This is a genomic window from Streptomyces sp. TSRI0281, assembly GCF_001905125.1.
Lineage (GTDB): Bacteria > Actinomycetota > Actinomycetes > Streptomycetales > Streptomycetaceae > Streptomyces.
Map to the genome: position 1 here is coordinate 226,026 of NZ_LWLE01000001.1, position 54,756 is coordinate 280,781.

Consider the following 54,756-nt stretch of genomic DNA (forward strand, 5'->3'; position numbering starts at 1 on the left):
CGCGGGGCGTACGACACGTACGACCGCAGATGAGGGGCCCCCTCAGCGGCACGAGCGCTCGAGCGACGGCAGTGGTCCCGCGCCACCCGGCCCATCCACGGCCGGATGACCAACCCCGGCACGGTACGACCCCCAGCGTTCGCCTCGGTCCGCGTTTCACAGAAGAGGCAGCACCCTGACTACGTTCCGCGACCTCGGGATCCTTTCCGAGACGGCCGAAGCCCTTGAGGCAGTCGGCATCATGTCCCCGTTCCCCATCCAGGAGATGACGCTCCCCGTAGCGCTCTCCGGCAGTGACGTCATCGGCCAGGCCAAGACCGGCACCGGCAAGACGCTCGGCTTCGGACTGCCGCTCCTGGAGCGTGTCACCGTCCCCGCCGATGTCGAGGCCGGGCGCGCCGCGCCCGAGAAGCTGACCGACGCCCCGCAGGCCCTGGTCGTCGTCCCGACCCGCGAGCTGTGCCAGCAGGTCACCAACGACCTGCTGACCGCCGGCAAGGTCCGTAACGTCCGCGTTCTCGCGATCTACGGCGGCCGTGCGTACGAGCCCCAGGTCGAGGCCCTCAAGAAGGGCGTCGACGTGATCGTCGGCACCCCGGGCCGACTGCTCGACCTGGCGGGCCAGCGCAAGCTCGACCTGTCCCACATCCGCGCGCTCGTCCTCGACGAGGCCGACGAGATGCTGGACCTGGGCTTCCTGCCCGACGTCGAGCGCATCATCACGATGCTGCCGCCGAAGCGCCAGACCATGCTGTTCTCGGCGACGATGCCCGGCGCCGTCATCAGCCTGGCGCGTCGCTACATGTCGCAGCCCACCCACATCAACGCCACGTCGCCCGACGACGAGGGCTCGACCGTCAAGAACACGGCGCAGTTCGTCTACCGCGCCCACTCGATGGACAAGCCCGAGATGGTCTCGCGCATCCTCCAGGCCGACGGCCGCGGGCTCGCGATGATCTTCTGCCGCACGAAGCGGACGGCCGCCGACATCGCCGAGCAGCTGGAGAAGCGCGGTTTCGCCTCCGGCGCGGTCCACGGCGACCTCGGCCAGGGCGCCCGTGAGCAGGCGCTGCGCGCGTTCCGCAACGGCAAGGTGGACGTCCTCGTCTGCACCGACGTCGCCGCGCGCGGTATCGATGTCGAGGGTGTGACCCACGTCATCAACTACCAGTCCCCCGAGGACGAGAAGACCTACCTCCACCGCATCGGCCGCACCGGCCGCGCGGGCGCCAAGGGCATCGCGGTCACGCTGGTCGACTGGGACGACATCCCGCGCTGGCAGCTGATCAACAAGGCGCTGGACCTGAAGTTCCCCGACCCGCCCGAGACGTACTCCACGTCCCCGCACCTCTTCGAGGAGCTCAGCATCCCCGCGGGCACCAAGGGCGTACTGCCCCGTGCCGACCGGACCCGTGCGGGTCTGCGCGCGGAAGAGGTCGAGGACCTCGGCGAGACGGGCGGCCGCGGCCGCAAGTCCGCGGCGAGCGCACCGGCCCCCGCCCGCGAGGAGCGCGAGCCGCGTACGCCGCGTCAGCGTCGTCGCACCAGGAACGGAGCCGCGCTGGAGGAGGGCGTCGCCACGGTGCCCGCACCGGCCGGCGAGATCACCCCGGCGGCGCCCGACGCCGCTGACGCCCCGGCCGAGCCGCGCACCCCGCGCCGCCGTCGCCGTACCCGCGTAGGCGCCCCGGAGGCCGCTGCCGAGGCAGCGGTGGCCGTGGCGGAGGCCCCGGCGGCCCCGGTCGTCGAAGCCGTGACCGAGGCGGAGCCCGCGGCGGAGACCAAGCCGCGCCGCCGCCGCGCCCGGAGCGCCGCCGTGAAGCCGGTGACCGAGACCGTGACGCAGGCTCCGGCCGTCAAGGCCGAGGCCGAGTTCCAGACGGTGGCCGTCGCGGTCGGCTTCGCCGAGCCGGTGGCGGAGACCAAGCCGCGCCGCCGCACCCGGGTCGTGAAGCCGGCCGTCGACGAGGTCGACTTCCAGATCGCCCCGGTGTCCGAGCCCGAGCCGGAGACCAAGCCGCGCCGCAGCAGGCCCCGCGCCGCCACGAAGCCGAAGACGGAGTCGAAGCCGAAGGCGGACGCCAAGGCGAAGACCACGACGAAGACCACGACGAAGGCCGCGACGGAGACGGTGACGCAGGCTCCGGCCGACGAGGCCGAGGCCAAGCCGCGCCGCCGCCGTGCGACCCGCGCCGCCACCGCCGGTACGGAGGCCGCCGTGGTCTCCGAGGCCGAGGCCGTGGTGAGCCAGGCCGCGTCCGACGCGGAGGCCCCGGCCAAGCCGCGCCGCCGCCGGGCCACCCGCGCGACGGCCAAGGCCGAGTCGGCCACGACCGAGGGCTGACCGCCGCACCCGCACCACACGGCCCCTACGGCCCCGGTCCCGCAACTGCGGGACCGGGGCCGTAGGGCTGCACGGCGCGAGGTGGGCGGCCGGGGATAGCCTCGGTGGTATGAGTCGGCCGCCCACCTTCACCCCGCCCCCCTGTGCCCGTGCCCGTGTGCTGCGTACCGCGCGCGGGGACTTCGCCGTACTGGACGCCGCACCGCGTACCGAGGCGCACTCCACCGCCCTGCTGCTGCCCGGATACACCGGCAGCAAGGAGGACTTCATCGCGCTGCTCGAACCGCTCACCGACGCCGGGTACCGAGTCGTCTCCGTCGACGGCCGGGGACAGTACGAGACCGAGGGAACGGACCGTCAGGAGGCTTACTCCCAGGAGGAGTTGGCCCGTGACGTGCTGGCCCAGGCGGCGGCGCTCGGTGCCCCCGCAGGGCCGGACGACGCCCTGGGCCGCGTACATCTGCTCGGTCATTCGCTCGGCGGTCAGATCGCCCGCGCCGCCATCCTGCTCGACGTCGCACCGTTCCGCTCGCTGACCCTCATGTCCTCGGGTCCCGCCGAGGTCGTCGCCGCCCAGCGGGACAAGGTGAAGATGCTCAGCGACGCGTTGTCGGTGCTGAGCATGACCGAGGTGTGGGACGCGATGCAGGCCCTCGACCCGCCGCAGGACGCGGACACCGGTGGCGGCGAGGAGCTGCGCCGCCGCTGGCTGCTCCACCACCCGGCACAGCTGATCGCCACCGGCGCGCAACTGGCCGCCGAACCGGACCGGGTGGACGAACTGGCCGCCCTCGCGCTGCCCGTCCATGTGATCTCCGGCGAGCGCGACGACGTCTGGCCGGTCGAGCGGTTCGATGCGATGGCGCGGCGGCTGGGGGCCCGCCGCACCTCGGTCGGGGGTGCCGAGCACTCCCCCAACACAGCCCGCCCCGAGGAGACGGCCGCGGCCCTGATCTCGTTCTGGGACAGCCTCTGACGGCTGGATCAGCGGCTCGGCGGATCCGGTCGATCAGGGCCTCAACGGCTCCGGTGCATCAGTACTGCGCCTGGAGGTGCTGCCAGAATCCGTCCCGCAGCGCCCGCCGCAGATGCGCGTGGCCGCGCAACGAGTGCTGGAGCAGCCGTTCCGCCTCGACGAGCAGGTCCTGGTCGACGGAGCCCGGAAGGTAGGGATGTCCGGGCAGCAGGTCGGCGAGGGATTCGCGGCCACGGGCGGAGAGCCAGGTGGCGGCGATCTGCGCACCGACGAAGCGGACGTCCTCGCGCGAGGGGGCCGGGGTGTCGTCCTCGTACGTGGTGACGGGGCGCCGGGTGACGTAGGGGCGGCAGAAGTCGAGGTCGAAGGTGCGCTGGCTGTCGACCTCCCAGAGCAGCGGCTCGGCCTGGTTGCGCCCTTCGCCGGCCTCGATCCCCCAGAGGTGGACCCGGGCGCCGTAGCCCTGGGCCGCCTCGACCGCCGACACCAGGTCCTCGTCGCCGCCGACGAGGGCCGCGTCGCTGATGGCGCGGTGCCTGGCGAGTGATTCGAGGTCGGTACGGATGAGGGAGTCGACGCCCTTCTGCTGGTTGTTGGCGTTGAGGTTGCCGAGCCGCACCTTGACGTCGGGGAGTTCGGCGATGGACTGCTGCTCGACGGTGTGGATGCGGCGCCTGGCCCCGTCGTACCAGTAGACGCGCAGCAGTCTGCTGTCCGCGAAGATCGTGCGGGCCTTGTCGATGAAGGCCTCGATCAGCCCCTCCGCGTCGAGGTCGAAGGAGCGGCGGTCCTCCGTGCCGGTGACGAGCAGTCCCGCCGCCGCGTACACATATCCCGCGTCCACGAAGATCGCGTGGGTCGACGGGGTCTTCGACACCTCGGCGAGCACGCGCTGGAGCAGCTCGTTGGTGCGGTCCAGGCGCTCATCGATGTCGGTCTCGCCGAATGGCTGTGCGTCCGCTTCGTTCATGCGGACCTCGTCGTCTGCGCACACGCAGCTACTGGAGGGTACTTAGACATCCAAAAAATTTCCTTAGCGTAGGGAATGTTTGCAGAGGGCAAGCCGTTGTACCCCCTGTGGAGCGCGAGACGTAGCCGCCTTGCGCTCTTCATCCTTGCGGACGGGGTCGCCCCGTCCTCCCAGTAGTTCTCCAGCAGGAGGATCAGACGAAGGGAAGCCATATGCGCTTCGAGATCATGCGACTCGACGATGTCGACGGTACCGCCGTGGACAGCACTGTCGTGGACGCCGCCTCCGTCAACCGGATCGTGCAGCAGGCCGCGGCAATAGGCCAGCGCATCTACATCCGGCCGGCCGAAAGCTCGGCTTCGTAACGCCTTGGACCGTCCGGCACACGCCGTTCGGCCTTGATGACGCATTGCGCCGCTAAAGACGAAGCGCCCCCGCACGGAAGATCCGTGCGGGGGCGCTGTGGTGTCCGGTGCCGCCGGCGGGCGGTCAGGCGTTCTGGATGACCTGGGTGACACCGTTGATGATCTGCTGCACGGCGATGGCCGAGAGCATCATTCCGGCGAGCCTGGTCACCAGCACCACACCGCCGTCCTTGATCACCCGGATGATCAGCAGCGAGTAGCGCATGGTCAGCCAGAGCACCACATGCATGGCGACGATCGCCGACCAGACCGAGATCTGGCCGCCCACCCCGTCGGCGTGCTGCACCGCCAGGATGACCGACACGATCGCTCCGGGCCCCGCCAGCAGCGGCATGCCCAGCGGCACGAGCGCCACATTGACGTCCTTGGTCTGGGTCGGCTCATCGGTCTTGCCGGTCAGCAGGTCCAGCGCGATCAGCAGCAGGAGCAGACCTCCCGCGATCATCAGCGCGGGCACGGAGACATGCAGATAGTCCAGGATCTGCTGGCCGAGCAGACCGAAGACGGCGATCACCCCGAAGGCGACCGCGACCGCCTGCAGCGCCATCTTGCGCTGCACCTTGGCGGGGCGGCCCGCGGTGAGGGCCAGGAAGATCGGGGTGATCCCGGGCGGGTCCATAATCACAAAAAGCGTGAGAAACAGGGATCCGAAAACAGCGACGTCGAACACAGTGAGCCTTGCGAGGAGAGAACGGGCGGTACGGGGAGGTGCGCGCGGATCGGCCCGGGGCAGCGTCAGCGGCAGGCCGGGGGCGGTCGCACGGAGGCCGTATGACAGCGTCCGGACGCGCGGGGAGTGGTGCGTGAGGTGGTTGCGTGGTGCGGTGAGGGGCTCGCGCGGGTGCGCGCGGTGTCCTACGGGCGGGCGTTTCCGCCGGCGCCCGGCACCGGGAAGGCTCCCGTGGCGCGCCGGGTGATCTCGCCGTAGATCTCGGGGTCGGTCGTGTACTCGCCGAGCCCCACCGTCTTGCGGGTGCCGTGGTAGTCGCTGGATCCGGTCGTCAGCAGTCCCAGCTCACGGGCGAGCCCGCGCAGCCGGGCCCTGGTGGGCTCGTCGTGGTCCGTGTGGTCGACCTCGATGCCGTCGAGCCCCGCGGCGGCGAGCCGGGCGATCGCGGACTCGGGCACCACGGCACCGCGCTTCACGGCTGCCGGGTGGGCGAACACCGTGACGCCGCCCGCCGCCCGGACCAGCCGGATCGCCTCGAACGGGTCGAGTTCGTGCTTCTCCGCGAACGCGCGTCCGCCGTCCGCCAGCCACTCGGGGGTGAAGGCGTCGGACACCGTCTCGACGACGCCGAGTTCGACGAGCGCGGTGGCCACGTGCGGCCGGCCGACCGAACCGTCCCCGGCGATGCGCGCGACCTGCTCCCAGGTGACCGGGACGCCCAGCGCCTGGAGTTTGCGGACCATCTCCTGGGCGCGCGGCACCCGGTCGTCCCGTACCAGCTCGCGCTCGCGGGCCAGCTCGGGCTCCTCGGGGTCGAAGAGGTACGCCAGCATGTGCAGGCCCACGCCGTCGAGCTTGCAGGAGAGTTCGGCGCCGGTGACGAGGGTGAGGCCCTCGGGCAGGGCGTCGATGGCCTGCCGGTATCCGCCGACGGTGTCGTGGTCGGTGAGTGCGACGACATCGAGTCCCGCGGCCGCGGCGCCCGCCACCAGTTCGGCGGGGGTGTCCGTACCGTCCGACGCGGCGGAGTGGGTGTGCAGATCGATGCGCACGACGCGTACTCCAGGGCTCGCGGGGGATGGGCGGAGGAAAGTGACAGACGGGGCAGGACGGCGGTCGCTCAAGGATAACCGCCGCGAACCCCCCTATATCCCGGCGGACCCCTGCCGGGGCGGGTCGTCCGGAGTACTGAGCAGCCGCGGGGTGAGCGCGCCGCAGGGGACGAGGTCCGACTCTCCCCCGGCGTCGCGCAGATCGGTCAGCACCAGTTCGTCATACATCAGCAGCCCCGACTGCTCGGGCCAGACGATCGCCCAGAGCCACAGGCCGCGCGCCTCTCCCGCGAAGACCGCCCGGTCCTCCGGGGCGCCCTTGACGTGCCAGAGGGGGGTGGGGCGTCCGGCGGCGAGGACCTTGGCGTCGGGCACCCCGTCGACCTGGAAGTAGGGGCCGGGGTCGGGCCCCTCGATGCCCGCGTACCGGGCGCCGAGTCCGACCCCCAGCTCCTCGGCGACGAGCAGCAGCTCACCCATGCCGCCGAGCGGTCCCGGGCCGGAGCAGGCGACGACGGTGGCACGGCCGCCGCTGCGGTCGTCGCCCGCGGAAGCCACTCCGGTGAACAGCCAGCCCACCGGGAGCGGCCAGGGCATCCACACCGGTACCCGGGCGCGGTGCACGACCACGCCGAGCGCCTCGACGCTGGGCGGGATCACGGGCTGCAACGGATGGACCTGGCCGTGCGCGGAGCACTGCCAGGCGTCGGCAAAGAGACCGGGCGCCCTGACCCGGCCACCGCACTTCGGGCAACTGGGTTCGCCCCTCATAACCGCCAACGGTCCTCCGCGGCGGTCGCCGCGTCAAGGACGATCACCCGTCCGCAGCGTGGCTCGCACCGGGGGGAAATAGATGTAGCTTGCATTTATTAGAGTGCCTAACTTATTCTGTGCATAACGCAACGATCTAGTGGAGAGCGAGAGAACCCATGCCGGGAGAGGATCCGTTCGACGAAGGGGCGTCAAGCATCCTGCGTCAGCCGAAGGCCGTCTGGGCCACGGCGGGCGCGTCTGTCGTCGCCTTCATGGGAATCGGCCTGGTGGACCCGATTCTGCCGTCCATCGCCAAGGGGCTTCAGGCGACACCCAGCCAGGTGTCCCTGCTCTTCACCTCGTACTTCCTGATCACCGCCGTCGCGATGCTCGTCACCGGCTTCGTCTCCAGCCGCATCGGCGGCCGCAAGACGCTCCTGGCCGGTCTCGCGCTCGTCATCGTCTTCGCCGCCCTGTCCGGCACCTCCTCGTCCGTCGGAGAACTGGTCGGCTTCCGGGCCGGCTGGGGTCTGGGCAACGCGCTCTTCGTCTCCACCGCACTCGCCGTGATCGTCGGCGCGGCGGCCGGCGGCAGCGCCGCGGCGATCCTGCTGTACGAATCGGCGCTCGGCCTCGGCATGGCGTGCGGGCCGCTGCTCGGCGCGCTGCTGGGGGACGCCAGCTGGCGCTACCCCTTCTTCGGTACCGCCGTACTGATGGCGATCGGCTTCCTGTGCATCACCGCGTTCCTCAAGGAACAGCCCAGGCCCGCGCGGAAGACCTCACTGCTCGACCCGCTCAAGGCGCTCGGCCACGGCGGTCTCGCCTCGGTCGCGACCTCGGCGTTCTTCTACAACTACGCGTTCTTCACGATCCTGGCCTTCACCCCGTTCGTGCTGAACATGACCCCGTACAAGTCGGGCGCGGTGTTCTTCGCCTGGGGTCTGCTGCTCGCGGTCTTCTCGGTGCTCGTCGCCCCGCGGCTGCAAAAGCGCTTCGGCTCGCTGAAGGTGGTCGGTGCCTCGCTGGTGCTGCTCGCCGTCGACCTGCTGATCCTCGGCTACGGCAACCACACGACGGCCATCGTCTGCACGATCGTCTCCGGCGCCTTCATCGGCATGAACAACACCGTGTACACGGAGCTGGCGCTCGGTGTGTCGGACGCGCCGCGACCGGTGGCGAGCGCCGGATACAACTTCGTCCGCTGGTTCGCCGCGGCGGCCGCCCCCTTCCTCGCCCCGAAGATCGAGGAGTGGAGCAGCATCCACATCCCGTTCGTCGTCGCCGCGATCGCCGCGCTGGCGGGCGCCGTCGTCATCCGGGTCCGGCGTACGGCCCTGACCCACGAGGCCGAGGAACTGGAGCCGAAGCACGCCACCGAGGACGGCGTCACGGTCTTCGCCGACTGACCCCGCCCACACCCGTCCGGCCCGGCGGGGGGCTTCAGTCCAGCGTGACGGAGGCGCGCAGCGGATCACGCAGGTCCGTCCCGTGCGACAGCCACCGCTCCTGGAGCTCCTGCGCCCCCCGGACCCGCTTCCAGGCGGCCTCGTTGTGCGTCATCGGCAGCAGCGGCAGGAAACGCACCGGCTCACGCGGCTCGTCCAGCTCCAGATCCTCGACCAGCCCGCCCGGCTCGGCCACCAGCACCGAGCTGAACGGCGCCCCCGTCCAGAGCGGCTGCCCGAGGTCCAGCGAGGCGCCCGGGGCCACGATCAGCCCCTCGACCTGCGGAGAGGCGGCCAGCACGGCGAGCGGGCGCAGCACCTGGTCGGTGTCGGCGAGCCCGGCCCGTACCGACAGGACCAGTTCGGCGCGGGGCCCCTTCACCGGATCGGCGAGCGGCGAGGTGGGGTCGGCCATCGGCTGCGCGGACATGCCCAGCGTCGCGTAGCGCACCACGTCCCCGTCGATGAAGCGGAGCACCTCGATGCGGTCCGTGCCGAGGAACGTCACATCGGCGCGGGCGTCCGGTTCCCCCAGGGCCGTCCGCAGCCGTGCCTCGACCAGAGCAAGAATTTCTCCCATGTCGCGAGCATAGAACGCGTATCGAAGGGGCAAAGTAAGGGATTGGGCCCTAGGTGGCTGATAGCCTGGCCGCCGGTCGGGACAGCGCGCAGAAGCGTCGCTCTCTCAGTCCCGACGACACGTCGTCCCTCACGGGGGACCGACCGGAGGAGGTGGGGACTGCCATGGATCCAAGTCGACCGTGCAGTACCAGCCGCTCTTCCGCACGACGCCTTCCTTCGGTGATCTGACCCTTTCCCGGTCCAGGCCCACGGCAGTTCGCACCACGGAAGAGCCTTTCGTTTTTGCCTGTCTGTAGCGAACGCCGTCATCGCGCCTGCGCGGTGCCGCCCGCTTTGCGGACGTGAGCACACGTCCCCATTCCGGGCTGTTCCACGCCCCGCCGACGGCCCTCCGTGAAGGAGTCAGCCCATGTCGATGATCCGCGACCTGCGCGCCGCCGTGCGCCCGTCCCTGCGTCCTTCCCTCCGTAAGAACAGCGCCCCGTTCAGCGGTGGCTACGACGCCACCCGCGACCCGTCCGCCTCCAGCGCCGTCGTCGACTGCGCGGTCTACCGCGACGGGCGGCGTCTCGAAGCCTCGGCCTGTCCGACCCCGCACGAGGCGATGCTCCGGGTACGGGAGGACGGCGGCTTCGCCTGGATCGGCCTGCACGAGCCGACGGAGGAGGAATTCGCCGGTATCGCCCGGGAGTTCGGCCTCCACCCGCTCGCCGTGGAGGACGCCGTCCACGCGCATCAGCGGCCGAAGCTGGAGCGTTACGACGACACGCTGTTCACCGTCTTCAAGACCATCCACTACGTCGAGCACGCCGAGCTGACCGCGACCAGTGAGGTCGTCGAGACCGGTGAGGTGATGTGCTTCACCGGCCGGGACTTCGTCATCACCGTCCGGCACGGCGGTCACGGCTCGCTGCGCGCCCTGCGTCACCGGCTCCAGGACGACCCGGAGCTGCTCGCCAAGGGCCCCTCGGCCGTACTGCACTCGATCGCCGACCATGTCGTGGACGGCTACATCGCGGTGGCCGAAGCGGTGCAGGACGACATCGACGAGGTGGAGATCGATGTCTTCTCCACCCCGGCGAAGGGCACCCCGCGCGGCTCGGACGCGGGCCGGATCTACCAGCTCAAGCGCGAGGTGCTGGAGTTCAAGCGGGCCGTCTCCCCACTGCTGCGGCCGATGCAGTTGCTGAGCGAGCGCCCGATGCGGCTGATCGACCCCGACATCCAGAAGTACTTCCGGGACGTCGCCGACCACCTCTCCCGGGTGCACGAGGAGGTCATCGGCTTCGACGAGCTGCTGAACTCCATCCTCCAGGCCAACCTGGCGCAGGCCACCGTCACCCAGAACGAGGACATGCGCAAGATCACGTCCTGGGCGGCCATCATCGCCGTACCGACGATGATCTGCGGCGTCTACGGCATGAACTTCGACCACATGCCGGAACTGAAATGGACGTACGGCTATCCGATGGTGCTGGGCTTCATCGGCGCGGTCTGCTTCTCCATCCACCGCATGCTCAAGCGCAACGGCTGGCTCTGAGCGGGGCGGCCCGGTCCCATAGAGTGCGGCCATGACTGCTGCCGCTGACGCGCTGATGGACCGGGCCCTCGTCGAGGAAGCCACCAAGAAGTCCGGTCTGATCTGGGTGCGGGGCACGGGGCCCGCCCGCGCGCTGTGGCACGTCTGGCACGAGGACGCGGCCCATCTCGTCGGCGACGGCCCCGGCGAACAGCCGTTCCCGGCCGGAATCACCGACGGGGCCGGTGCCGAGGTGACCGTCCGCAGCAAGGACAAGGGTGGCCGCCTCGTCGTCTGGAGCGCCGCGGTCTCCGTACTGGCACCGCGCTCCGAGGAGTGGGAGGCCGCGGTCGCCGAACTCAAGGGCAAGCGGCTGAACGCACCGGACGCCGAACAGATGGCCGAGCGCTGGGCGCGGGAGTGCGTGGTCGTCCGGCTGACGCCCGGCGGGACCCGCACCGGACTGCCGGACACCTCACTGGCGGCCCCGCCGCTGCCGACCCCGGCGACCACGCGCCGGCCGGTGCCCGCCGCGCTCCCCCGGCTGCTGCTGAAGCGCCGTCGCCGCACGGGCTGACCCGGCGCCTCGGCTCCGTGGCACCGGCGCGGGCCCCGGGCCGCCCGCCCCGGCCCGAGGACGCCGATCCGCGGGCCGAGGGCACGAAGGCCCTCCAGGACGCGAGGGCCTCAGCCCGAGGACTTCGGGAGCTGGCCCCCGTAGTCGACGGTGTCGGCCTCGTCCGGCGCCTCCAGTGCGAAGGACTTGCCCCAGTCGGCGAGGGTGACGCTGCCCCCGCCGCCGCCGCGTGCCACCCGCACGGGATACGGCTTGCCCTCAAGGGAGACGTCGAGCGCGCCGCCCTCGCCCTTTCCGCCCCGGATCTGGATGGTGCGGACTCCGGAGATCTTGTCGCGGTCGCCCTTGCTGACCTCGCCGTGCAGCGAGAGCAGGCCGTCCAGCAGGATCTCCTTGTCCGTGAAGCCGCGCAGCTGCTTGTACGTGGGGTCGCCCTCGGGGACCTTCACATACTTGCCGTTGAGCTTGTCGGCCGCCGCCTGGTCGGCCTGCCGGCCCTTGTCGCTCTCCTCGTGGTTCCAGAAGGAGGAGTCGGCCTTGAGGAAGAGTTCGTCGCCGATCCGCAGCAGGACGAACGTGCTCTGCTTCGAGGTGACGGACCCGGTGCCGCCCTCCGCGTTGAGCCGCATGTTCAGGGTGTACGTGCCGCCCTTGCTGACGAGCTTGCCCGCGAGACGCACCGCGTCCGCCGCGTCCGCCGCGTCTCTCGTCCTCTTGTCGATCTCCGCGGCCGAGAGTCTGCCGACGCCGTTCGTCCCCTTGTCCAGGTCCTCGCCCGCACAGGCCGTGAGGGCTGCGGTGAGCCCTGCACAGAGCACTACGGCGAGAGCGGCCCGGCGGTGGTTCCGGACGGCCGGGGCAAAAGAGGTCACGGGCGCACTGCCTCTCAACTGCGTGTACGGGGTGGCAGACGGCAGCGTACCGGTCCGTCCGCGCCCGCCCGCAGCGAGGCGTACCGAGACGTCCGCCGGGGCGGAGTGGCGTGGTACGGGCTAGCCTGATCCCGGCATAACGGCGAAATCGACTGATCGATATGGCGTGGTGCGGTCCGTGCGGCACACACCGCGGACGGCACCGTCGGGCGAAGGAGGCGCATCGGATGGCGGCAGGCGCCCCCAGGGTCTTCGTGTCACATCTCTCCGGTGTGCCGGTCTTCGACCCCAATGGTGATCAGGTCGGCAAGGTCCGTGACCTGGTGGCGATGCTGCGGGTCGGCGGCCGCCCGCCGAGGCTGCTCGGCATGGTCGTCGAGGTGCTCAGCCGGCGGCGGATCTTCCTGCCGATGACCCGGGTGACGGGCGTCGAGTCGGGCCAGGTCATCACCACGGGTGTGGTCAACATGCGGCGCTTCGAGCAGCGGCCCACCGAACGTCTGATCCTCGGGGAGTTCCTGGACCGGCGGGTCCGGCTGGTGGAGACCGGCGAGGAGGTCACCGTCCTCGATGTGGCGATCCAGCAGCTGCCGGCCCGCCGCGACTGGGAGATCGACAAGTACTTCGTCCGCAAGGGGCGCGGCGGGGCGCTGCGCCGCAAGGGCGAGACGCTGACGGTGGAGTGGTCGGCGGTCAGCGGGTTCTCGCTGGACGAGCACGGACAGGGCGCCGAGAGCCTGGTCGCCACGTTCGAGCGGCTGCGGCCCACCGATGTGGCCAACGCACTGCACCATCTGTCGCCCAAGCGCCGGGCCGAGGTCGCCGCCGCGCTGGACGACGACCGGCTCGCCGACGTCCTGGAGGAGCTGCCCGAGGACGACCAGGTGGAGATCATCGGCAAGCTCCAGGAGGAGCGGGCCGCCGATGTCCTGGAGGCGATGGACCCGGACGACGCGGCCGACCTGCTCTCCGAGCTGCCCGAGGAGGACAAGGAGCGGCTGCTGGCGCTGATGCGGCCGGACGACGCCGCCGATGTGCGCCGCCTGATGTCGTACGAGGAGCGGACCGCGGGCGGTCTGATGACGACCGAGCCGATCGTGCTGCGGCCGGACGCCACGGTCGCCGACGCGCTCGCCCGGGTCAGGCAGTCGGACCTGTCACCGGCGCTGGCGGCGCAGGTGTACGTCTGCCGGCCGCCGGACGAGACCCCGACAGGCAAGTACCTGGGCACGGTGCACTTCCAGCGGCTGCTGCGCGACCCGCCGTTCACCCTGGTCAGCTCGATCGTCGACAGCGATCTGGTGCCGCTGTCCCCGGACACCCCGCTGCCGGTCGTGACCAGCTATCTGGCCGCGTACAACATGGTCTCGGTGCCCGTCGTCGACGAGAGCGGCTCGCTGCTCGGCGCGGTGACGGTGGACGACGTCCTGGACCACCTGCTGCCCGACGACTGGCGTGAGACCGACTTCCACGGTGAGGAGGGGATCGCCCATGGCGGGTGAGGAGCGTGCGAAGGCGGCGTCGACGGGCTCCTCCGGCATCGTGCGCCCGCCGCGGAACCGGATCGACCAGCCGAAGGACCCCCGGCGCAAGCTGCTGCCGGAGTACGACCCGGAGGCGTTCGGCCGGTTCTCCGAGCGGATCGCCCGGTTCCTGGGCACCGGACGGTTCATTGTCTGGATGACGCTGATCATCATCCTCTGGGTGCTGTGGAACATCTTCGCGCCGCGTGACCTGCGGTTCGACGGGTATCCGTTCATCTTCCTGACGCTGATGCTGTCGCTCCAGGCCTCGTACGCCGCTCCGCTGATCCTGCTCGCGCAGAACCGCCAGGACGACCGGGACCGGGTCACCCACGAGCAGGACCGCAAGCAGAACGAGCGCTCCATCGCCGACACCGAGTACCTCACCCGGGAGATCGCCACGCTGCGGATGGGCCTCGGCGAGGTCGCCACCCGGGACTGGATCAGGTCGGAACTCCAGGACATGGTGAGGGACATGGACGACCGGCAGGTTCTCGCCCGGCCGGAGAGTGACGAAGGCGACCGCTGAAGGGTTACCCGCGCGTACCGCCCTGCGCCGTACCATCGTCCTATGGCTACGGAAGACGCGGTGCGTGAAGCACTGTCGACAGTGAACGACCCGGAGATCCACCGCCCGATCACCGAGCTGGGCATGGTGAAATCGGTCGAGATCGATGCTGACGGTGTAGTCGCTGTCACGGTGTATCTCACGGTCTCCGGCTGCCCGATGCGCGAGACGATCACCAAGAATGTGACCGACGCGGTCGCGCGGGTCGAAGGCGTCTCGCGCGTCGACGTCACGCTCGATGTGATGAGCGACGAACAGCGCAAGGAACTCGCGTCCGCGCTGCGCGGCGGCACGGCCGAGCGCGAGGTCCCCTTCGCCCAGCCCGGCTCGCTGACCCGGGTGTACGCGGTCGCCTCCGGCAAGGGCGGCGTCGGCAAGTCCTCGGTGACGGTGAACCTCGCGGCGGCCATGGCGGCCGACGGGCTGAAGGTGGGCGTCGTGGACGCGGACATCTACGGGCACAGCGTGCCCCGGATGCTCGGCGCGGACGGCAAGCCGACCCAGGTCGAGAACATGATCATGCCGCCGTCCGCACACGGCGTGAAGGTCATCTCCATCGGCATGTTCACCCCGGGCAACGCCCCGGTGGTGTGGCGCGGGCCCATGCTGCACCGCGCGCTTCAGCAGTTCCTCGCCGATGTGTACTGGGGCGACCTGGACGTGCTGCTGCTCGACCTGCCGCCGGGCACCGGTGACATCGCGATCTCCGTCGCACAGCTCGTGCCGAACGCGGAGATCCTGGTCGTCACGACCCCGCAGCAGGCCGCGGCCGAGGTCGCCGAGCGGGCCGGCTCCATCGCCGTACAGACCCACCAGAAGATCGTCGGCGTCGTCGAGAACATGTCGGGCATGCCGTGCCCGCACTGCGACGAGATGGTCGATGTGTTCGGATCGGGCGGCGGCGCGCGGGTCGCGGAGGGCCTGACGCGGACGGTCGGCGCCGAGGTTCCGGTGCTCGGTTCCATCCCGATCGACCTGCGGCTGCGCGAGGGCGGCGACGAGGGCAAGCCGGTGGTCCTGTCCGACCCCGACTCCCCGGCCGGCAGCGCGCTGCGGTCCATCGCGGAGAAGCTGAGCGGCCGTCAGCGCGGCCTGTCCGGCATGTCGCTGGGCATCACCCCCCGCAACAAGTTCTGACACCCACCGGCCCGACAGCGCGGTCCCGGCCCCCGGTACCGCGCTGTCCTCGGTCCCGGCACCGCTGATCCCGGTCCCGGCACCGCTGATCCCGGTCGCCGGGCGGACGCTTCCGCCCGCCCGACAGTCTCCGGGTTCGCCTAGGCGTACGTGGTGATGTCGCCGATCACCGCGAACCCCAGCCCGTACGCGCTCATCCCCCGCCCGTACGCCCCGATGTGCACACCACCGTGCGCCGAACCGGCCAGCACCCAGCCGAACTCGGACTCGCGGTAGTGGAACTCCACCGGAGCGCCGTCCACCGGAAGTGAGAGCTTCGACCAGGGCGGGGTGCCGAGGTCGTCGGCGAGTTCGAACGCCGTCTCGGTCTGCTGGTCCAGCCAGTCGTCCCGCAGCACGTGGTCCAGCTGCGGCGGCCAGGTGTATGCCAGGAGGCCGGAGCCCGCCAGCCAGGCCGCCGAGGAGACGGTGGTGGCGTCCAGCACCCCCGTACCGTCACCGCTGCGCCGCACCGGGCTGCTGGCCACGGTCACGACGACCGCGAAGCGCTCCTTCTCCGGGCGCGCGTCGGACCGCACCAAGGGCTCGTCACCGTGTCCGGTGGAACCGTGCTGCACCGTGCCGTCCGCCGCGGTGCCGACCTGCATCGGCCAGCGTGGCCCGGTGAATGCCTCGTCCAGCCCGTACCACGGGAACGGCGCCCGCAGATATCCGTCGACCGTACGCCGGGTCGCCGGCACCCCCTCTGCGGTGACTGTGCTGGGCGCACCTTCCGCCCCTACCCGACTCGTCGTCTCCATCTGCCCGGCCGCCTCCTCGATCTGTTCCGATCCGGAGCGGCCCGCCCCCCGCGGGCTCGGGCGTCCTCGCAACCGGACAGATGGAGAATAGCCATACCGTACGGACGAGTCGGGATTGACCGGTCTCAGGTGGCGTCTGCGTCGAACGGCGGGCGCTCGTCCTTGGCCGGCGGCGCGGGCTTCTTGAGCAGGTCAGGGGTGGTGGAGGAGCCATTCACCGTGCCGTCGGACGCACCGCCGGACGACTCCTTCGCCGAGCCGTTCGCCGCACTGTCGGCGGAAGCGGAGGACACGCTCCCGCGCCCGTTCACCGCGTCGGTGACCTCGGCCATCTCCTTGCGGAGGTCGAAGCTCTCGCGGATCTCCTTCAGCCCCAGGTCGTCGTTGCCGTCCATCAGCTGCTTGCGGACGAACGTCTTGGGGTTGAGGTCCTCGAACTCGAAGTCCTTGAACTGCGGACCGAGCTCCGAGCGGATGTCTTCCTTGGCGCTGTCCGAGAACTCGCGGATCTTGCGAATGGTGCGCGTGACGTCCTGAATGACCTTCGGCAGCTTCTCGGGGCCGAAGACCAGTACGGCGAGAACCACGAGCGTCAGCAGCTCCAGTGCGCCTATGTCATTGAACACCTAGCTGCTCCTCGTGTTCTCCGCGTGTTCTCCGGGTCTTCCCCACCAGGCCGGATGACGGCCCGGACCGCTCAACGGTACCTGTCGAAGCTGTCCGGGCGGTACCTTCCGGTGGCCGTTACGTGCCGCTCGCCGAGCCGAGCGTCAAAGTCATGGACAGCTCTTTACCACCGCGGGTCAGTCGGAGGGCGAGCCGATCGCCGGGGCGGTGGGCACGGATCTTCACGATCAGCTCCTCGCCGCTGTGCACCCGCTGGCCCTGCACCTCGGTGATGACGTCGCCCGGCCTGATCCCGGCCTTCGCCCCGGGGCCGCCGGTGGTGACCGCGGGCCCGCCGTCGGCGCCCTTCGCACCGACCTTGGCCCCGTCACCGGTGTACTTCATGTCCAGGGTGACGCCGATCACCGGGTGGGTCGCCCGGCCGGTGTTGATCAGCTCCTCGGCGACGCGCTTGCCCTGGTTGATGGGTATGGCGAAGCCGAGGCCGATGGAACCGGACTGGGCGCCCTCGGATCCGGCGCCGCTGTCCGCCGCGCGTATGGCGCTGTTGATCCCGATGACATGCGCCTGGGCGTCGACGAGCGGGCCGCCGGAGTTCCCGGGGTTGATCGGAGCGTCGGTCTGGAGTGCGTCGACATAACTGACGTCGGTGCCGTCGCCCTTCTCGCCACCGGCGGTGATCGGCCGCTGCTTGGCGCTGATGATGCCGGAGGTGACCGTGTTCGACAGGTCGAAGGGGGCACCGATGGCCACCACCGGGTCGCCCACCTGCACATTGTCGGAGTTGCCGAGGGGCAGCGGCTTGAGTCCGGAGACTCCGGTGACCTTGACGACGGCCAGGTCGTAGCCGCTGTCCTTGCCGACGATCTCGGCGGCCGCGGTCTCGCCGCCGCTGAACGTCACGGTGATGTCGCCACTGGAGCCGGCCGGGGAGACGACATGGTTGTTGGTGAGGATGTGGCCCTTGTTGTCGAGGACGAAGCCGGTGCCGGTGCCGGACTCCGACGCACCGCTGACATGCAGGGTGACGACGCTGGGCAGGGCGCTGGCGGCGATCCCGGCGACGCTGTCGGGTGCCCGGCCACCGCTGTCCCGGCCCGTCTGGGGAAGCTCGACGCTGGTCAGGCCACCGTTGCGCTCGACGTAGGCGCCGATTCCGCCGCCTATGCCGCCCGCGACCACGGCGAGCAGGACGGCCCCGATGAGGACGGTGCCCCGGCGGCTCTTCCCGCGCCCGACGGGTTCGGTGCCGAGCGGGGGGCCCGGCTGGGTCAGGGGCTGCCGCGGCGCCCCCCAGGGGTCGTACTGGAGCCACTGGGAGGGCGGCTGCTGACCGGACTGCTGCGGGACCTGCTGCGCCTGCGGGTGGGGCGGCAGGTGCTGCGGCGGGGCCTGGGGCGGTATGCCGCCGGGCACCGGTCCGGGCGGCGGAACCTGATCGACGGCGACGGGAGCCCCGTTCGTCGCGGCGTACTGCGGGGGTACGGGGGTCCCGTGCGCCGGGGTCGGCACGGGTCGCTGCACGGGGGGCGCGGGCGCCCACGGGCCGGGGCCGCCGTAGGGCGGAGTGCTGTACTCGTCGGGCTCGTGCAGCGGCCGCATCGCGGGGGCGGGCCGGAGCGGCTCGTCGGCCGGGAGTGCGGGCGTCGGCACACCGGGGACCGGTTGTTCCGATACCGCCGTGCTCCCCGTCCCGGCCGCGTCCTTCACACCCGTCCCGGGCGCGTCCATCACACCCGTCGCGTCTGCCGTATCCGCGGCTCCTGCGGAGTCCTCGGCGGGAGATACGCCTTCCGGTTCCGTGCGACCGCTGCGTCCCGTCGTGGGACGGCTCCACCACTTCGCCTTGGGCCCGGTGGGCTTCGCGTCGTCCATGATCTCCCCGCAACTGGCCTCTGTACGCCCCCACAGGGGCGTCCCTCCCGGAATTCAACCAGGTTTGCGAATCCCCGCGCAGGGCCCCGTCAGCGCCGGGGGAAGAGCGGGAGTGCGTGATCGTTGGGCAGCAGCGCGGAGGCGGGTGCGGACGGGGCGGCCGACTTCGGCGCCGGGGCACCGCCGAGCGCCGCGGCGAGCAGCGACGTGGTGCCGGTCGGCCGTATCAGCGGGGGCACGGAGACATTCAGGACGGGGAGGACGAACGGGTGCCCGGTGAGCGGCGCGGCACTGAGCGACGAGGGCACTGCCGCGAGCATCTGCGGGGCCATGGGGGCCCGGACGGTCGGCGAGGCCGAGGGAACCGCGGTGGAGCCGATCGCCGGACGGTCGCCGTCCACGGCGAGCGCGCCACCGGCCCTGCGGCTGGCCGCGCTGCCGCTCTCGGCCCGCGCGTCGGCGTCGAGCGGGGTCACGTTGCTGCCCGCGCCCTCGGCCCGGAGCGCGGTGTCGGGAGTGGAGTCCAGGGGGAGGGTGCCACCGAGGGCGATGGCGGCCAGCGATACGGCGCTGGCCGCGGCGAAGGCGATTCTCCGGCCGCGCCAGGGCGAACGGTCGGCGTCACGGGCCACGTCGTGTATGCGGAAGACGCCGTGGGAGCCGCCGCCCGGCAGGACCGCGGTGGAGCCGTGCCCGGCGGGGAGGTAACCGAAGCTGTCGAGCGGCGAGGAGCCCGGAGCCGGGTCCGTACGGCTGCCGCCGGAGGGCCGCATGGTGGGGAAGAACTCGTCGGCGAAGCGTCCGCTGCCGCCGAACGGTCCGCCCGGGCCGCTGTCGCCGCCACTGGGACCCCCGGGAAGGCCCTGCAGACGGGCCAGGAACCCCTCGGAGGGCGAGGGTGAGCTGGACAGGGCGAAGGCACTCTTCAGGCGCCGCTGGGCGTCGGCCTCGGCCTTGCACTTGGGACAGGTGGCCAGATGGGCCAGGACCCGTTCACGGGCATCATGTTTCAGCTCACCGTCGACAAGCGCGGCGAGCCGGTCCCCCAGATGCTGCTCCGCGGGGGTCGGTCCTGTACCACTCACGCCGATCCGACCTCCCCTGCCATGACCGCGTCCGCCAGGGAGCGCTGCTCGGCGCGGGCCTCGGGCGAACGGTGCTTGAGCGCCTTGCGCAGGTGCGAGCGGCCGCGGTGGATACGGCTGCGCACGGTGCCGAGCTTCACGCCGAGGGTCGCGGCGATCTCCTCGTAGCTGAGCCCCTCGATGTCGCAGAGCACCACGGCCGCGCGGAATTCGGGCGCGAGGGTGTCCAGGGCCTGCTGCACGTCGGCGTCGAAATGGGTGTCGTTGAAGACCTGCTGCGGGGACGGCTCGCGGCTCGGGAGCCGCTCGGCGGCGTCGTCGCCCAGGGAGTCGAAACGGATCCGCTGCTTACGGCGGACCATGTCCAGGAAGAGATTGGTGGTGATGCGGTGCAGCCAGCCCTCGAACGTGCCGGGGGTGTAGGTCGACAGGGAACGGAACACCCGGACGAAAACTTCCTGGGTGAGGTCCTCGGCATCGTGCTGGTTGCCCGTCAGCCGGTAGGCAAGGCGGTACACACGTCCGCTGTGCGTGCTGACGATCTCTTCCCATGAGGGCGGGGTCCACGCCTGAGAGTCCGCATCTGAGGCGAAGGTCGCGGTCGTTGCGGAGTCGTTGGAAGAACGGTCAGCAATGTTGGTCACGGATTTCGGCTCACCCGCCGACCCGAGAAGGCGCCGCAGCACCCCTCTCCGATCCACAGGCGCAGCCGCACCTCCCCTATCGGCTCTGGTGGTGTCCAGTGGAGCCCCTACCATAGCCACCTCGCCCGTTAGCTCCGGATAAGCCTTTTTTCCTGCTGGGGCCGGGCGTCGCCCGGGAACTGCCGGCGCACGGTCGCGGGCCCGATCCGCGGGCCCGTTCGCTGCGCTTTCCCCTGTCCTTACACAACGCCCGGTCCCATCTGCGGGTTCCCGGGTCCAGCGGATACAGTCACCGTTGCGCCAACTACGGGGTCAGGAGAGGGTCATTACCGCCAACCGGCAGACGAGCTGGGCGTTCGCCGACGCCTTTGTCGCCGAGGACGAAGCACTGCGCTGGGCCCGGGAGCGGGCCCGCGAGGCAGGGCTGCGCTCGGTGTCCCCAGGCACCGGTTCCGCGCTGCGCCTGCTCGCTGCCGCCGTGGACGCCAAAGCGGTGGCGGAGATCGGGACCGGAACAGGCGTGTCCGGCATCCATCTGCTGCACGGAATGCGCCCGGACGGCGTACTGACCACGGTCGATCCGGAACCGGAACGCCAGCAGTTCGCCCGCGAGGCCTTTCGCGCGGCGGGCTTCGCCGCGAACCGGGCCCGGTTCATCCCCGGGCGCGCGCTGGACGTCCTGCCCAGGCTCGCGGACGGCGGGTACGACCTCGTCTTCTGCGACGGCGACAGGCTGGAGAGCCTGGACTGCCTCGCTGAATCGTTGCGCCTGCTGCGACCGGGCGGACTGGTCTGTTTCGAGGGCGTTTTCGCGGACGGCCGCACGGTCGACTCCGCCGCCCAGCCCGCCGAGGTGCTGCGCCTGCGCGAGCTGCTGCGTGCCGTTCGGGAGAGCCAGGAGCTGATGTCGACGCTGCTGCCGGTCGGTGACGGGCTGCTCTGTGCGGTCCGTCGCGGCTGACGGCCGTTCCGCCCGTTCCGCCCGCCGCATCCGTCGCGCGCCACCCGGCGCGCCCGTTCCACGCCCTTCGCCCGGCGCGTTCACGTATCCGCCGGTCATCCCCCTGAACGCGCCACTGCCCCGGCACGGTATCCGTGCCGGGGCAGTGGTCGCGTGTGGGCGTTCCGCGTCAGCCGACGACCTTCTTCAGGGCATCGCCGAGGGCATCGGCCTCGTCCGGAGTCAGCTCGACAACAAGCCGACCGCCGCCTTCGAGCGGAACGCGCATGACGATGCCCCGCCCCTCCTTTGTCACCTCGAGCGGGCCGTCGCCCGTCCGCGGCTTCATGGCCGCCATGCTCGTTCCCCTTCCTGAAACCAGCTCATCGCAACCGGCGGCCCCATGACAGGCGCTGCCTCACCGGCATCGAACACATTGCTTCCCCACCATTATCCCGCATCACAGACCCTGATGACCAACATCGGTCGGCATCGCTTGCGCAACGCGCTCTCGCAAAACCACTCAATTCGGCGATCCGGCTGCGATACTGCGCCGCCTTGCGCCCCCAGGTGAGGGGCAATTGTTAGACGCAGGTCACATACCCGACCCACCCCGAGTCGGCCATGCTTGCCTGCAGTGGCAACGATGCCGAGCCGTAAGGGGATACCGGAATGGCCGACGACATGGCGAACACCGTGCTCTACGCAGTGGACGAAGGTCTCGCAACGATCACGATCAACCGTCCCGACGCGATGAACGCCATGAACACCGAGGCCAAGGTCGCTCTGCGGGACGCGCTGCGGGACGCGGCTGCCGACACGGCCGTGCGCGCGGTTCTGCTCACCGCGACCGGGCGCGCCTTCTGCGTGGGCCAGGACCTCAAGGAGCACGTCGCGACGCTGACTGCCACCCGCGAGGCGGGCGGCGGCAATGCGCTGAGCACCGTGCGGGAGCACTACAACCCGGTGGTGCGGGCGATCACGGAGATGGAGAAGCCCGTGGTCGCCGGGGTCAACGGCGTCGCGGCAGGAGCGGGGTTCGGATTCGCGCTGGCGGCCGACTACCGGGTGGTCGCCGACAGCGCGTCGTTCAACACGTCCTTCGCGGGCGTCGCACTGACCGCCGACTCGGGCGTGTCCTGGACGCTGCCCCGGCTGATCGGTCGGAGCCGCGCCGCCGACCTGCTGTTCTTCCCGCGGTCGATCTCGGCGCAGGACGCGTACGAGCTGGGTATCGCGAACCGGGTGGTGCCCGCCGCCGAGCTCGCCGATGAGGCCGCGGCCGTGGCCCGCGCCCTGGCCGAGGGCCCGACCGTGGCGTACGCGGCGCTGAAGGCGTCCATGGCGTACGGCGCGGGGCACACGCTCGCCGAGACGCTGGAGAAGGAGGACGAACTCCAGACGAGGGCGGGCGCGTCGCAGGACCACACCATCGCGGTGGAGGCGTTCCTGGCCAAGCGGAAGCCGAAGTACCTCGGCAAGTAGGCGGGGACGGACCCCTCGGGGGGCGCTTGCGGCCCCCGAGGGCCTACGGACGGGCCCCGCGGGCCACACAGTCGGCGAGGTGGTCGTCGACCAGGCCGCACGCCTGCATCAGGGCGTACGCGGTCGTGGGGCCCACGAAGCGGATGGAGCGCTTCTTCAGCTCCTTGGCGAGCGCCGTGGACTCCGGGGTGACCGCCTCGACATCCCCCAGCACGCGCGGCACGGGCCGGCCGGCCGGATCGGGGGCGTACGACCAGATCAGCGCGTCCAGCTCCCCGGCCGGCCAGTCGGCCAGCACCTTCGCGTTGGCGAGGGTCGCGTCGACCTTGGCGCGGTTGCGGATGATGCCGGCGTCGGCGAGGAGCCGTTCCCGGTCGGTGTCGGTGAACGCGGCGACCGCGGGAATGCTGAACCCGGCGAAGGCGGCGCGGAAGCCCTCGCGGCGGCGCAGGATCGTCAGCCACGACAGACCGGACTGGAACGCCTCCAGGCAGAGCCGCTCGAAGAGCGCGTCGTCGCCGTGGACCGGGCGGCCCCACTCGGTGTCGTGGTAGGTCAGGTAGTCCTCCGTGGACAGCCCCCAGGGGCAGCGCAGGCCGCCGTCCGGGGCCGCTTCGGCTCCACCGCTCATCGTTCGTCCTCCTCGCCCCGGTAGGGTCCCGGGTCCTGGCTCAGCGGCTCGCCGGGCCTCTTGAACAGATCGGGACCGCCCGTCGCGGCGGACCGGGCACCGGCCAGGGCCGACTCCAGCTCCGCGATCCGGGAGTCCCGCTCGGCCAGCTCGGCGCCGAGCCGGTCGAGCGCCTCGTCGACATCCGCCATCCGGTAGCCGCGGGGGGCCATCGGCAGGCGCAGCGCCTCGACATCCGCCCGGCCGACCGGGCGCGTCGCGGGCAGCGGGTCGGTGAGCCGCTCGGGCGGCAGGTCCTGGAGCACCGGGCTTCCACCGCCGCCGACCACCGCGAGGGTGACCGCGGCGACCACCACGACCATCGTGAGCAGCAAGAACCAGAACACGAGCATCTCCCCGGGGCGGAATCCTGTCCGGGTCCGATCGTGCCATGCGGCACCGACGGTTAGGGTCGCAGGCGACCTACTGAGGAGGAAACACGGGATGCGAAGCGGTGCACTGAGGCTCGGACGGCGGGAATTCGGGCCGCACGAGCCGGTGATCATGGCGATCGTGAACCGGACTCCGGACTCCTTCTACGACCGGGGCGCGACGTTCCGGGACGAGCCCGCGCTCGCCCGGGTCGAGCAGGCGGTCGCCGAGGGCGCCGCGATCATCGACATCGGCGGGGTGAAGGCCGGCCCCGGCGCGGAGGTGACGGCCGGGGAGGAGGCCCGCCGTACGGTCGGGTTCGTGGCCGAGGTCCGCCGCCGCCACCCGGACGTGGTGATCAGCGTGGACACCTGGCGCCACGAGGTGGGCGAGGCGGTCTGCGAGGCGGGCGCGGATGTGCTGAACGACGCGTGGGGCGGGGTCGACCCGAAACTGGCGGAGGTCGCCGCGCGGTACGGGGCGGGCCTGGTGTGCACGCACGCGGGCGGCGCCGAGCCGCGGACCCGCCCGCACCGCATCGCGTACGAGGACGTGATGGCGGACATCCTGCGGGTGACGGTGGGACTGGCCGAGCGGGCCGTGGAGCTGGGGGTGCGGACGGACGGGATCATGATCGACCCCGGCCATGACTTCGGGAAGAACACCCGGCACTCGCTGGAGGCGACACGGCGGCTCGGCGAGATGGCGGAGACCGGGTGGCCGGTGCTCGTCTCGCTGTCCAACAAGGACTTCGTGGGGGAGACCCTCGACCGCCCGGTCAAGGAACGCGTGATCGGCACCCTGGCGACGACGGCCGTGTCGGCGTGGCTGGGCGCGCGGGTGTACCGGGTGCACGAGGTGGCGGAGACCCGGCAGGTGCTGGACATGGTGGCGTCGATCGCGGGGCTGCGGGCCCCGGCGGTGGCGCGCAGGGGGCTGGCGTAGGAGTGCGCGTGGCGGGGGGCCGGCGCGGCGCACAGGGGGTGGAGTGGGGCCGGGACGGGGACGCCGCCCCGGCCCCACTCCCGGATCCGCACCGGTTCGGGTCAGTCCGGGCCGGTTCGAGCCGGGCCGGTTCGAGCCGGATCAGTCCGGGCCGGATCAGTCCGGGCCGGTTCGGGCGGAGGCCCTACCTGCCGACCTCCTTGGTCACCAGCCTGACCGCCTCCTCCACGTCGTCCGTGACGTGGAAGAGCAGCAGGTCCTTCTCGGACGCCTTGCCCTGCGCCACCACGGTGTCCCGCAGCCAGTCGACGAGGCCGCTCCAGTACGCCGAGCCGAAGAGCACGATCGGGAAGCGGGTCACCTTGCCCGTCTGGACCAGGGTCAGCGCCTCGAAGAGTTCGTCCAGCGTGCCGAGGCCGCCGGGCAGGACCACGAAGCCCTGGGCGTACTTCACGAACATCGTCTTGCGGACGAAGAAGTAGCGGAAGTTGACGCCGATGTCGACGTGCGGGTTGAGGCCGGACTCGAACGGCAGCTCGATGCCGAGGCCGACCGAGACGCCCTTGGCCTCCCGTGCCCCCTTGTTCGCCGCCTCCATCGCCCCGGGGCCGCCGCCCGTGATCACCGCGAAGCCCGCTTCGACGAGTGCCCGGCCGATCCGTACGCCCGCCTCGTAGTCCGGCGTACCGACCGGTGTGCGGGCCGAGCCGAAGACGCTGATGGCGCTCGGCAGCTCGGCCAGGGCGCCGAACCCCTCGACGAACTCCGACTGGATGCGCATCACCCGCCAGGGGTCGGTGTGCACCCACTCGGAATCGCCCTCGGAGTCCAGCAGCCGCTGATCGGTCGTGCCGGGCTGCACCTGGTCCCTGCGACGCAGTACCGGGCCCATGCGCTGTTCCTCGGGCCTGACCGCGCCCTCGGGAACCTCCGCGCCCTGTGCGTTGCGTGCATCCTCGGGGTTGCCCATGACCTGCTCCCTCCGCCGACCTGCGATGTGCTTGTCGGGCCAGCGTAGATCGACGGAGGTGAAGACCGGGGGAAGCCCATGAGTCAGCTGGTGAGCCAGGAGCGGAGGCGTTCCTCGCAGTGGGTGATCCGCTCGGTCACGACGTGTTCGTCGCGCTTGTGGGCGAGGAGCGGGTCGCCGGGTCCGTAGTTCACCGCGGGCACGCCGAGCGCGCCGAAGCGGGAGACGTCCGTCCAGCCGAACTTGGGCTGGGCCGTGCCGCCGACGGCCGCCATGAACGCCCGGGCCGCCGGATGGCCGAGGCCGGGCATGGCGGCACCGGAGTGGTCGTCGACCGTGAACTCGGTGACTCCGCACTCCGCGAAGACCTCATGGACATGGGCGAGGGCTTCCTCGGCGCCGCGGTCGGGGGCGTACCGGTAGTTGACCACCACGACGCAGGCGTCCGGGATGACGTTGTTGGCGACGCCGCCCTCGATCCGTACGGCGTTGAGGCCCTCGCGGTATTCGAGCCCGTCGATGACCGGGCGGCGCGGTTCGTACGCGGCGAGCCTGTCCAGGATCGGTGCCGCGGCGTGGATGGCGTTGGCGCCCATCCAACTGCGCGCGGAGTGGGCCCGCTCCCCCGCCGTGTGCAGGTGGACCCGCAGCGTGCCCTGGCAGCCGCCCTCGACCTGGCCGTCGGACGGTTCCAGGAGGACGGCGAAGTCTCCGTCGAGCCAGTCGGGGTGGGCCTCGGCGACGTGCCCGAGGCCGTTGAGGTGGGCGGCGACCTCTTCGTTGTCGTAGAAGATGAAGGTGAGGTCGCGGTTGGGCTCGGGGACGGTCGCGGCGATGCGCAGCTGTACGGCGACGCCCGACTTCATGTCGGAGGTTCCGCACCCCCACAGCACGCCGTTGTCGTCGAGCCGGGACGGGACGTTGTCGGCGATCGGCACGGTGTCGATGTGGCCGGCGAGCACGACACGCTCGGCGCGCCCCAGCCGCGTCCTGGCCACGACGTTGTTCCCGTACCGGTCGACGGTCAGATGGGGAAGGCCGCGCAGTGCCGTCTCGATCGCGTCGGCCAGCTCGGTCTCCTCCCCGCTGACGGAGGGGAAGTCCACGAGCCGGGCGGTGAGCGCCGGTCCGTCCAGGGTGAGGTCAAGCGTGCTTTCGGCCATGGCCACGACCCTAAGGGACTTCGGTATCCACCCCGGTCGTACCCTCCAGTACCGTGGGCCCCGTGCCCCGGACCCCCACGCCCGCCCGCCGCAGCCGCCTCTTCCGAGTCTCGGCCGCCTTCGCCGTGCTCGTGGCCCTGGGGGGATATCTGGCCGTGCAGTACGTCTCCGGCAACAAGGGGGCGCCCCACTGCACCGTGCGCTCCGCGGACGGCACACGGGGCGAGGACCGTACGTACGAGATGACTCCCGATCAGGCCGCCAACGCCGCGACCATCTCGGCGGTCGGCACCACCCGCGGCATGCCGGAGCGTGCGGTGACCATCGCGCTGGCGACGGCCCTGCAGGAGTCCGCGCTGCGCAATCTCGATCACGGTGACCGGGATTCGCTCGGGCTCTTCCAGCAGCGCCCCTCGCAGGGCTGGGGGACCGCGCGGCAGATCATGGATCCGGTCTATTCGGCCGGGATGTTCTACGACCGTCTCGCCGAGGTCCCGGGCTATTCCAGACTCCCGCTGACGGTCGCCGCGCAGCGTGTGCAGCTCAGCGGTTTCCCCCAGGCGTACGCGAAGCACGAGCCGGACGCCGCGCTGCTGGCCGCCGCGCTGACCGGGCGCGCGCCCACCGCGCTGAACTGTTCCCCGTCCACGGCGACCGCGACCGGTCCGGGCGACGCGGCGAAGGTCCGTTCCGAGCTGGTGAGCGCCTTCGGCAAGGACGTACTGCCGTCGGCCAGGGCCGCCGGGGCGTCCGCCGCGACGTCGGTCTCGGTGCCCGTGCCCGCCACCGCGGCGAAGACCGGGGGCGGCACGGCGCCGCGGCGCGGCTGGGAGCTGGCGCACTGGGCCGTCGCGCGGGCCGAGGCCCTGCGGATCGACCGGGTCGCTTTCGCGGACCGGGTGTGGACGGCCGACGACGGCTGGCGGACGGAACGCTCAGAGCGTACGGAATCGGGCACGGACGAGGTCAGGATCGGGCTCGCGCAGTAGTACGGCCGACCACCCGTACGAAGCATCCGGCCGGTCTCCGGCAGCCCGGTCGACGGCTCTTTCGCCAGCACGGTCCGCATGGGCCGATTCCCTTGCCGCCGCAGGGAAGTGACGGTTCGCCCAGCAGTCGCCGCACGCATTGTTTGCCCGGGTTCCTCCGCTGCGGATTATCGGACGCATTACTCACTCTTTACCTTGCCGCACCGCAACCTTCCCCGCCCCCGGACCGGTTGTCAGTGCGTCCGATCACCGGACAGACAGATTCCCGAGTCTGTTGAATTCCCGTCGAAGGAGCATCATGTCCCTCCCCCTGACCCGTCGGATCGCCCGTGCCGCGCTGCTGATCGCCGCGGGCGCGGCCCCCGTGGTCGGTGCGGCCGGCGCCGCGGGTGCCGCGGAGCTCCCGCCGGCCCCCGACCTGGGCGGCCTGACCGCGCTCGACGGTGCCGGTCTCGGCGACACCGTGGACAGTGCCTCGCAGCAGGGCACCAAGGCCGTGGGCGAGACCGGCGGCCGGCTCGTCGGCACGGCCATCCCGGCCGTGGGCAAGACCGTCGGCCAGGCGGGCGCCGTCGCCCTCCCGACCGCCCAGAAGACCGTCGGGGAGACCGCGGGCCAGGCGGGCGAGCTCGTCGGCAGCACGGCCACCGCCGCGACCGCGGGCGGCCTGCCCACCGACAGCATCGGTGGCGCTCTCCCGACCGACAGTCTGGGCGGCGGCCTCGCCGGCGGCCTGCCCCTGAAGGGTCTGCCGCTCGGCTGATCCCCACGCCGGAACACACAGGACGCGCCGAGGGGCCTCGGGAGTGCGCACTCCCGAGGCCCCTCGGCGCGTGGTGTCCGTGGATCAGGACAGCCGCTCGACCGCCGCCGCCACCCGCTCGTCGGTCGCCGTGAGCGCCACGCGTACGAAGCGGTCGCCCGCGGGTCCGTAGAAGTCGCCGGGCGCCACCAGGATGCCGAGTTCCGCGAGGTGGGCCACCGTCTCCCAGCACGGCTCGTCACGCGTCGCCCAGAGGTAGAGGCTCGCCTCGCTGTGCTCGATGCGGAAGCCGTGGGCCTCCAGCGCGGCACGCAGGGCGGTGCGCCGGTTCGCGTACCGGGCGCGCTGCTCCGCGACATGGGTGTCGTCGCCGAGCGCCGCGACGGTGGCCGCCTGGACCGGGGCGGGCGCCATCATCCCGCCGTGCTTGCGGATCAGCAGCAGCTCGGCCAGGACGTCCGCGTCGCCCGCGATGAAGGCGGCGCGGTATCCGGCGAGGTTGGAGCGCTTGGAGAGCGAGTGGACGGCGACGATGCCCTCGTACCGGCCACCGCAGACGTCCGGGTGGAGCACGGAGACCGGTTCGGCCTCCCAGCCCAGTTCCAGGTAGCACTCGTCGCTGAAGACCAGGACGTCGTGCTCACGCGCCCAGGCGACGATCCGGATCAGCTCGTCCTTGGACAGGACGCGGCCCGTCGGGTTGGACGGCGAATTCAGCCAGAGCAGCTTGAGGCCCGCCGGGTCCAGCTCCGTGGGGTCGTCGTAGGCGACGGGCTCCGCGCCACAGAGCCGGGCGCCGACCTCGTACGTCGGGTACGCCAGCCGCGGGTAGGCGACCTTGTCGCCCGCGCCGAGGCCGAGTTGGGTCGGCAGCCAGGCCACCAGCTCCTTGGAGCCGACGACCGGCAGCACGTTCTCGTGGGCCGTCCCGACCGCTCCGAGACGCCGCTCCACCCAGCCGGTGAGGGCGTCGCGCAGGGCCGCTGTGCCCCACACCGTCGGATAGCCGGGACTGTCCGCGGCGGCCACGAGCGCCTGTTGGATCAGCTCGGGCACCGGGTCGACGGGCGTGCCGACGGACAGGTCGACGATGCCGTCCGGGTGGGCGGCGGCCGTCGCCTTGTACGGCGCGAGCCTGTCCCAGGGGAAGACCGGAAGGCGGGAGGAGACTGCTGCGGACACGGAACTCTGCTTTCTCGTACGGGCGGCGAACCACAAGGGGTCACGGAGCCGCCGGGGCCGCGCGGTCCCGGGGGCACCTGGCGGCTCTCCGGCTGCACTGACGGCTCCGGCTGCTGAGGAGGGGCGCCGGGCGGCGGTGGCGCGCCGGAAAACACCGCGGTCCCGCACGGTGACGAGCCGTACGGGACCGGGCGGCGCACGTGCGGCCGCTGCTTACTGGTTCTGCGGCGGCAGCGCGGCGATGAACGCGTGGTCGCGCTCGATCAAACCCAGCTTGGAGGCACCGCCCGGCGAGCCGAGGTCGTCGAAGAACTCGACGTTCGCCTTGTAGTAGTCCTTCCACTCCTCCGGGGTGTCGTCCTCGTAGAAGATGGCCTCGACCGGGCAGACCGGCTCACAGGCTCCACAGTCGACACACTCGTCCGGGTGGATGTACAAGGACCGCTGGCCCTCGTAGATGCAGTCGACGGGGCACTCTTCGATGCAGGCCTTGTCCTTCACGTCGACACAAGGCTGCGCGATGACGTAGGTCACGCTGTCGTTCCTCCTCGGTAGGGCGTTGGCTCTCGCGCGGGAGCGCGGCGTCGTCGATGCCCGCACCTAGTATCTCCGTTCCCGGGCACGAACCGAACAGGAGGGGCGGAGAGAGCTGTGGAATTCACCATCGGCGGACGGCTGGAGGTCCGCATCACACCGGCTGACGTGGGCAAACGCGTGTCGGTCAGGCGTCGCCCCCAGGGGGCCGGGGAAGGCGCCATGTTCACGGACACCGTCGGGGTTCTCACATCGTGGGACAACCATGTGCTGTCGATCACATCGAAGAGTGGTGAATCCGTCCACATCGCGGAATCCGCGCTGGTGGCGGGCAAGGTCGTGCCCGCCGCACCGGCCCGGCGGCGGGGGCCCGCGGCCTCCTTCGACGAGCTCGCCCGGGTCTGCGCGCGGGCCTGGCAGCCGGTGGAGAGCGAGCCGCTGGGCGACTGGCGGCTGCGCGCCGCCGACGGCTTCACCCGGCGGGCCAACTCCGTGCTGCCGCTCGGCGATCCGGGACTGCCGGTCGGCGAGGCGCTGGGGCGCGTACAGCGCTGGTACGGGGAACGGGATCTGCCCGCGTACATCCAGACCGCGACCGGCGCCGAGGGCACGCAGGAGGCACTGTGCGCGGAGCTGGAGCGGCACGGCTGGCTGCGCGAGGTGTCGGCCGAGGTACGGATCGGGGCGCTGGCGCCGGTCGGGGATCTGGACGCGGATGTCCCGGCGGTCCGGCTGAGCCGTGAGCCGGACGCCGCGTGGCTCTCCCGCTACCAGCGCTTCGACACCCCGGGCGCCCCTGTGCTCCATGTCCTCGGCTCCGGGCCCTCGGTGTGGTTCGCGACCGTGCCCGGCGACCCGGAGGGCGCGACGCCCGCGGCGATCGGGCGGTGCGTCGTGGACGGGCGGTGGGCCGGGTTCATGGCGGTCGAGGTGGGACCCGAGCACCGGCGGAGCGGGCTGGCGACCTCGGTGATGACCGCGCTGGCGCGACGCGCGCTGGAGGAGGGCGCGTCGGCCGCGTGGCTCCAGGTGGAGACGGACAACGACGGGGCGCGGGCGCTGTACGACGGCATGGGCTTCGCGCTCCACCACAGCTATCACCACTTCCGGTCCGCACCGTGAGGACCAGCAGGGATACGTGTCGCATATGAGTCCCCCCAGCTCTCCCGGCTCCCATGGCCCTCCCGGCTCCCCGGGCCCGCAGGATTCCGGCGCGGCCGAACGGCGGCGGCAGTTCGCCGAGGAGGCCCGCTCCGAACGGCCGGACCTCGCGCTGCTCTGCCTGCTGCTGGGCGCGGAGGCGGGGCCACTGAGGGGGCGGCCGTCGTCGGCGCCGGGGCCGGACGCGCCGCTGTCCGGGCAGGACGGGGCGGTACCGGGCGGGGACGGGGCGGACATGCCGGACGCGCACGGTGAGGGGGCCTCCCCCGATCCGTACGGCATCGACGCCTCGCAGATCGAGCTCGACCGGCTGGCCGGACTGCTGCCGTACGGAGTGCGCTCCGCCCGTGCCTGGGCCTCCGTCCTGGCCGAGCTGCTCGGTGAACGGTGCGGATTCACCGGGTCCTCGGCCGACTACCAGCGGCTGGACTCGTCGCTGCTCCAGCAGGTGCTGCGCCGCCGTCGCGGGCTGCCGATCCTGCTGTCGGTGATCTGGATCGAGGTCGCGCGGCGGGCGGGCGCACCGGTGTACGGGGTGGCGCTGCCCGGTCACTTCGTCGTCGGTTTCGGCGATCCGGCGGAACGGGTGCTGGCCGATCCGTTCGCCGGTGGCGCGCCGCTGAGCGGGCAGGAAGCCGAGCTGATGGTGGCCGGGGCGACCGGGGCGCCGCTGACCGAGTCGATGCTGGTGCCCGCGCGGCCCCTGGAGATCGTGCTGCGCATCCTGAACAACATCAGGGCCTGGGCCGCGGCACGCCCCGAGCACACGGATGTGGCGCTGTGGGCGGTCGACCTGTCGCTGCTGCTGCCCTCGCACCCGGCCAGGCTGCGCTACGAACGGGCCCAGCTCCTGGTCCAGCGCGGGGAGTTCCCGCAGGGGGCGGCGGAGATGGAGGAGTACGCGGAGATCGTCGCCGGAATCGATCCGGCGACGGCCGACGCGGTCCGGCGACGGGCGCGGGCGGCACGGGCGCTGCTGAACTGACCGGTGGCGGGCCGCCGGTGCTGCCCGGCCGCCAGGTCGGTGGCGGGCAGCCGGTGACGCCCGGCCGCCGGGTCACCGTGCCGTGCGGACCAGGGCCTCTCCGGCGTCCGTGCGGCGGTAGAGCACGGAGCGTCCCGCCCGGCGACGCCCGACCAGCCCGGCGTCGAGCAGGACCTTGAGGTGACGGCCCACCGAGCCCAGGCCCTGCCCCGTGAGCGCCACCAGCTGCGTCGTGCTCAGCGGGGTCGACAGCAGCACGAGGACAGCGGCCCGTGCGGGCCCGATCAGCGCACCCAGGGCCCTGGGCACCGGCGTACGGTCCGCCTCGGCGAGCGCGCCCGAGCACGCGTACACCACGCCGTACCGGTGCGGGGCGTCCCAGGAGACCCAGGACTGGTTCGAGGTGACGGGCACGAACAGCAGCTGGGACCCGGCCAGTTCGCGCGGCGGGTTGTCCTGCGTGTTGATCTGGAGCCGGCTCTCCCCCAGCCAGCGCATGCCCGGACGCATACCGTTCAGCGCCGCGGCCCAGCCGCCCCGGCTCAACTCCGCGGCGCGGGCGACCACATCGGCCTCCAGGATCCGGCGCCGCCTCGGCCAGAGGGGCAGCACCGTGTGCGTCCACACCCACTCCAGGACATCGGCGGTGCGCGGCGCCAGGTCGTCGCGGTCCAGCCGGGCGGGCAACGGTCCGCGAAGCGTCTCCACCAGGTCGGCGCGGGCGTCCTCCGGCGGGGTGGCGCGCATCCGCGACAGCTCCTGGGCGAAGTCCGGCGGCGCCTCCCCCACGGGGGTGACCATGGGGGTGGGGGTGAGGAAGTTGGCGTTCCACCGGGGCGCCAGGGCGGCCCGGATGATCATCGCGGAGACCGGGTCCTCGGTCTGCCGCCGCCGGTAGGCGGGCAGATGGGCGTCGAGCCAGACGCGCTCCCCCGGATGGGCGGCCGTCCCCCGCTCCAGGAGCTTCATGCTCGCGATGGTCTCGGCCAACGGCGAGACGACGAACCGGCTGTTCGCGAGCGTGTCCGCGCTGATCTGCCACCAGCCCATTGCTTTCGCCTCCCGGCGAAACACTAACCACCCCGGCGACCGCGCCCCGAGACTCCGGCCATGCGCACCTACCGCGAACTCCTCCGGACTCCGGAGTTCACCCCGCTCTTCGCGACCGTCTCCGTACAGGTGGCGGCCCAGACCGCGACCGGCCTCGCCCTCGGCACTCTGGTCTACTCCCGCACCGGCTCACCGCTGCTGTCCTCGCTGGCCATGTTCGGCACCTCCCTGGCCCAGATGCTGGGCGCGGCCACGCTCCTGTCGGCGGCGGACCGGCTGCCGCCGCGCGGGGCGCTGACCGGTCTCGCGCTGCTGTTCGGCCTGGGCTCCGCCGTACAGGCCCTCCCCGGCCTGCCGTTGTGGGCCCTCTTCGGAGTCCTCCTGCTCCTGGGGCTGGCCTCGTCCCTGGGCGGCGGAGTGCGGTACGGGCTGCTCAACGAGATCCTTCCGAAGGAGGGTTTCCTGCTCGGCCGGTCGGTGATCAACATGTCGGTCGGCACCATGCAGATCGGCGGGTTCGCGATCGGCGGGGTGCTCGTGACCACGCTGTCGGCACGCGGCACCCTGCTCGTCGGCGCGGCCCTGTATCTGGTGGCCGCGGCCGTCGCGCGCTGCGGGCTCACCGCCCGGCCGCCGCGGGCCGCCGGACGGCCGTCGGTGAAGGAGACCTGGCGGACCAACGCACTGCTCTGGTCGTCGGTGCCGCGCCGCTATGTCTACCTGGCCCTGTGGGTGCCCAACGGGCTGGTGGTGGGCTGCGAGTCCCTGTACCTCTCCTACGATCCCCGGCACGCGGGGCTCCTCTTCGCCTGCGGCGCCCTCGGCATGCTGGCCGGGGACACGGTGCTCGGCCGGTTCGTCCCCCGGCGGTGGCGGGACCGGCTGGGCAACCCGCTGCGGCTGCTCCTCGCCGCGCCGTACCTGGTCTTCGCGCTGCACCCGTCGCTGCCCGTGGCGGTGGTGGCGGTGGTGCTCGCCACCATCGGGTTCTCGGCGAGCCTGCTGCTCCAGGAGCGCCTGATGGTGCTGACTCCGGATGAGCTGAGCGGGCACGCGCTCGGCCTGCACACCTCCGGGATGCTGACCATGCAGGGAGTGGGCGCCGCGCTCGCGGGAGGCGTCGCCCAGCTCACCTCCCCGGCGACGGGCATCGTCGTACTGGCGGCGCTCTCGCTCGCGGTGACGCTGGCCCTCGCCCCCGGGCTGCGGCCCGAGCGCGGACCGGGCGGTGACAGCGAGGGGCCCGGCGGGCGGACGACCCGCCCGGAATCGCTGCCGGGCCAGGCGGTGGCATGACCCGAAGAGGCTCCTCCCGCGCCGGGAGCGGCCTTCGTGCAGCGGACCGACGGTCCGACCCGAGGAGGCGAACGGCTTTCCTGCCAGTTGCCGGAAATGCCCGGCCGCCGGCGGATGCCGGTCAGATGGCCTGCGCGAACACGGCGCGGTGCTCGCGGAGGAAGGCGTCGAGCGTCCGGGCGGGGCGGCCGAGGACGGCCTCCACCGTCCCGTTCGGGGACTCCGGACGCGCGAGGGCCAGTTGCTGGATCTCCACGACATGGCTCGCGAGCCAGTCCGGCAGGTGCGCGGTGCGGACGAGATGGCCGCGGAAATCGTCCGGAGGCAGGTCGATGTGACGGACGGTCCGACCCGTCAGCTCACCGAGAAGATGCGCGAGCTCCGGACAGCTGAAGGCCCGCGGGCCGGTCAGCGCGTACGTGACCCCGTCGAGGCCGGGGCGCAGGAGGACCTCCGCGGCGACATCGGCGATGTCCCGGACGTCGATGTAGTTGCAGGGCACGTCGCGCATCGCCGCGACAAGCACGCCCTCGGCGACCGCCGGAGCGTTCAGGAGCAGCTTCTGCATGAACGCGTAGGGCCGGAGCAGCGTGGCCACCATGCCGGTCGCCGCGAGGTGTGTCTCGACCCGCCAGTGCCCGCGCGAGACGGCAACCGGCGAGTCGGGCTCGGCGGCCGGGGCGGAGAGTTTGACGACGTGCCGTACGCCGCACGCGGCCGCGGCGTCTATCGCGTTGATCTCCAGCGCGACTTGCCGCGGGCTGTTGGCCATGGCGAGGAACAGTTGCGTGGAGCCGTCGAACGCGGCGCGGAGCGCGCGGGGGTCCGCGGCGTCCGCACCGACCACCTCGACCGGCGCTTGCGCACCGATCGCGGCGCGCAGTCCGTCCGGAGTGCGGCTGACCGCACGGCAGGGGATGTCCAGCTCGATCAGGCGCCGGAGCAGCGCGCCGCCGGTGGCGCCGGTCGCGCCCATGATGGTGATCACGATGTGCCTTTCGTGGTGCGGGTGGGTCCAGGGAATCGGGGGGAGACCGGCCGGGTCACGTCCGCCGCCGGGTTGCCGTGCCGCTCCATCGCCAGGTGACGATCGTGGTCGCCAGGGCGGCCGACAGCGGCAGGTCGATCCGCAGCCGGTCCAACCACCCGGCATCGGGTACCGCTGTGTGCGCCGGCAACCAGCCGGACGCGAACCACCCGGCCAGGCCCGCGATTCCGGTAGCGACCGCACCGAGTCCGATGGTGATCACCGGGCGGGGCACCGATGTCGTCCACCGGCGCGGCCGGCCCCGGCGGTGCAGCCATCCGCCGACGACGAAGGCCACCACGGCCGACGTGATCCCGATGGAGGTGAAGGCGGCCGTCGTCAGTTCGGGCTGCCCGCCGAGGACTCCACCGATCCCGGCCGAGAGCGCGGGGGCCAGGTAGGCGACGGCGACCTCCTTCCAGAGCGTGAACGGGCGGGCGGCGGAACCGCGCTGGACGGCCTTGTTGCGGGCAGGGCTCACGTACACTCCTCGAAAAGTTATTAGGGGCCTAACCATGTGGGCATGAAGGGGCGGTCGCCCGGTCGATGCGGCCGGTTCCCGTGCGGTGCGGGACGCTACTCGGCGGTCAGCGCGCCGATCCCCCATGTGATCCGTTCCAGCAGATCCAGGAACAACCCGCGTTCATCGACGGTCAGCCCACCGACCAGCGCCTGGAGGCGCGCGAAGTGATCCGCGGCCATACCGCGCAGCCGCTGGGCACCGCGCGCCGTGAGCACGACCACCGCACCCCGCCCGTCCTCCATGGACGCGTGGCGGGTCACGAGACCCTCGCGCTCAAGCCCATCCACCAGGCCGGTCACCGTGGCACGCGAGACACCGAGACTCTTCGCGAGCAGCGAAGGCGACTTCTCCCCGCCGCCGTCCTCAAGGTCCGCCAGGAGGCGGTAGCGCCCGATCGACAGCCCGAAACGGGAGAAGTGCACTTCGGACGCACGGTCCAGCCGCGCCCCGGCGGTCATCAGACGCACCGCCACAAGCACCGCCTGCGGGTCGGCATCGAGCCCGTACCGCGCGATCTGACTCCGCGCCTGATCAAGCGTGGGCACAGCGCCGGAGTTCGCGTCCTCGTCACTCATAAAAATTAATATGGCACCTAACTACATACCCGGTCAAGCCGCGCCCGCCGCCACGACGGCCGCCCTACGGACTCCACTCGCGTCTCCGCCTCGGTCGGCCGGAAGGGGGATCACCCCTTCACCGGCAGCCGCGCCTGCGGCTGGACCGTGACCAGCGCGATCCCCCCGCAGCACAGGGCGAGGAGCAGCAGTTCGGCGGGCATGGGCGCGGGCGCGGTGCCCAGTGCCCAGTCACCGAGGCGCACGGTGAACGGAACGGCGAGCTGGACGGCGGCCGTGAAAACCGGCCCGCGCAGCAGGATCAGCCGGTGCTGTACGAGGTAGGCGGGCGCGTAGACGACCGCGCCGAGCACCACGATCCCGCCGGTCGCGGCGAGCGTCGGCGGACGTTCGATCAGCGCGGGCAGGGCCATCGGCAGCAGCAGGCAGGTGGCCGCCGCGAGCAGCACGGGCAGGACGGCCGACGGCGGCAGCCCGGACAGGCGTTGCCGGTACAGGAACCCGTACACGGCGAAGGCCGCCGTCGCGCCCGCCACGAGCAGCAGCCCTGTGCCGTCCATATCGCCCGCGTCGGCGCCCAGGGCCGCGTATCCGGCCGCCGCCGCGCAGGCGAGCGCCGCCCCGGCGGCCTTGCGCGGGGCCGAGCGTTCACCGAAGAACAGGGCCCCCACCACCACCGACACGCACGGCATCAGCGCGACGACGAGGTTGGTGAGCGAGGTGCCGATGCGCGGGATGGCGAGGAGGGTGCCCGCGGCGTATCCGGCGAAGCCGAGCAGTCCCAGCAGCCATACGGTGCCGGGCCGGGCGGCCGCACGGCGCAGATCGGCCCGGCCGGCCCCCGTGGAGGCGGCGACGGCGGTGAGCGCGGCGCAGCAGACGGCGGTACGGCCGACGGCGACGATCAGCGGATCGGTCCCGGTGACCAGGGCGCCGGACAACAGCCAGGTCCCCGAGAGCAGAAGCACCAGGGCGACCGGCATCGCACGGCCTTTCCATGAGCGGCGGTTGGGGCGGGGGCGCCGGTAGCGTATGCCGTGCTCGCGGATCGGTACATCGCCGGTGCGGTGACCTGGACAGCAGGTGACCTGGACAGGAGCAGTGCTCCCGCCGTGCCGGACGGTTTGCCGGAGGACCGGCCGCCCCGTCCCCACGCCACGGTCGGGGCGGGGCTCACGCAGCGGTGCTCACGCGCGGGGCGGCCGATTCACTCGACCCGGGCGGCGATGATCCGCGCACACTCCATCGCCTCGGTGTGTGTCGTGTCCACCTCCAGGTCGTAGGACACGCCCCGGTGGACCATGTCCGCCTGCGACACCGCCATCCCGGCGACCCGGTCACCCCGCGCGGTCTCGCGGCCCGCGGCGACCGTCCCGTCGCACCTGACGCCCACCCACAGCACCCGCAGCCCGCCGAGGGCCCGTTGCCACCGCTGCTGGGACTCCGCTCCGCCGAGGAAGACCTCATCGACGACGATCCGGGCACCCGCACCGGCCATCGCGACGAGCCCTTCGATCCACGCCGTCTCCCACGTACGGAACTCGGGGCCGACGACCACCTCACCGTCCGGAGCGAACTCGATGCCCGTGTCCGAGGTCAGCAGGGAGGCGGGCATCGCGTCGACCAGGGTGTCGACCCCGAAGGCCAGCCACGGGTCCGGCAGCACCGACTGGAGACAGCGGACGATCCCGGACTTCCCCGAACTGGAACCACCGTTGAGAACGATCATCTGTGTCATCACGGGCCCACCGTAGAGGCGCCGCGGCGACGGCCGAAACGGGTTTCGCCGGTACGCCCGCGCCGGGCCCTCCCCGCTCGGAGGGCGAACGGGCAGCCTCTCGGCCCGTGGCGTTCATTCGGAGGCTCCTTCACTCACGTACAGGTCCCGGAACGCGGCCGTCAGGCTCGCGATCGTCCGCCAGTACGTGTACGCGACGTCGTCCGACGTCGTGTCATCGGGACGGACCGCCAGGTCGAGATTCCGGTACGCCACCCGGAACAGCACCCGTACCGCACCCCGCCCCGGCTCGTCATGACCGTAGTCGTCCACGGCCATCAACAGCCGTAAATGGCAAATCAGTTCATCCGTGCCCGCGTCGATCACACTGCGCGGCGGGAGGGTCGTACGGAGGGCCAGCGCGTGGTCGACGACCGTCGCGATCGCCTCGGTATCGAGGAGCTCGGACGGTGGCGCCACGTCGTTGTCGCGTGCGGCGCCGAGAACCTCGGGACGCGTCACGACGCGTCCCCTGCCGAGGTGGGAAGAACGGGATGCCCGCTGTGCAGAGTAGCGGTCGTGTTGTCCTGCCAGGCGTTCCAGAGCCCGAGGAAGCGTCGGAGCTGGTACGCCCGCATGGTGCCGCGGGCTGTTTCGGGCGTCTGCCACAGGTGGCCGGACAACTGCGGTTCCTCGTCGTCCGCCGCCGACGGGAGCACGATGTTCGTGTTGGCCGGGATGTCGTCACACAGGTAGATGAAGTTCTGCCCCATGGCCGCGGGTACGTCGGCGTTGTGCGGGACCCAGTCCGTTCCCAGCAGACGGACCGGGCCGGGATCGATCCCGGTCTCCCGCCGCACGTGCGTGACCATGGCCGCCAGGTTCGACTGATGTTCTCCGGCGTGACCACCCGGAAGCTGGTGAAAACCCTTCTTGGCACCGTAGTTCGCGCGGACGGTCAGTACCTCTCCGCGCTCGTTGGGAATCCAGGCCAGCCCGCCGATACGGCATGGGGGCGGCGTGATCAGGCTGAGGGGATGCGGCCTCATGAGGCTCCGTTCACATGGTGGCGTCCGCGTACGACCATTCCGACAGGGACGGCACCGGGACGGCACAGGGACAGGGTTGGGACCGGGCCCGTCCCGCGGACGGGGTGGGCAACGGGACGGGCCCGGAGATCAGGGAATGGGCTCGGGCTCCAGCTCTTCGAAGAGAGCCGACTCAGCCAGGGCCGTCCGGCGCAGCCGGACCCGCGACGCCGAGGGGGCGCCGGGCGCCACACGGCGGCGACAAGACCGAGGAGCGCTTCCCGCGTTCGGCGGCGAAGATCCGGGTCCTGGCATCGCAGCGCGCAACGGACGGGGCCGGCATCACCGGACGCCCCCGGCGGCGACCCTCACCTTGCACCAGGTGACGGCCCCGTCACTGCTCACGCCCCAGGTCTCCGCGAGAGCGCCGACGAGAATCAGGCCACGGCCGCTCTCCTGGTCGTCCCCCGGCAGGCGGGGAGCGGCGCGCGGGCCGGGCGTGTGGTCATTCACCTCAACGAGCACCGTACTGAGCACACCGTCGATGGCTACGTGCAGGCCGACAACGTCATCTCTCCCGTACAGAACCGCGTTCGACAGCAACTCGCTCATGACCAGTACGACCGAGTACACAGAGTCACCGTCAACACCCCACCGGCGCAGCACCGCGTCGACCGCCCACCGCTGATCCCCGACCTGAAGGGGCTCCCTGGTCATGTCGGCCGCATATCGCCGCATCCAGCGGGTCCCGAGGTCTTCCGAGGAGAATCCCGACTCGGATTCTGCGCCCATGGTCGGGCCGCACTTCGTACCGACGAAAGCCGGTTGCACCATCGGCAGAATCATCGTTCTCCAGCTCCTACGGCGGTGGACGGCTGTGCACACAGCCATCGAGTAGCGAGGCGCATGTCTGCCCTTCCTGGTGCGGCCGGCTCGGCGGCGAGAAGTGGGGTACGTGATCAGTGAACGGCTCCGACGAACTGCGGACCACGAAGGAGCAGCGCCCTTCTTCGCGCGACCAACCAGAAATCTTTACCTTCCGGATCCTCGAAGAGGAAATGACCAAGCGGTAAGGCGGCTACGTTCAGCAACATGACGCTCAACGTTGCGCTTGCGGGTCGGATGGCTGAACTCGGTTACACACAAGAGCAGTTAGCAGCCGAGTTGAACGTGGCGCTTCACACGATCACAGGGCGCACCGGCAACGTGTCAGCGCGAACGGTGTGGAACCTGCTACATGGCCGCACCCGCCGACCCATCGGGAGAACACGTGCTGCTCTGGAGCGGGTATTCGAATGCCCCATCACGGATCTAGGGTTTGACCAGCCCAACACCCCAAAGCCGGAGGAAACTGTGCTGCGACGTACTTTCGCCGGCACAGCGGCGGCTCTCACCGCCGCAGCCGCTCTCCCCTCTGCCAAAGGCCCTCGAATCGGCATGTCTGATGCGGACCGGCTCGACACCGCGTTCACACAGCTCGTAGCCGCCGACAACACTCACGGCGGCACCGTCAGCCTTGAGACACGAGCCTTGGCGTTCGCCCACCACGCCACGGAGCTGCAAGCCGTGGGTTCTGCCACACAACGTGTCCGCCAGCGCCTCTACTACCTGGCTGCGGCATTCACCGGAACCGCTCTATGGGCAGCCCTCGACTCACATAAACCCGAACAAGCGCTGAGGCACCTCGAACGGGCCATGCACCTGGCAGGAATGTCCGGGAACGCCGACATTCAGCTGCGCCTGTGGGGCCACGCCGCGCTGCTCTCCTCCCAAATGAGGCAAGACCACGACGCTGTTGCGGCAGCCCAGGCAGGCAGGGCTTCCTCGGCCTGCCGCAGGGATCCGCTCTACCGCTCGCTCGCCTCCGCGAGACTTGCCGGCATCCAAGCCGGAGTCGGCGACGGCGCCGCAGCACTGCGCAGCCTGGACAGTGCTGTCGACGCATTCGACCGAGCGGAGAAGAGCCTTCCTCGTCCAGCCTGGATCGGCTTCTATGACCAAGCAGAGCTCAACGGACTGTCCGCGCTCGTCATGGCTCGACTGGGACAACATGACAAGTCCGAGGCGCACTTGCATCGCACCCTGAGTCAACTGCGACCCGGATACGCCAGGAACCGAGCGTATTACCGCGCCAACCTGGCTCTCGCCCAACTCCGGCAAGGGGACGTGGAACTGGCCTGCGACACAGCCTCCTCTGTACTGCCCGTGGATGGTGGTGATTCACTGATCGGGCGCACCGGAAAGCTGCTGGCCACCTTCAACCGCGAGATGTCCAGCGTTGCCCCCGGCGCTCGGACAACCACAACCTGGCAAGACCAGTACGCCGGCAGAAAGGGCCACCTGTGACTGTCGAGATCCGGCACTACGCCGCCGACCAGCTCTCCTCGATCCGGCAGTCCCTCCTCGACATCCACGCCGAGGTACGGCATCGGGACTTCGGGTTGACCGGGCCGTTCTACGCTGTCGAAAGGTTCGACGAACGTCTCAGAAGCTATGCCTCCAGACCTGGCTGGGCAGCAGCGGTCGGCTACGAGGAAGACGAGCCCGTCGGGTTCGCATTCGGAGTTCCGCTCAGCTCCGACACCCGATGGTGGTCGGCGATGACCACACCGCTGCCTGACGGATATACCACCGAAGACGGGAAGCGCACGGTCTCGTTGAACGAGATCGTGGTCCGAAAGCCATGGCGTGGACGAGGAGTCGCCTGGCAGATTCACGAATCCTGGCTTTCGCAGCGCAACGAGGAACGGGTCACGCTGCTCGTCAATCCCGCAGCCGGTGACGGTGCCGTGCTGGCCATCTATGAAGCATGGGGCTACAGGAAGATCGGCGATCAGCAGCCTTTCTCCGATTCACCGGTCTTCGCCTCCATGGCGAGGCCCGTACGCCAGATCTGATGTATCCGGCCCCGAGCGGACCACCCGCACGCTGCCTCCGGCCTCGATCGGCCCCTGAGCGGCGCTGTCGGTGAGGTACGCGGGGCACGTCCGCCCACGCCGTCCGCAGCCTCATCCGGTGAGCCGGGACCGCACCGCCGACGCCCGGTCAGAGGCGGGCCGGCACCGCGACCTTCCCGTCGCAGCCCACCAACCTGCCGGTCGGCGCCACGGCCACGGCGCCGACCGGCAGGGGAAGGACAGCTCCGGTCCGATCTGTCGGCCCGCGACCAGGTCCCACACCCGTACCGTGCTCGCCGCTGCTGACCGCCAAGGCTCGGCCCTCGACCACGGCCGTCGTCACCGCCCGCTCACCCCGCCGCCTCCGCCGACTGATTCACGTACAGGTCCCGGAACGCGGCCGTCAGGCTCGCGATCGTCCGCCAGTACGTGTACGCGTCGTCGTCCGACGTCGTGCCATCAGGCCGCACCGCCAGGTCGAGGTTCCGGTACGCCACCCGGAACAGCACCCGGACCGCACCCCGCCCCGGCTCGTCATGGCCATAGTCGTCCACGGCCATCAACGACCGCAAATGGCAGATCAGTTCATCCGTGCCCGCGTTGATCACACTGCGCGGCGGAAGGGCCGCTCGCAGGGCCAGCGCGTGGTCGACGGCCGTCGTGATCGCCTCGATGCCGAGGGTCGCGCGCGGCCAAGTGGCGTCGGCTTCGGTCACATGTCCTCCTCACCGGTGGCCGGTGGTGGCCACCACCGTCAGTTCTTCTGGCGGTGATGTATCAAGGAGAGCGGTGAACGGGCCTGGGGCCAAGGAAATTCACGGTTCCTTTCAGTCGCCGGAAACCGGCAATTTCGACCCGCTCACCGGTCATCGCCGGTGCGGATACCGCTACCGTGAGTTTCATGACGAGGAAGACCGGCAACGTTCTGCTGGCCGCCCGTATGAGCGCCGCCGGGCTGAAGCAGCACGAGCTCGCGAGTCGGCTCAACGAGCACATCGAGAGCCTGACCGGGCGACCGGGGTCTCTTCAGGACCGGCATATCCGGAATTACCTGACGGGCACCACGCGTTGGCCGCACGCGCGCCAACGGATCGCCCTGGAAAGGGAATTCGGGTGTTCCGCCGAGGAACTCGGGTTCGTCCCCCGGCAGCGGACCGGGCCCCCGGAGAACATTCGGGCGATGACGCCGGGGAATCCGGTGGAGCGGCGGGACTTCACCCAGCGGGCCGCCGTGATGGCCGCGACGGTCGTCCTGCCTCCGGGCCGCACCACCGTCGGCATCTCCGACGTCAGACGTGTCGGGCAGGCGCTCGCCTCCCTCTACCGGCAGGAGTGCAGGGTCGGCGGTACGGCGCGGATCGAGGCCCAGCTCCTGACCTGGATGCGGCACGCCCTGTCGCTCCTGGACTCGGGCCGCGCCTCGGCCCGCGTACGGTCCATGCTCTACGCGGCGGCCGCGAACGCGGCCAGCACCGCCGGCTGGGCCGCGTTCGACTCCCGCAACCAACAGCGCGCGGCGCACCACCTCGACCGTGCGGTGACGCTCGCGGGCCTGTCCGGGGACGCGGATGCCATGCACCGGGTGTGGAACAACGTCGCCATGCTCGCCGGGCAGCGGGGCGGTCTCATCGAGTCGCTGCACGCCTCGCAGGCGGTGCGGGACGCCGGAATGGCGCGGCGTGATCCGCTGTACGCCTCACAGGCACACGTGCGCATCGCGCTGTCCCACTCCCGCCTCCGCGACAAGCGGTCGGCGCTGCGGGCACTGGGGCACGCCGAGGACGCGCTGGCCCGCGCGGACCTGAGCCATCGGCCCACCTGGCTGGCCTTCTACGACCACGCCGAACTGCACGGGCTGGCGGGCATCGTCCACCATCGCCTGGGGCAGGCCGAGCCGGCCGAGGCGCGGATCCACCAGGCGCTCGCGCTGCTGAGTCCGGGATTCACCCGTAACCGCGTCTACTACACCGCCCAGCTCGCCCTGGCCCAGCTCGGTCAGCACGACGTCGAGGCGGCCTGCGCGACCGCCGACCGGGCGCTCGCCACAGCCGGTACCGCGCCCGGCAGCCGGCGCATCGGGAGCCTTCTCGACGACTTCCGCAGCCGGTTGGCGGCGCACCCCGCACCGCACGCCCAGGATTGGCTCCAGCGAACAGCGAAGGAGACACCGTCACCATGACCGTCCAGTTGCGCCGCTACACCGCGAACGACCTGCCGGAGATACGTCCCGTCCTCCTGGACGTCTACGCGGAGGTGTACGCCGACACCTTGCACGTCCCCTTCACCAGCCTGGCGCGCTTCGACCAGCGGCTGACCAACCACGCCGGCGGCGCGGGGTGGGAAGCGGTGATCGGCTACGACGGCGACCAGCCCGTGGGGTACGCGTACGGCGCGCCGCTGCGCCGGGGCGCGCGCTGGTGGTCGCACATGACGACCCCGCTGCCCAAGGGCTTCGCGGAGGAGGACGGGTCCCGCACGCTCGCCCTCTTCGAGCTGATGGTGCGCGCCCCGTGGCAGGGCACGGGTGCGGCGCACCGCATCCACGAGGATCTGCTGCGCCCGCGGCCGGAGGAGCGCGTCACGCTGTTGTGCGACCCGGAGCACCCCCGGGTCCTGGCCCTCTACGCGTCCTGGGGCTATCGGCACATCGGCGATCAGCAGCCCTTTCCGGACGGTCCGCGGTTCTCGGTCCTGGTGCGCGAACTGGAAGGCGTACCGACCCCTCGCGAGATCATCTTGTGAAGTCAACGAGCCCGCCGACCGGGGCGATTGCGGGGCATTTGCCGTTCGGTTGCGGTTAATTGTTGCGCCCCACGCATTCGGGCGGGTCTCCTGTTGCACATCTCTTGACGTGTTCAGGGCAACACGGGAAGCGTCACTCACACGTGAGAGCGCTCTCACCGGTTCCCGTCGAGCCCGCCGCGGGCCTTCCCCGGCCCGTCCCCCATGGGCTCTCCCGGCCGTCCGTCGTGCACCCGTACCACGACCCCAGGAGACGTACCTTCATGCATGTTCCCCCCACACCGGCAGGCGGATACCGCCGCTCCCGCGTACTCGGCCTCGCCGCGTTCGCGCTCACTCTCCGCCTGGAGCCTGGGAGTGCCCGACGGCGACCGGCTGGGCCGGGAACTCGCGCTCGGCCTCGTCGCCCGCGTCGTGGCCGCCGGTCCCGTCTACTGGTCCCGGCGCTGTACCGCCGTCACCGCGACCGTCGCCGCCGCCAGCGCCCACACCGCGTACACGGTCCAGGCCCCCGCGTTCGTCCACGGGAACGGAACGGGCAGGCCCCGCACGTCGGTCAGCTGCATCCACGCGCTGAGCGGCAGGGCGTGGTCGGCGACCGCCGTCGCATACCGGCGGTCGCTCATCACCATCGGCAGCAGGAGCAGCACCCCGACCGAGCTGACCACCGAGCCCGCGCCGTGCCGGACCAGGGTGCCCAGCGCCAGGCCGACCAGTGCGCACACCGGTGCGAGCAGCGCCGAGGCCACGACGACGCGCAGGGCGCCCGGGTGGCCGAGGGAGACTCCGGCGTCCCGCCCGGACAGGATCGCCTGGGTCAGCCAGAAGGAACCCCCCGCCACGACCGCGCCGAACACGGTCATGACCGCCGTGAGCACGATCGCCTTGGCCGCCATCACCGAGCGGCGGGCCGGCACGGCGGTGAACGTCGTGCGGATCAGGCCGGAACCGTACTCACCGGTGACCGACACGGCCCCGATCGCACCGGCGGCCAGCGCCAGGAGCATGCCCGCGTTCGTGGTGAAGGCGTCCAGCAGGGGCATGCCATGGGCGACGAAGTCGGTCCGGCCCCCCTCGTCGTACTCGTACCAGTACGTGTAGTGGTCGTACGCCGTGCCCACGTTGAACGCGATGACCACCAGTGCGGTGATCAGGTACGTCCACGGGGTCGAGCGCAGCGACCACGTCTTGATCCACTCGGCCGCACACAGGTCGGTGAACCGGGCACGGGGGCCGGTTCCGGCCGTGCCGGCGACGGGGGCGGTGCTCACCGTGGTCATCGGGGGTCTCCTGCGGGGTATTCGACGCTGTCGGCGGTCAGTTCCATGAACGCCTCCTCCAAGGAGGAGCTGCGGGTGGTGAGTTCGTGCAGCGGGAGGCGGTGGCGCAGGGCGAGTTCGCCGATCCGGGCCGCGTCCAGACCGGTCACCGTGAGCAGGCCGTCCGCGGGCTCGCGGTGCACCGAGGCGCCCTCCGACGTGAGCAGCGGCACGAGCCGGGCCGTGTCCGGGGTGCGTACGCTCACGCTCTGCCGGGTCCCCCGGGCCGCGAACCCTGTCAGGCTCTCCGCGGCGATCAGTTCACCCCGGCCGATGACGACGAGCTGGTCGGCGGTGTTCTCCATCTCGGTCATCAGATGGCTGGAGACGAACACGGTGCGGCCCTCGGCGGCGAGCCGCCGGAACAGGCCGCGCACCCACAGCACGCCTTCCGGGTCGAGCCCGTTGAGCGGCTCGTCGAACAGCAGCACCGGAGGGTCCCCGAGCAGTGCGGTGGCGATGCCGAGGCGCTGGCGCATGCCGAGGGAGAAGCCGCCGATGCGGCGGCGGGCCGCGCCGGCCAGGCCCGCCTCCTGGAGCACCTCGTCGACCCGGGTGCGCGGGATGCCGTTGCTGCGGGCCAGGGCGCGCAGGTGGGCGCGGGCGGTACGGCCGCCGTGGGCGTCACCCGCGTCGAGGAGCGCGCCGACGTGCCGCAGTCCGCGGGCGTGGTGGCGGAACGGCCGCCCCTGGAGGGTGGCGGTCCCGGCTGTGGGCTCGATCAGGCCGAGCAGCATTCTCAGGGTGGTGGTCTTTCCCGCGCCGTTGGGGCCGAGGAAGCCGGTGACCTGGCCGGGGCGCACGGTGAAGGTGAGGTTGCTGACGGCGGCGGTCGGACCGTATCGCTTGGTGAGTTCGTTGACTTCGATCACGGTGCCCACGGTGCCGCCGGCCACCCCCGTACGTCATCGGCCCTGCGCTGACACTCGCGGGGCGTGCCTGTCGACCGTGGGTGTACACCCCTGGGCCGATGCCGCCGCCGGTGCGCGTGGCTACGATCGGGCCATGCCGATGCCGACCCTCCCCCTGCTCAAGCGTGTGCCACCGGGCGTCTGGGCGGCCGTCGTGTGGAGTGCCGCGACGCTCTCCTCGATACGCGCGCAGTTCGGCATTCCGGGGATGCCCACGGGTCTTCCCCTCCTGGCGGCCGAGGACTGGCTGCTCCTGGTCGCGGCCACTGTCGCGGCGCTGACGGGCAGTCGGCTGCTGTCCGTCCGGCCGTTGCCCGCACTCGTCCTGCTGGCCGTCGGCTCGCTCGGGGCGGCGTTGGCGGTGGGCTCGGTGGGGGTCGCGTTCCTTCATCATCTGGCCCTCGACATCGCTCTCGGCTTCCTCGTGGCGACCCGCTCCCGCCGCAGCTGGGGCCCCGCGTTCGCCGTGACCGTCGCGGTGCTGCCCGGTTATGTGCTGCTGCGCTCACTGCTGGGCCTTCCCCTGCGGCTCCCGCACGGCGCCTACACCAGCTGGACCTACTGGGAGGCCGCCTCCCTGCTGGCCGTGATCGCCTGCCTGGCCGGGATGTCGGTGCGCCGGACGCGTGAGTACGCCCAGGAGCTGACGGCCCGCGCGGCGGCGCAGGCGGTCACCGCCGAACGGCTCCGGATCGCCCGCGAGATGCATGACACGGTCGCGCACAGCATCGGCATCATCGCCCTCCAGGCCGGTGCGGCGGCCCGCGTCATCGACACCCGGCCGGAGGCGGCGCGCCACGCGATGATCGCGGTGGAGACGGCCGGGCGGGAGACCCTGTCGGGCCTGCGCCGGATGCTCGTCGCCCTGCGCCGGCCCGAACCGGCACAGGGGTGGGAGCACGGACCGGACGGGCCGGAGCACCGACCGGCGCCGGATTCCGGTGGGCGGCCGGGCGGGCCGGCGCCCCTGCGTCCCGCCGAGGGGCTCGCGGACGTCGAGCGGCTGGCCGCGGCGACGACCGGTGCCGGGGTCCGGGTGGACGTGCGGTGGAGGGGCGAACGGCGGCCACTGCCACCGGACATCGACCTGTCGGCGTTCCGCATCATCCAGGAGTCGGTCACCAACGTGGTCCGGCACGCCGCCACCGGCTCGTGCCGGGTGTCCGTCGAGTACGGCGACGAGGAGCTGGCCATCGAGGTCACCGACGGCGGCCGGGGCGGCGGCGGTTCCACGGACACCGGGTTCGGCCTGACCGGCATGCGGGAGCGGGTGGCCCTGCTGAACGGCGACTTCAGCGCCGCGCCGGACCCCGCGGGCGGCTTCCGGGTGGCCGCCCGGCTTCCGGTTCCGGTGGGGGCGACGCGATGACCGTCCGCGTCGTCCTCGCCGACGACCAGCCCCTGGTGCGGGCCGCCCTGAGCATGGTCATCGCCGAGACCCCGGACATCGAGGTCGTCGGCGAGGCCGGTACGGGCGCCGAGGCGGTCCGGCTGACCGGGGAACTGCGCCCCGATGTCGTGGTGATGGACATCCGGATGCCCGGCATGGACGGCATCGAGGCCACCGCGCTGATCACCGCGGGCGCCACGTCGGCGCATGTCGTCGTGCTGACGACGTTCGACGACGAGGAGTACGTCTACGGCGCCCTGCGCGCGGGTGCGGCCGGATTCCTGGTCAAGGACATGGCGCTGGACGACATCCTCGCCGCGGTCCGGGTGGTCGCCGCCGGGGACGCCCTGATCGCCCCGAGCGTGACCCGCCGTCTGATCAAGGAGTTCGCCGGGCGCCCGGCGCCGGCCCCGGCCGGACGGCCGCTCACCGCGATCACCGACCGGGAGCGCGAGGTGCTGACCCTGGTCGGCGGCGGGCTGTCCAACACGGAGATCGCCGAGCGGCTCTGCATCAGCGTCGCCACCTCGAAGACGTATCTGACCCGGCTGCTCGCCAAGCTGCACGCCCGGGACCGGGTGCAGCTGGTGATCATCGCGTACGAGGCGGGGCTGGTGTCGACCGGCACGCGGTGAGCCCTGCGAGCCGCGCGCACCCGGCCCCCGAGGCGCTGCCCGCGGGACCTCGGGCCGCGCACGGGCCTACAGCCAGCCCTTCTCACGGGCGATGCGGACCGCCTCCGCCCGGTTGCGGGCCACCATCTTCTGGATGGCCGTGGAGAGGTAGTTGCGCACGGTCCCCTGCGAGAGGTGGAGCGCGCCCGCGATCTCCGCGTTGGTCGAGCCGTCGGCCGCCGCGCGCAGCACGTCGCGCTCGCGGTCGGTCAGCGGGCTCGCCCCGTCGGCGAGGGCGGCGGCCGCGAGGGTCGGGTCGATGACCCGCTCCCCGGCGAGCACCTTGCGTACGGCTTCCGCGAGTTGGGACGCCGGGGCGTCCTTGACCAGGAAGGCGTCGGCGCCCGCCTCCATCGCGCGGCGCAGATAGCCGGGGCGGCCGAACGTGGTGACGACCACGATCTTCACGCCGGGCAGTTCGCGGTGCAGTTCGGCGGCGGCCTCGATCCCGGTCATCCCGGGCATCTCGATGTCCAGCAGGGCGACATCGACGCGGTGTGCACGGGCGGCGGCCAGGACCTCGTCGCCGCGGGCGACCTGGGCGGCCACCTCGATGTCGGGTTCCAGGCCGAGGAGGGCCGCGAGAGCCTCGCGGACCATGGACTGGTCCTCGGCGAGGAGAAGTCTGATCATGCTCATTCCCCGGATCCTAGGCCCGATCCGGTGGGGACGCGGAGGGTCAGGGCAAAACCTCCGCCCGTGGGCGCCGGCTCCGTGGAGAGCGTGCCGTCGACCGCGGCGAGGCGTTCGGCGATCCCGGTGAGGCCGTTGCCCGCCTTCGTGCCCGCCGGGCCCCGGCCGTCGTCGGCGACCCGCAGTTGGAGGACCGGCCCGGCGAGGGTCTGGCGCGGGGTGAGGGTCACCGTGCAGTGGCGGGCGCCGCTGTGCCGTACGACGTTGGTGACGGCCTCCCGCAGCCCCCAGGCGAGCACCTCCTCGGGTTCCTCGGGGAGGTTGCCGGGTGCCTCGGACGGGATCCCTGCGGTGATTCCGGCGGCGGCCAGCGCCGTACGGGCCGCGGCCAGTTCGCCGGGGAGGGTGGGACGGCGGTAGCCGGACACCGCGTTGCGCACGTCCACCAGGGCCTGTCTGCCGACCTGTTCAATGTCGGCGACCTGGGCGGCCGCGAGTTCCGGGTTACCGGGGAGCATCCGGCCCGCCAGCTCGCTCTTGAGCGTGATGAGGGAGAGCGAGTGGCCCAGCAGATCGTGCAGATCGCGGGCGAGGCGCAGCCGTTCCTCGTTGGCGGCGAGCTGCGCGACCGTCGCACGGGCCTCGTGCAGCTCGATCGTCGTACGGATCATCTCGCGTACGCCGGTCATGGCGAACCCGCCGAGCAGCGCGGGGAAGACGAGCGCCGTGATGATCTCGCGCGGGTGGTCGCCGGTGAGGCCGATGAGCACCAGTACGCCGCTGGTCAGCGGGATCAGCCAGCAGGCGAGCCGCATCGGCAGCGTGGCGCCCGCGGAGACCGCGACGTACACGAACAGCACCAGCCAGGGGGTGCCGAGCGTCAGCGAGAGGGTCACCGCGAGGGCGGCGAGAAAGCCGATCGTCGCCAGGACCCTGGTGCGGGCGAGCGCCCTGGAGGTGTGGCGGAAGACCAGGACGAGGTAGGCGGCCACGAACACCACCAGCCCGAGGGCGCCGAGCGCGCGGGCCCACGGGGTGTGGTCGCCGTGCGCCACGTCGGTGACGGGCGCGCTCATGAAGGCGAGCCAGATGCCGATCCACAGCAGCTTGACGAAGAACTGCCTGCGGTCCTGGGGCGGGCGCCCCAGACCCACGTACGTCTCGTGCGAACCGCCCTCTGCCACGCCACTCACGCCTTCAGGGTGTCTTTCCGGTAGAGCCGGGCCGCGCAGCCCGCGAACAGCAGGAAGTAGCCGCAGAGGAGCGCGATGTCCTTGGCCTCCGGCGCGCCGCCCATCCCGATGGACTGGCCGACAGCAGCGTACGCGTGGGTGGGCAGCCATTCGGAGATGTTCTGGAGCCACTGGGGGAAGGTGGTGGTCGGCATCCACAGTCCGCCGAGGATCGAGAGCCCGAAGTAGATGATCATCGTGATCGGGCGGACCGCGTCACCGGTGGCGAGGTAGCCGATGGCGACGCCCAGCGCGGCGAAGACCAGCGACCCGGCCCAGATGATGCCGGTCAGGGCCGCCCACTGCCAGGCGTCGAAGGTGACGTGCTTGGCGGACGCGGCGACGACGAACACCACCACGACGCACGGCAGCGTGACGATCGCGGCACTGGCGATCTTGGCCAGGACGTAGCCGCTGCCGGGCAGGGACGTCAGGCGCAGCTGGCGCACCCAGCCCTTCTCGCGCTCTTTGGCGATGCGCTCGCTGTTGCCCATGAGCACGGCGGTCAGGGCGCCGAAGGAGGCCATCGAGACCATGAAGAACGCCTGCATGGTCAGATCGGTGCCGGGCACCGTGTCGGTGGTGTTCCGGGTGCCGGAGATCAGCAGGTAGATCACCGACGGGTAGATGACCGAGAAGAACATGAACTTCTTGTTCCGCAGGGTGCGGGTCACTTCGAGCCCGATGAGGGCACCGGAAAGGGGACTGGTCATGAGGTCCTGGCCTCCTCGGCCTCGGTGATGGCGACGAATGCCTGCTCCAGGCCGAGCCCGCCGACTTCGAGTTCGCGGGGGAACAGTCCGAGACCGTAGAGCGCGTGCACGGTCGCGTCGGCGTTGTGCGACTGGATCCGGACCCTGTCGCCGCTGATGTCCAGCGCGGCGAGGAACGGGAGCGTGCGCAGGGCGGCGGTGTCCGCCGCGCCCGGCAGTTCGAAGGAGATCCGGCGGGCCCCGGCCCTGGCCTTGATCTCGGCGGCGGTGCCGTCGGCGAGGAGGCGGCCCTTGTGCAGGACGAGGACGCGGTCGGCGATCGCGTCGGCCTCTTCGAGGTAGTGGGTGGCGAACAGGACGGTACGGCCCTGCTCGGCCTGCTCGCGCATGGTCGCCCAGAACGCCTGGCGGGCGGTGACGTCCATGCCGGTGGTCGGCTCGTCGAGGACGATCAGGTCGCTGTTCCCGGCGGTGGCGAGCGCGAACCGCACCCGCTGTTCCTGGCCGCCGGAGAGCTTGTTGACCATCCGGCCGGCGATCTGTGCGACTCCGGCCCTGGCCAGTACCTCGTCCACCGGGTACGGCTTCGGGTGCAGCGAGCAGACGAGGCGGACCAGTTCCTCGACGGTGACGTCCTCCATCAGTCCGCCGCTCTGGAGCATCGCGCCGACCCGGCCCGCCGCGATCGCCTCCTGCGGGCCGGTGCCGAAGAGCCGGACCGAACCGGAGTCGGGGGTGCGCAGGCCCAGGAGCAGGTCGAGGGTGGAGGACTTCCCGGCGCCGTTGGGGCCCAGCAGCGCCACGGTCTCGCCGGGGTGCAGCTCCAGGGTGAGCCCGTCGACGGCGCTCACGTCCCCGTACGCCTTGCTGACGTTCTCGAAACGCACGGCGGCGGTTCCCGTGACGGCCCCCGCGGGCGTTCGTCCGGCCGTGTGTGCGGCTGTGGTGGTCATGCGTCCAGCCTGGCCGTCAGGGGGGTCCGGGCGGCAGGGGCGGCTGTCGTGGAAGGGGGATGACAGATGTCATGCCGCGCGCATGACGCCGCCCCCGGCCGGAGCGTTCCGGCCGGGGGCGGCGTCATGCGCGCGGGGTGCGGAGACCCGTCAGCCCTTGCCCGTCAGGTCGATCGTGACGGTGCGCTCGGCCTGGGTCCTCCCCGCCAGCGCGGTCTTCATGGCCTGGGCCACGTCGTCCGCGCTGACCTGGTGCTTCTTGCCGTCGCCCTTGACCGCCATGATGCCGTCGAAGACACCGTCGCAGAGGGTGTCGATGGCCTTCTTGTCGTAGTAGTCGACCAGCCGGCCGTCGATCGCCCTCATGGACAGGATCTGCGGCAGGGACTTCGCCGGGCCGAACTGGATCTCCTTGGGACCGGCCTTGATGGTGATCAGGCCGGACATGGCGGGCTTGGCGAACTCCTTCATCGCCCGGTCCAGTTCGGCCTGGGTGATGGTCGGTTCGTGGCTCGCGACGGGCAGTTCGACCACGCCCGCCTTTCCGGTCTGTACCTGGGCGCGGTAGGCGTCCCGTACGGAGATCAGCGACTGGTTGACGTCCAGTGCCTTGCCCGCCTTGCCCGGTACGGCGACGGCCTTGTTCGGCTCGAACGTGATCGTGCCGTCGTTGGCGGAGCCGGAGACGCCCGCCAGATCGGTCAGCGCGACCCCGAGCTTCTCCTCGTCGACCGGGATCACCGGGTCGGCGGGACGTACGCCGCCGAACAGGGAGCCGATCACCGAGACCGGGTTGTAGTCGCTGCCCGCCGCCTCGCGCACGGTCTCCTGGCTGTCCAGGGTGAGTCCGGCCTTCTCCGGGTCCAGCTTCTGCTTCTTGCCGTCCACGGACAGTTGGAGGGGAGCCTGGGCCCGCTCACCGAGGGCGGCTTCGAGCTTGCCGACCGCCTGCTCCTTCGTGCCGCCGCCGATGTCGACGCCGAGCACGGTGGTGCCCTTGGGGACCTCGGAGTGGTTCAGCACGAGCCCGGCGCCGTACGCGACACCGAACAGCACGAAGACGCCCACGCCGAGCAGGACCAGCTTGGAGCGGCCCTTCTTGGCGGGCGCGGCCTTCGGAGCCGGACGGGCCGAGGGTCCGGGCGCCGGAACGGCCGCACCGGCGGGTCCGCTGCCCATCGGGCCCGGTCCCGCCCCGTCGAGGCCGGCCGGCCTGCTCGGGAACGTCGAGCGGGGCTCGCTCGGCACGACGGGGATGCCGCTGGTGAGCGTGTCACCGGAGACATGACCGCCGGAACCGGGCTCGGGTGCCGGGGGCTGCGGGGTCAGGATCGCGGTGTCGTCCGACATCCGCGGCGGTACGCCACCGGGGCCGCCGGGCACCATCGGACCCGGACCGCCGGGCACCATCGGGCCGGGGCCCGCCGGGCCGCCCAGGCCGTGGAGCGCGCCGAGGTCGGGCGTCAGGGA

At 71.5% G+C, this 54,756-nt stretch carries 58 protein-coding genes (1 of these 58 cut by a window edge); 23 read left to right on the forward strand and 35 right to left on the reverse strand.

Annotated elements, in window-relative coordinates; all coding sequences use genetic code 11:
• Positions 1–241: 241 nt before the first annotated feature.
• Together A6A29_RS00995 and A6A29_RS01000 are read left to right on the forward strand one after the other, a co-directional pair.
• A complete protein-coding gene (locus tag A6A29_RS00995; protein ID WP_073717989.1) occupies positions 242–2,344 on the forward strand; it encodes a DEAD/DEAH box helicase in 2,103 nt (700 codons plus the stop codon).
• A 109-nt stretch (positions 2,345–2,453) separates the two neighbouring features.
• Positions 2,454–3,320 (forward strand): alpha/beta fold hydrolase, encoded by an 867-nt coding sequence (locus A6A29_RS01000; RefSeq protein ID WP_073717990.1) that lies wholly within the window; start codon positions 2,454–2,456, stop codon positions 3,318–3,320.
• A gap of 58 nt (positions 3,321–3,378) precedes the next feature.
• Here A6A29_RS01000 and A6A29_RS01005 read toward each other — a convergent pair whose 3' ends face one another.
• Entirely contained in the window at positions 3,379–4,290 is a 912-nt protein-coding gene (locus tag A6A29_RS01005; RefSeq protein WP_073717991.1) for an NYN domain-containing protein, read from the reverse strand.
• Positions 4,291–4,502: 212 nt separating this feature from the next.
• Here A6A29_RS01005 and A6A29_RS45675 point away from each other — a divergent pair, with 212 nt between their 5' ends.
• Entirely contained in the window at positions 4,503–4,655 is a 153-nt protein-coding gene (locus A6A29_RS45675; RefSeq protein WP_198676864.1) for a hypothetical protein, read from the forward strand.
• A 124-nt stretch (positions 4,656–4,779) separates the two neighbouring features.
• On the opposite strand, the gene A6A29_RS01010 is transcribed toward A6A29_RS45675, so the two are convergent.
• The 3 genes from A6A29_RS01010 to A6A29_RS01020 form a co-directional block, all read right to left on the reverse strand.
• Positions 4,780–5,385: a MarC family protein gene (locus tag A6A29_RS01010; RefSeq protein ID WP_073717992.1), complete on the reverse strand. Its 606-nt coding sequence runs from the start codon at positions 5,383–5,385 to the stop codon at positions 4,780–4,782.
• 185 nt (positions 5,386–5,570) lie between these two features.
• A complete protein-coding gene (locus tag A6A29_RS01015; protein WP_073717993.1) occupies positions 5,571–6,437 on the reverse strand; it encodes a PHP domain-containing protein in 867 nt (288 codons plus the stop codon).
• Between the two features lie 93 nt (positions 6,438–6,530).
• Positions 6,531–7,208: a DUF6758 family protein gene (locus A6A29_RS01020; RefSeq protein ID WP_073717994.1), complete on the reverse strand. Its 678-nt coding sequence runs from the start codon at positions 7,206–7,208 to the stop codon at positions 6,531–6,533.
• Positions 7,209–7,366: 158 nt separating this feature from the next.
• Here A6A29_RS01020 and A6A29_RS01025 point away from each other — a divergent pair, with 158 nt between their 5' ends.
• Positions 7,367–8,599 (forward strand): MFS transporter, encoded by a 1,233-nt coding sequence (locus A6A29_RS01025; protein WP_073717995.1) that lies wholly within the window; start codon positions 7,367–7,369, stop codon positions 8,597–8,599.
• A 34-nt stretch (positions 8,600–8,633) separates the two neighbouring features.
• Here the strand turns inward: A6A29_RS01025 and A6A29_RS01030 are convergent, their stop codons facing one another.
• The gene (locus A6A29_RS01030; RefSeq protein ID WP_073717996.1) at positions 8,634–9,218 is read right to left on the reverse strand and encodes a suppressor of fused domain protein; all 585 of its coding nucleotides are present in this window, start codon (positions 9,216–9,218) and stop codon (positions 8,634–8,636) included.
• Between the two features lie 411 nt (positions 9,219–9,629).
• Between A6A29_RS01030 and A6A29_RS01040 the strand changes: the two genes are divergently transcribed.
• Together A6A29_RS01040 and A6A29_RS01045 are read left to right on the forward strand one after the other, a co-directional pair.
• Positions 9,630–10,760: a magnesium and cobalt transport protein CorA gene (locus A6A29_RS01040; protein ID WP_073717997.1), complete on the forward strand. Its 1,131-nt coding sequence runs from the start codon at positions 9,630–9,632 to the stop codon at positions 10,758–10,760.
• Positions 10,761–10,791: 31 nt separating this feature from the next.
• On the forward strand, positions 10,792–11,316 hold the full coding sequence (locus A6A29_RS01045; RefSeq protein WP_073717998.1) for a hypothetical protein: 525 nt from the start codon (positions 10,792–10,794) through the stop codon (positions 11,314–11,316).
• Between the two features lie 110 nt (positions 11,317–11,426).
• Here the strand turns inward: A6A29_RS01045 and A6A29_RS01050 are convergent, their stop codons facing one another.
• Entirely contained in the window at positions 11,427–12,188 is a 762-nt protein-coding gene (locus tag A6A29_RS01050) for a hypothetical protein (protein ID WP_073717999.1), read from the reverse strand.
• A 227-nt stretch (positions 12,189–12,415) separates the two neighbouring features.
• Between A6A29_RS01050 and A6A29_RS01055 the strand changes: the two genes are divergently transcribed.
• Genes A6A29_RS01055 through A6A29_RS01065 form a run of 3 tightly spaced genes read left to right on the forward strand, consistent with a single transcriptional unit; the run spans position 12,416 to position 15,416 of the window.
• Positions 12,416–13,690: a magnesium transporter MgtE N-terminal domain-containing protein gene (locus A6A29_RS01055; RefSeq protein ID WP_073718000.1), complete on the forward strand. Its 1,275-nt coding sequence runs from the start codon at positions 12,416–12,418 to the stop codon at positions 13,688–13,690.
• On the forward strand, positions 13,680–14,240 hold the full coding sequence (locus A6A29_RS01060; protein ID WP_073718001.1) for a DUF1003 domain-containing protein: 561 nt from the start codon (positions 13,680–13,682) through the stop codon (positions 14,238–14,240). The genes A6A29_RS01055 and A6A29_RS01060 overlap by 11 nt, the downstream gene beginning before the upstream one ends.
• A gap of 42 nt (positions 14,241–14,282) precedes the next feature.
• A complete protein-coding gene (locus A6A29_RS01065; RefSeq protein WP_073718002.1) occupies positions 14,283–15,416 on the forward strand; it encodes an Mrp/NBP35 family ATP-binding protein in 1,134 nt (377 codons plus the stop codon).
• A 140-nt stretch (positions 15,417–15,556) separates the two neighbouring features.
• On the opposite strand, the gene A6A29_RS01070 is transcribed toward A6A29_RS01065, so the two are convergent.
• From A6A29_RS01070 to sigE, 5 genes are all read right to left on the reverse strand, one after another.
• A complete protein-coding gene (locus A6A29_RS01070) occupies positions 15,557–16,216 on the reverse strand; it encodes a hypothetical protein (RefSeq protein WP_073718003.1) in 660 nt (219 codons plus the stop codon).
• Positions 16,217–16,341: 125 nt separating this feature from the next.
• Complete coding sequence (locus tag A6A29_RS01075; protein WP_073718004.1) at positions 16,342–16,842, reverse strand: sec-independent translocase; 501 nt, start codon at positions 16,840–16,842, stop codon at positions 16,342–16,344.
• Between the two features lie 118 nt (positions 16,843–16,960).
• A complete protein-coding gene (locus tag A6A29_RS01080) occupies positions 16,961–18,718 on the reverse strand; it encodes a S1C family serine protease (protein WP_073718005.1) in 1,758 nt (585 codons plus the stop codon).
• A gap of 89 nt (positions 18,719–18,807) precedes the next feature.
• Entirely contained in the window at positions 18,808–19,803 is a 996-nt protein-coding gene (locus A6A29_RS01085) for an anti-sigma factor family protein (RefSeq protein ID WP_073718006.1), read from the reverse strand.
• Positions 19,800–20,561: an RNA polymerase sigma factor SigE gene (sigE, locus tag A6A29_RS01090; RefSeq protein WP_198952965.1), complete on the reverse strand. Its 762-nt coding sequence runs from the start codon at positions 20,559–20,561 to the stop codon at positions 19,800–19,802. Before sigE ends, A6A29_RS01085 begins: the two co-directional genes overlap by 4 nt.
• Before the next feature lie 181 nt (positions 20,562–20,742).
• Between sigE and A6A29_RS01095 the strand changes: the two genes are divergently transcribed.
• The gene (locus A6A29_RS01095) at positions 20,743–21,408 is read left to right on the forward strand and encodes an O-methyltransferase (protein WP_073718008.1); all 666 of its coding nucleotides are present in this window, start codon (positions 20,743–20,745) and stop codon (positions 21,406–21,408) included.
• A gap of 169 nt (positions 21,409–21,577) precedes the next feature.
• On the opposite strand, the gene A6A29_RS01100 is transcribed toward A6A29_RS01095, so the two are convergent.
• Positions 21,578–21,745 carry a DUF3117 domain-containing protein gene (locus tag A6A29_RS01100; RefSeq protein ID WP_003966491.1) on the reverse strand — a complete coding sequence of 56 codons (168 nt, stop codon included), beginning with the start codon at positions 21,743–21,745 and terminating at the stop codon, positions 21,578–21,580.
• A 314-nt stretch (positions 21,746–22,059) separates the two neighbouring features.
• Between A6A29_RS01100 and A6A29_RS01105 the strand changes: the two genes are divergently transcribed.
• Positions 22,060–22,872: an enoyl-CoA hydratase/isomerase family protein gene (locus tag A6A29_RS01105; RefSeq protein WP_079182523.1), complete on the forward strand. Its 813-nt coding sequence runs from the start codon at positions 22,060–22,062 to the stop codon at positions 22,870–22,872.
• Positions 22,873–22,915: 43 nt separating this feature from the next.
• On the opposite strand, the gene A6A29_RS01110 is transcribed toward A6A29_RS01105, so the two are convergent.
• Both A6A29_RS01110 and A6A29_RS01115 read right to left on the reverse strand, forming a co-directional pair.
• Positions 22,916–23,503, reverse strand: coding sequence for a DNA-3-methyladenine glycosylase I (locus A6A29_RS01110; RefSeq protein ID WP_073718009.1), 588 nt, complete (start codon positions 23,501–23,503; stop codon positions 22,916–22,918).
• Positions 23,500–23,895: a DivIVA domain-containing protein gene (locus A6A29_RS01115; protein ID WP_198952966.1), complete on the reverse strand. Its 396-nt coding sequence runs from the start codon at positions 23,893–23,895 to the stop codon at positions 23,500–23,502. The genes A6A29_RS01110 and A6A29_RS01115 overlap by 4 nt, the downstream gene beginning before the upstream one ends.
• 91 nt (positions 23,896–23,986) lie before the next feature.
• Here A6A29_RS01115 and folP point away from each other — a divergent pair, with 91 nt between their 5' ends.
• The gene (folP, locus tag A6A29_RS01120) at positions 23,987–24,859 is read left to right on the forward strand and encodes a dihydropteroate synthase (protein ID WP_073718010.1); all 873 of its coding nucleotides are present in this window, start codon (positions 23,987–23,989) and stop codon (positions 24,857–24,859) included.
• A gap of 184 nt (positions 24,860–25,043) precedes the next feature.
• On the opposite strand, the gene A6A29_RS01125 is transcribed toward folP, so the two are convergent.
• Positions 25,044–25,829, reverse strand: a complete 786-nt coding sequence (locus A6A29_RS01125; protein ID WP_073718011.1) for a TIGR00730 family Rossman fold protein — start codon at positions 25,827–25,829, stop codon at positions 25,044–25,046.
• 83 nt (positions 25,830–25,912) lie between these two features.
• Positions 25,913–26,992, reverse strand: coding sequence for a succinyl-diaminopimelate desuccinylase (gene dapE / locus A6A29_RS01130; RefSeq protein WP_073718012.1), 1,080 nt, complete (start codon positions 26,990–26,992; stop codon positions 25,913–25,915).
• A 62-nt stretch (positions 26,993–27,054) separates the two neighbouring features.
• Here dapE and A6A29_RS01135 point away from each other — a divergent pair, with 62 nt between their 5' ends.
• The gene (locus tag A6A29_RS01135) at positions 27,055–27,981 is read left to right on the forward strand and encodes a hypothetical protein (protein ID WP_198952967.1); all 927 of its coding nucleotides are present in this window, start codon (positions 27,055–27,057) and stop codon (positions 27,979–27,981) included.
• Between the two features lie 298 nt (positions 27,982–28,279).
• Positions 28,280–28,744 (forward strand): ATP-binding protein, encoded by a 465-nt coding sequence (locus tag A6A29_RS01140; protein ID WP_073718013.1) that lies wholly within the window; start codon positions 28,280–28,282, stop codon positions 28,742–28,744.
• An 84-nt stretch (positions 28,745–28,828) separates the two neighbouring features.
• On the opposite strand, the gene dapC is transcribed toward A6A29_RS01140, so the two are convergent.
• Both dapC and fdxA read right to left on the reverse strand, forming a co-directional pair.
• Positions 28,829–29,926: a succinyldiaminopimelate transaminase gene (gene dapC / locus A6A29_RS01145; RefSeq protein WP_073718014.1), complete on the reverse strand. Its 1,098-nt coding sequence runs from the start codon at positions 29,924–29,926 to the stop codon at positions 28,829–28,831.
• A 213-nt stretch (positions 29,927–30,139) separates the two neighbouring features.
• Positions 30,140–30,460, reverse strand: coding sequence for a ferredoxin (gene fdxA, locus A6A29_RS01150; RefSeq protein ID WP_018956287.1), 321 nt, complete (start codon positions 30,458–30,460; stop codon positions 30,140–30,142).
• A gap of 117 nt (positions 30,461–30,577) precedes the next feature.
• Between fdxA and A6A29_RS01155 the strand changes: the two genes are divergently transcribed.
• Together A6A29_RS01155 and A6A29_RS01160 are read left to right on the forward strand one after the other, a co-directional pair.
• A complete protein-coding gene (locus A6A29_RS01155) occupies positions 30,578–31,582 on the forward strand; it encodes a GNAT family N-acetyltransferase (RefSeq protein ID WP_073718015.1) in 1,005 nt (334 codons plus the stop codon).
• Positions 31,583–31,607: 25 nt separating this feature from the next.
• A complete protein-coding gene (locus A6A29_RS01160) occupies positions 31,608–32,606 on the forward strand; it encodes a transglutaminase-like domain-containing protein (RefSeq protein ID WP_073718016.1) in 999 nt (332 codons plus the stop codon).
• A 72-nt stretch (positions 32,607–32,678) separates the two neighbouring features.
• On the opposite strand, the gene A6A29_RS01165 is transcribed toward A6A29_RS01160, so the two are convergent.
• A complete protein-coding gene (locus A6A29_RS01165) occupies positions 32,679–33,656 on the reverse strand; it encodes an ArsR/SmtB family transcription factor (protein ID WP_073718017.1) in 978 nt (325 codons plus the stop codon).
• 60 nt (positions 33,657–33,716) lie between these two features.
• On the opposite strand from A6A29_RS01165, the gene A6A29_RS01170 reads away from it, so the two are divergent.
• A complete protein-coding gene (locus A6A29_RS01170) occupies positions 33,717–34,952 on the forward strand; it encodes an MFS transporter (protein WP_073718018.1) in 1,236 nt (411 codons plus the stop codon).
• 121 nt (positions 34,953–35,073) lie between these two features.
• Here A6A29_RS01170 and A6A29_RS01175 read toward each other — a convergent pair whose 3' ends face one another.
• From A6A29_RS01175 to A6A29_RS01210, 8 genes are all read right to left on the reverse strand, one after another.
• Positions 35,074–35,940: an NmrA family NAD(P)-binding protein gene (locus A6A29_RS01175; RefSeq protein ID WP_073718019.1), complete on the reverse strand. Its 867-nt coding sequence runs from the start codon at positions 35,938–35,940 to the stop codon at positions 35,074–35,076.
• A gap of 55 nt (positions 35,941–35,995) precedes the next feature.
• Entirely contained in the window at positions 35,996–36,460 is a 465-nt protein-coding gene (locus tag A6A29_RS01180) for a hypothetical protein (RefSeq protein ID WP_073718020.1), read from the reverse strand.
• A 95-nt stretch (positions 36,461–36,555) separates the two neighbouring features.
• A complete protein-coding gene (locus A6A29_RS01185; RefSeq protein WP_073718021.1) occupies positions 36,556–37,077 on the reverse strand; it encodes a MarR family winged helix-turn-helix transcriptional regulator in 522 nt (173 codons plus the stop codon).
• Positions 37,078–37,187: 110 nt separating this feature from the next.
• The gene (locus tag A6A29_RS01190) at positions 37,188–38,060 is read right to left on the reverse strand and encodes a DMT family transporter (RefSeq protein ID WP_073718022.1); all 873 of its coding nucleotides are present in this window, start codon (positions 38,058–38,060) and stop codon (positions 37,188–37,190) included.
• 224 nt (positions 38,061–38,284) lie between these two features.
• Positions 38,285–38,806 (reverse strand): chloramphenicol phosphotransferase CPT, encoded by a 522-nt coding sequence (cpt, locus tag A6A29_RS01195; protein ID WP_073718927.1) that lies wholly within the window; start codon positions 38,804–38,806, stop codon positions 38,285–38,287.
• Positions 38,807–38,929: 123 nt separating this feature from the next.
• Entirely contained in the window at positions 38,930–39,316 is a 387-nt protein-coding gene (locus A6A29_RS01200) for a hypothetical protein (protein WP_073718023.1), read from the reverse strand.
• On the reverse strand, positions 39,313–39,843 hold the full coding sequence (locus tag A6A29_RS01205) for an NUDIX domain-containing protein (RefSeq protein ID WP_073718024.1): 531 nt from the start codon (positions 39,841–39,843) through the stop codon (positions 39,313–39,315). The genes A6A29_RS01200 and A6A29_RS01205 overlap by 4 nt, the downstream gene beginning before the upstream one ends.
• Before the next feature lie 321 nt (positions 39,844–40,164).
• Positions 40,165–40,539, reverse strand: coding sequence for an ATP-binding protein (locus A6A29_RS01210; protein ID WP_158074359.1), 375 nt, complete (start codon positions 40,537–40,539; stop codon positions 40,165–40,167).
• A 375-nt stretch (positions 40,540–40,914) separates the two neighbouring features.
• On the opposite strand from A6A29_RS01210, the gene A6A29_RS01215 reads away from it, so the two are divergent.
• Both A6A29_RS01215 and A6A29_RS01220 read left to right on the forward strand, forming a co-directional pair.
• Positions 40,915–42,168 carry a hypothetical protein gene (locus A6A29_RS01215; protein ID WP_073718026.1) on the forward strand — a complete coding sequence of 418 codons (1,254 nt, stop codon included), beginning with the start codon at positions 40,915–40,917 and terminating at the stop codon, positions 42,166–42,168.
• Entirely contained in the window at positions 42,165–42,719 is a 555-nt protein-coding gene (locus tag A6A29_RS01220; protein WP_073718027.1) for a GNAT family N-acetyltransferase, read from the forward strand. The genes A6A29_RS01215 and A6A29_RS01220 overlap by 4 nt, the downstream gene beginning before the upstream one ends.
• Positions 42,720–43,069: 350 nt before the next feature.
• Here A6A29_RS01220 and A6A29_RS01225 read toward each other — a convergent pair whose 3' ends face one another.
• Positions 43,070–43,435 (reverse strand): hypothetical protein, encoded by a 366-nt coding sequence (locus tag A6A29_RS01225; protein ID WP_073718028.1) that lies wholly within the window; start codon positions 43,433–43,435, stop codon positions 43,070–43,072.
• 185 nt (positions 43,436–43,620) lie between these two features.
• Here A6A29_RS01225 and A6A29_RS01230 point away from each other — a divergent pair, with 185 nt between their 5' ends.
• Both A6A29_RS01230 and A6A29_RS01235 read left to right on the forward strand, forming a co-directional pair.
• Positions 43,621–44,898 (forward strand): hypothetical protein, encoded by a 1,278-nt coding sequence (locus tag A6A29_RS01230; RefSeq protein ID WP_073718029.1) that lies wholly within the window; start codon positions 43,621–43,623, stop codon positions 44,896–44,898.
• Positions 44,895–45,461 carry a GNAT family N-acetyltransferase gene (locus A6A29_RS01235; protein WP_073718030.1) on the forward strand — a complete coding sequence of 189 codons (567 nt, stop codon included), beginning with the start codon at positions 44,895–44,897 and terminating at the stop codon, positions 45,459–45,461. Before A6A29_RS01230 ends, A6A29_RS01235 begins: the two co-directional genes overlap by 4 nt.
• Before the next feature lie 431 nt (positions 45,462–45,892).
• Here A6A29_RS01235 and A6A29_RS01240 read toward each other — a convergent pair whose 3' ends face one another.
• Positions 45,893–46,741: an ABC transporter permease gene (locus A6A29_RS01240; RefSeq protein ID WP_073718031.1), complete on the reverse strand. Its 849-nt coding sequence runs from the start codon at positions 46,739–46,741 to the stop codon at positions 45,893–45,895.
• Positions 46,738–47,652 (reverse strand): ABC transporter ATP-binding protein, encoded by a 915-nt coding sequence (locus tag A6A29_RS01245; protein WP_198952968.1) that lies wholly within the window; start codon positions 47,650–47,652, stop codon positions 46,738–46,740. Before A6A29_RS01245 ends, A6A29_RS01240 begins: the two co-directional genes overlap by 4 nt.
• Positions 47,653–47,785: 133 nt before the next feature.
• On the opposite strand from A6A29_RS01245, the gene A6A29_RS01250 reads away from it, so the two are divergent.
• Both A6A29_RS01250 and A6A29_RS01255 read left to right on the forward strand, forming a co-directional pair.
• Entirely contained in the window at positions 47,786–49,060 is a 1,275-nt protein-coding gene (locus tag A6A29_RS01250) for a sensor histidine kinase (protein WP_073718032.1), read from the forward strand.
• A complete protein-coding gene (locus A6A29_RS01255) occupies positions 49,057–49,716 on the forward strand; it encodes a response regulator (protein ID WP_073718033.1) in 660 nt (219 codons plus the stop codon). The genes A6A29_RS01250 and A6A29_RS01255 overlap by 4 nt, the downstream gene beginning before the upstream one ends.
• A 66-nt stretch (positions 49,717–49,782) precedes the next feature.
• Here the strand turns inward: A6A29_RS01255 and A6A29_RS01260 are convergent, their stop codons facing one another.
• From A6A29_RS01260 to A6A29_RS01280, 5 genes are all read right to left on the reverse strand, one after another.
• Positions 49,783–50,394, reverse strand: a complete 612-nt coding sequence (locus tag A6A29_RS01260; protein ID WP_073718034.1) for a response regulator transcription factor — start codon at positions 50,392–50,394, stop codon at positions 49,783–49,785.
• Positions 50,391–51,581, reverse strand: coding sequence for a sensor histidine kinase (locus tag A6A29_RS01265; protein WP_241838283.1), 1,191 nt, complete (start codon positions 51,579–51,581; stop codon positions 50,391–50,393). Before A6A29_RS01265 ends, A6A29_RS01260 begins: the two co-directional genes overlap by 4 nt.
• Positions 51,578–52,333 carry an ABC transporter permease gene (locus tag A6A29_RS01270; protein WP_073718036.1) on the reverse strand — a complete coding sequence of 252 codons (756 nt, stop codon included), beginning with the start codon at positions 52,331–52,333 and terminating at the stop codon, positions 51,578–51,580. Before A6A29_RS01270 ends, A6A29_RS01265 begins: the two co-directional genes overlap by 4 nt.
• On the reverse strand, positions 52,330–53,286 hold the full coding sequence (locus A6A29_RS01275) for an ABC transporter ATP-binding protein (RefSeq protein WP_073718037.1): 957 nt from the start codon (positions 53,284–53,286) through the stop codon (positions 52,330–52,332). The genes A6A29_RS01270 and A6A29_RS01275 overlap by 4 nt, the downstream gene beginning before the upstream one ends.
• Before the next feature lie 150 nt (positions 53,287–53,436).
• Positions 53,437–54,756: the 3' portion of a hypothetical protein gene (locus tag A6A29_RS01280; protein ID WP_198952969.1), read on the reverse strand. Its footprint extends 756 nt past the window's final position; only the last 1,320 of its 2,076 coding nucleotides appear in the window; its start codon lies off the right edge, out of view — the gene reads right to left on this strand; the stop codon is at positions 53,437–53,439.

What these genes read in the sequence shown, in the direction of transcription:
- A6A29_RS01000 (WP_073717990.1), top strand. Translation starts at nt 2,454, where the DNA reads ATGAGTCGGCCGCCCACCTTCACCCCGCCCCCCTGTGCCCGTGCCCGT.
- cpt (WP_073718927.1), bottom strand. Translation starts at nt 38,806, where the DNA reads ATGATCGTTCTCAACGGTGGTTCCAGTTCGGGGAAGTCCGGGATCGTC.
- A6A29_RS01105 (WP_079182523.1), top strand. Translation starts at nt 22,060, where the DNA reads ATGGCCGACGACATGGCGAACACCGTGCTCTACGCAGTGGACGAAGGT.
- A6A29_RS01240 (WP_073718031.1), bottom strand. Translation starts at nt 46,741, where the DNA reads ATGACCACGGTGAGCACCGCCCCCGTCGCCGGCACGGCCGGAACCGGC.
- A6A29_RS01170 (WP_073718018.1), top strand. Translation starts at nt 33,717, where the DNA reads ATGCGCACCTACCGCGAACTCCTCCGGACTCCGGAGTTCACCCCGCTC.
- A6A29_RS01065 (WP_073718002.1), top strand. Translation starts at nt 14,283, where the DNA reads ATGGCTACGGAAGACGCGGTGCGTGAAGCACTGTCGACAGTGAACGAC.
- A6A29_RS01040 (WP_073717997.1), top strand. Translation starts at nt 9,630, where the DNA reads ATGTCGATGATCCGCGACCTGCGCGCCGCCGTGCGCCCGTCCCTGCGT.
- A6A29_RS01230 (WP_073718029.1), top strand. Translation starts at nt 43,621, where the DNA reads ATGACGAGGAAGACCGGCAACGTTCTGCTGGCCGCCCGTATGAGCGCC.
- A6A29_RS01275 (WP_073718037.1), bottom strand. Translation starts at nt 53,286, where the DNA reads ATGACCACCACAGCCGCACACACGGCCGGACGAACGCCCGCGGGGGCC.
- A6A29_RS01005 (WP_073717991.1), bottom strand. Translation starts at nt 4,290, where the DNA reads ATGAACGAAGCGGACGCACAGCCATTCGGCGAGACCGACATCGATGAG.
- A6A29_RS01235 (WP_073718030.1), top strand. Translation starts at nt 44,895, where the DNA reads ATGACCGTCCAGTTGCGCCGCTACACCGCGAACGACCTGCCGGAGATA.
- A6A29_RS01070 (WP_073718003.1), bottom strand. Translation starts at nt 16,216, where the DNA reads ATGGAGACGACGAGTCGGGTAGGGGCGGAAGGTGCGCCCAGCACAGTC.
- A6A29_RS01250 (WP_073718032.1), top strand. Translation starts at nt 47,786, where the DNA reads ATGCCGATGCCGACCCTCCCCCTGCTCAAGCGTGTGCCACCGGGCGTC.
- A6A29_RS01165 (WP_073718017.1), bottom strand. Translation starts at nt 33,656, where the DNA reads ATGGGCTGGTGGCAGATCAGCGCGGACACGCTCGCGAACAGCCGGTTC.
- A6A29_RS01100 (WP_003966491.1), bottom strand. Translation starts at nt 21,745, where the DNA reads ATGGCGGCCATGAAGCCGCGGACGGGCGACGGCCCGCTCGAGGTGACA.
- A6A29_RS01115 (WP_198952966.1), bottom strand. Translation starts at nt 23,895, where the DNA reads ATGCTCGTGTTCTGGTTCTTGCTGCTCACGATGGTCGTGGTGGTCGCC.
- A6A29_RS00995 (WP_073717989.1), top strand. Translation starts at nt 242, where the DNA reads ATGTCCCCGTTCCCCATCCAGGAGATGACGCTCCCCGTAGCGCTCTCC.
- A6A29_RS01125 (WP_073718011.1), bottom strand. Translation starts at nt 25,829, where the DNA reads ATGGGCAACCCCGAGGATGCACGCAACGCACAGGGCGCGGAGGTTCCC.
- sigE (WP_198952965.1), bottom strand. Translation starts at nt 20,561, where the DNA reads ATGGTAGGGGCTCCACTGGACACCACCAGAGCCGATAGGGGAGGTGCG.
- A6A29_RS01140 (WP_073718013.1), top strand. Translation starts at nt 28,280, where the DNA reads ATGTCCCTCCCCCTGACCCGTCGGATCGCCCGTGCCGCGCTGCTGATC.
- A6A29_RS01045 (WP_073717998.1), top strand. Translation starts at nt 10,792, where the DNA reads ATGACTGCTGCCGCTGACGCGCTGATGGACCGGGCCCTCGTCGAGGAA.
- A6A29_RS01080 (WP_073718005.1), bottom strand. Translation starts at nt 18,718, where the DNA reads ATGGACGACGCGAAGCCCACCGGGCCCAAGGCGAAGTGGTGGAGCCGT.
- dapE (WP_073718012.1), bottom strand. Translation starts at nt 26,992, where the DNA reads ATGGCCGAAAGCACGCTTGACCTCACCCTGGACGGACCGGCGCTCACC.
- A6A29_RS01215 (WP_073718026.1), top strand. Translation starts at nt 40,915, where the DNA reads ATGACGCTCAACGTTGCGCTTGCGGGTCGGATGGCTGAACTCGGTTAC.
- A6A29_RS01190 (WP_073718022.1), bottom strand. Translation starts at nt 38,060, where the DNA reads ATGCCGGTCGCCCTGGTGCTTCTGCTCTCGGGGACCTGGCTGTTGTCC.
- A6A29_RS01030 (WP_073717996.1), bottom strand. Translation starts at nt 9,218, where the DNA reads ATGGGAGAAATTCTTGCTCTGGTCGAGGCACGGCTGCGGACGGCCCTG.
- A6A29_RS01060 (WP_073718001.1), top strand. Translation starts at nt 13,680, where the DNA reads ATGGCGGGTGAGGAGCGTGCGAAGGCGGCGTCGACGGGCTCCTCCGGC.
- A6A29_RS45675 (WP_198676864.1), top strand. Translation starts at nt 4,503, where the DNA reads ATGCGCTTCGAGATCATGCGACTCGACGATGTCGACGGTACCGCCGTG.
- A6A29_RS01160 (WP_073718016.1), top strand. Translation starts at nt 31,608, where the DNA reads ATGAGTCCCCCCAGCTCTCCCGGCTCCCATGGCCCTCCCGGCTCCCCG.
- A6A29_RS01255 (WP_073718033.1), top strand. Translation starts at nt 49,057, where the DNA reads ATGACCGTCCGCGTCGTCCTCGCCGACGACCAGCCCCTGGTGCGGGCC.
- A6A29_RS01270 (WP_073718036.1), bottom strand. Translation starts at nt 52,333, where the DNA reads ATGACCAGTCCCCTTTCCGGTGCCCTCATCGGGCTCGAAGTGACCCGC.
- A6A29_RS01260 (WP_073718034.1), bottom strand. Translation starts at nt 50,394, where the DNA reads ATGAGCATGATCAGACTTCTCCTCGCCGAGGACCAGTCCATGGTCCGC.
- A6A29_RS01185 (WP_073718021.1), bottom strand. Translation starts at nt 37,077, where the DNA reads ATGAGTGACGAGGACGCGAACTCCGGCGCTGTGCCCACGCTTGATCAG.
- A6A29_RS01020 (WP_073717994.1), bottom strand. Translation starts at nt 7,208, where the DNA reads ATGAGGGGCGAACCCAGTTGCCCGAAGTGCGGTGGCCGGGTCAGGGCG.
- A6A29_RS01025 (WP_073717995.1), top strand. Translation starts at nt 7,367, where the DNA reads ATGCCGGGAGAGGATCCGTTCGACGAAGGGGCGTCAAGCATCCTGCGT.
- A6A29_RS01110 (WP_073718009.1), bottom strand. Translation starts at nt 23,503, where the DNA reads ATGAGCGGTGGAGCCGAAGCGGCCCCGGACGGCGGCCTGCGCTGCCCC.
- folP (WP_073718010.1), top strand. Translation starts at nt 23,987, where the DNA reads ATGCGAAGCGGTGCACTGAGGCTCGGACGGCGGGAATTCGGGCCGCAC.
- A6A29_RS01205 (WP_073718024.1), bottom strand. Translation starts at nt 39,843, where the DNA reads ATGAGGCCGCATCCCCTCAGCCTGATCACGCCGCCCCCATGCCGTATC.
- A6A29_RS01210 (WP_158074359.1), bottom strand. Translation starts at nt 40,539, where the DNA reads ATGACCAGGGAGCCCCTTCAGGTCGGGGATCAGCGGTGGGCGGTCGAC.
- A6A29_RS01055 (WP_073718000.1), top strand. Translation starts at nt 12,416, where the DNA reads ATGGCGGCAGGCGCCCCCAGGGTCTTCGTGTCACATCTCTCCGGTGTG.